The sequence below is a fragment of the Vreelandella sp. L-15 genome (assembly GCF_056857635.1).
This window is the reverse complement of sequence record NZ_JBSXNN010000050.1, coordinates 1-57,671: the sequence shown is the minus strand read 5'-3', so window position 1 is coordinate 57,671 and position 57,671 is coordinate 1. Positions and strand designations below refer to the sequence as shown.

At 58.2% G+C, this 57,671-nt stretch carries 47 protein-coding genes, 3 tRNA genes and 2 pseudogenes (1 of these 52 running past the window's edge); 41 read left to right on the top strand and 11 right to left on the bottom strand.

Going from position 1 to position 57,671, the window contains the following annotated elements; all coding sequences use genetic code 11:
* The 6 genes from aroB to eno all read left to right on the top strand — a co-directional run.
* Nucleotides 1-457: the final stretch of a 3-dehydroquinate synthase gene (gene aroB / locus AC13CY_RS06675; RefSeq protein WP_287836680.1), read on the top strand. 647 nt of this gene lie to the left of the window's left edge; only the last 457 of its 1,104 coding nucleotides appear in the window; its start codon lies beyond the left edge, outside the window; its stop codon occupies nt 455-457.
* A 455-nt stretch (nt 458-912) separates the two neighbouring features.
* A complete protein-coding gene (gene gltB, locus AC13CY_RS06670) occupies nt 913-5,355 on the top strand; it encodes a glutamate synthase large subunit (protein WP_172515473.1) in 4,443 nt (1,480 codons plus the stop codon).
* 32 nt (nt 5,356-5,387) lie between these two features.
* Complete coding sequence (locus tag AC13CY_RS06665; protein WP_062362444.1) at nt 5,388-6,806, top strand: FAD-dependent oxidoreductase; 1,419 nt, start codon at nt 5,388-5,390, stop codon at nt 6,804-6,806.
* A 354-nt stretch (nt 6,807-7,160) separates the two neighbouring features.
* Entirely contained in the window at nt 7,161-8,816 is a 1,656-nt protein-coding gene (locus tag AC13CY_RS06660; RefSeq protein WP_044628869.1) for a CTP synthase, read from the top strand.
* Nucleotides 8,817-8,826: 10 nt separating this feature from the next.
* The gene (gene kdsA, locus AC13CY_RS06655; RefSeq protein WP_044628868.1) at nt 8,827-9,690 is read left to right on the top strand and encodes a 3-deoxy-8-phosphooctulonate synthase; all 864 of its coding nucleotides are present in this window, start codon (nt 8,827-8,829) and stop codon (nt 9,688-9,690) included.
* 68 nt (nt 9,691-9,758) lie between these two features.
* On the top strand, nt 9,759-11,048 hold the full coding sequence (gene eno / locus AC13CY_RS06650) for a phosphopyruvate hydratase (RefSeq protein WP_044628867.1): 1,290 nt from the start codon (nt 9,759-9,761) through the stop codon (nt 11,046-11,048).
* Between the two features lie 498 nt (nt 11,049-11,546).
* On the opposite strand, the gene fdxA is transcribed toward eno, so the two are convergent.
* Together fdxA and mutS are read right to left on the bottom strand one after the other, a co-directional pair.
* Nucleotides 11,547-11,870: a ferredoxin FdxA gene (gene fdxA, locus AC13CY_RS06645; protein ID WP_044628866.1), complete on the bottom strand. Its 324-nt coding sequence runs from the start codon at nt 11,868-11,870 to the stop codon at nt 11,547-11,549.
* Between the two features lie 183 nt (nt 11,871-12,053).
* On the bottom strand, nt 12,054-14,621 hold the full coding sequence (gene mutS, locus AC13CY_RS06640; protein WP_089675712.1) for a DNA mismatch repair protein MutS: 2,568 nt from the start codon (nt 14,619-14,621) through the stop codon (nt 12,054-12,056).
* A gap of 121 nt (nt 14,622-14,742) precedes the next feature.
* Here mutS and AC13CY_RS06635 point away from each other — a divergent pair, with 121 nt between their 5' ends.
* The 9 genes from AC13CY_RS06635 to AC13CY_RS06595 all read left to right on the top strand — a co-directional run bounded on the left by AC13CY_RS06635 (nt 14,743) and on the right by AC13CY_RS06595 (nt 21,959).
* Nucleotides 14,743-15,267 (top strand): CinA family protein, encoded by a 525-nt coding sequence (locus tag AC13CY_RS06635; protein WP_044628864.1) that lies wholly within the window; start codon nt 14,743-14,745, stop codon nt 15,265-15,267.
* Between the two features lie 89 nt (nt 15,268-15,356).
* Entirely contained in the window at nt 15,357-16,418 is a 1,062-nt protein-coding gene (gene recA / locus AC13CY_RS06630; protein WP_089675711.1) for a recombinase RecA, read from the top strand.
* Nucleotides 16,419-16,456: 38 nt separating this feature from the next.
* Nucleotides 16,457-16,918 (top strand): regulatory protein RecX, encoded by a 462-nt coding sequence (locus AC13CY_RS06625; protein ID WP_044630005.1) that lies wholly within the window; start codon nt 16,457-16,459, stop codon nt 16,916-16,918.
* A gap of 224 nt (nt 16,919-17,142) precedes the next feature.
* Complete coding sequence (gene alaS, locus AC13CY_RS06620) at nt 17,143-19,752, top strand: alanine--tRNA ligase (RefSeq protein ID WP_062361593.1); 2,610 nt, start codon at nt 17,143-17,145, stop codon at nt 19,750-19,752.
* 106 nt (nt 19,753-19,858) lie between these two features.
* The gene (locus AC13CY_RS06615; protein ID WP_044630003.1) at nt 19,859-21,109 is read left to right on the top strand and encodes an aspartate kinase; all 1,251 of its coding nucleotides are present in this window, start codon (nt 19,859-19,861) and stop codon (nt 21,107-21,109) included.
* 192 nt (nt 21,110-21,301) lie between these two features.
* Complete coding sequence (csrA, locus tag AC13CY_RS06610) at nt 21,302-21,490, top strand: carbon storage regulator CsrA (RefSeq protein ID WP_009722197.1); 189 nt, start codon at nt 21,302-21,304, stop codon at nt 21,488-21,490.
* A 124-nt stretch (nt 21,491-21,614) separates the two neighbouring features.
* A tRNA-Ser gene (locus AC13CY_RS06605) sits at nt 21,615-21,707 on the top strand.
* A 30-nt stretch (nt 21,708-21,737) separates the two neighbouring features.
* A tRNA-Arg gene (locus tag AC13CY_RS06600) sits at nt 21,738-21,814 on the top strand.
* A gap of 68 nt (nt 21,815-21,882) precedes the next feature.
* A tRNA-Arg gene (locus AC13CY_RS06595) sits at nt 21,883-21,959 on the top strand.
* Nucleotides 21,960-22,198: 239 nt separating this feature from the next.
* Here AC13CY_RS06595 and AC13CY_RS06590 read toward each other — a convergent pair.
* The gene (locus tag AC13CY_RS06590) at nt 22,199-23,203 is read right to left on the bottom strand and encodes a tRNA dihydrouridine synthase (RefSeq protein ID WP_288101604.1); all 1,005 of its coding nucleotides are present in this window, start codon (nt 23,201-23,203) and stop codon (nt 22,199-22,201) included.
* A gap of 127 nt (nt 23,204-23,330) precedes the next feature.
* On the opposite strand from AC13CY_RS06590, the gene AC13CY_RS06585 reads away from it, so the two are divergent.
* The 3 genes from AC13CY_RS06585 (at nt 23,331) to AC13CY_RS06575 (ending at nt 26,819) form a co-directional block, all read left to right on the top strand.
* On the top strand, nt 23,331-23,588 hold the full coding sequence (locus AC13CY_RS06585; RefSeq protein WP_044630001.1) for an OadG family protein: 258 nt from the start codon (nt 23,331-23,333) through the stop codon (nt 23,586-23,588).
* Nucleotides 23,589-23,680: 92 nt separating this feature from the next.
* Nucleotides 23,681-25,483: a sodium-extruding oxaloacetate decarboxylase subunit alpha gene (oadA, locus tag AC13CY_RS06580; RefSeq protein ID WP_044630000.1), complete on the top strand. Its 1,803-nt coding sequence runs from the start codon at nt 23,681-23,683 to the stop codon at nt 25,481-25,483.
* A gap of 13 nt (nt 25,484-25,496) precedes the next feature.
* Nucleotides 25,497-26,819, top strand: a complete 1,323-nt coding sequence (locus AC13CY_RS06575; protein ID WP_044629999.1) for a sodium ion-translocating decarboxylase subunit beta — start codon at nt 25,497-25,499, stop codon at nt 26,817-26,819.
* Between the two features lie 75 nt (nt 26,820-26,894).
* Here AC13CY_RS06575 and AC13CY_RS06570 read toward each other — a convergent pair whose 3' ends face one another.
* Both AC13CY_RS06570 and AC13CY_RS06565 read right to left on the bottom strand, forming a co-directional pair.
* Nucleotides 26,895-27,512, bottom strand: a complete 618-nt coding sequence (locus tag AC13CY_RS06570) for an IMPACT family protein (RefSeq protein WP_044629998.1) — start codon at nt 27,510-27,512, stop codon at nt 26,895-26,897.
* A gap of 27 nt (nt 27,513-27,539) precedes the next feature.
* Nucleotides 27,540-27,995 (bottom strand): LexA family protein, encoded by a 456-nt coding sequence (locus tag AC13CY_RS06565; RefSeq protein WP_228219755.1) that lies wholly within the window; start codon nt 27,993-27,995, stop codon nt 27,540-27,542.
* Between the two features lie 261 nt (nt 27,996-28,256).
* Between AC13CY_RS06565 and ccmA the strand changes: the two genes are divergently transcribed.
* The 13 genes from ccmA (at nt 28,257) to AC13CY_RS06500 (ending at nt 43,707) form a co-directional block, all read left to right on the top strand.
* Nucleotides 28,257-28,877, top strand: a complete 621-nt coding sequence (ccmA, locus tag AC13CY_RS06560) for a cytochrome c biogenesis heme-transporting ATPase CcmA (protein ID WP_044629996.1) — start codon at nt 28,257-28,259, stop codon at nt 28,875-28,877.
* A 55-nt stretch (nt 28,878-28,932) separates the two neighbouring features.
* Complete coding sequence (gene ccmB / locus AC13CY_RS06555) at nt 28,933-29,625, top strand: heme exporter protein CcmB (RefSeq protein WP_062372482.1); 693 nt, start codon at nt 28,933-28,935, stop codon at nt 29,623-29,625.
* A gap of 14 nt (nt 29,626-29,639) precedes the next feature.
* Nucleotides 29,640-30,380: a heme ABC transporter permease gene (locus tag AC13CY_RS06550; protein ID WP_044629994.1), complete on the top strand. Its 741-nt coding sequence runs from the start codon at nt 29,640-29,642 to the stop codon at nt 30,378-30,380.
* Nucleotides 30,380-30,634 carry a heme exporter protein CcmD gene (gene ccmD / locus AC13CY_RS06545; protein WP_228219756.1) on the top strand — a complete coding sequence of 85 codons (255 nt, stop codon included), beginning with the start codon at nt 30,380-30,382 and terminating at the stop codon, nt 30,632-30,634. The genes AC13CY_RS06550 and ccmD overlap by 1 nt, the downstream gene beginning before the upstream one ends.
* The gene (gene ccmE, locus AC13CY_RS06540) at nt 30,624-31,133 is read left to right on the top strand and encodes a cytochrome c maturation protein CcmE (RefSeq protein WP_044629992.1); all 510 of its coding nucleotides are present in this window, start codon (nt 30,624-30,626) and stop codon (nt 31,131-31,133) included. The genes ccmD and ccmE overlap by 11 nt, the downstream gene beginning before the upstream one ends.
* 50 nt (nt 31,134-31,183) lie before the next feature.
* Entirely contained in the window at nt 31,184-33,190 is a 2,007-nt protein-coding gene (locus AC13CY_RS06535; RefSeq protein ID WP_058579616.1) for a heme lyase CcmF/NrfE family subunit, read from the top strand.
* Nucleotides 33,187-33,714 (top strand): DsbE family thiol:disulfide interchange protein, encoded by a 528-nt coding sequence (locus AC13CY_RS06530; protein ID WP_058579615.1) that lies wholly within the window; start codon nt 33,187-33,189, stop codon nt 33,712-33,714. The genes AC13CY_RS06535 and AC13CY_RS06530 overlap by 4 nt, the downstream gene beginning before the upstream one ends.
* Entirely contained in the window at nt 33,705-34,175 is a 471-nt protein-coding gene (locus AC13CY_RS06525) for a cytochrome c-type biogenesis protein (RefSeq protein ID WP_062372367.1), read from the top strand. Before AC13CY_RS06530 ends, AC13CY_RS06525 begins: the two co-directional genes overlap by 10 nt.
* Nucleotides 34,172-35,413 carry a c-type cytochrome biogenesis protein CcmI gene (gene ccmI / locus AC13CY_RS06520; protein WP_062372370.1) on the top strand — a complete coding sequence of 414 codons (1,242 nt, stop codon included), beginning with the start codon at nt 34,172-34,174 and terminating at the stop codon, nt 35,411-35,413. The genes AC13CY_RS06525 and ccmI overlap by 4 nt, the downstream gene beginning before the upstream one ends.
* A gap of 33 nt (nt 35,414-35,446) precedes the next feature.
* Nucleotides 35,447-38,947, top strand: coding sequence for a chromosome segregation protein SMC (smc, locus tag AC13CY_RS06515; protein ID WP_483052394.1), 3,501 nt, complete (start codon nt 35,447-35,449; stop codon nt 38,945-38,947).
* Between the two features lie 583 nt (nt 38,948-39,530).
* Nucleotides 39,531-41,312, top strand: a complete 1,782-nt coding sequence (locus AC13CY_RS06510) for a cell division protein ZipA C-terminal FtsZ-binding domain-containing protein (RefSeq protein WP_483052393.1) — start codon at nt 39,531-39,533, stop codon at nt 41,310-41,312.
* Between the two features lie 89 nt (nt 41,313-41,401).
* The gene (gene ligA / locus AC13CY_RS06505; protein WP_483052392.1) at nt 41,402-43,438 is read left to right on the top strand and encodes an NAD-dependent DNA ligase LigA; all 2,037 of its coding nucleotides are present in this window, start codon (nt 41,402-41,404) and stop codon (nt 43,436-43,438) included.
* A complete protein-coding gene (locus AC13CY_RS06500; RefSeq protein WP_044629984.1) occupies nt 43,435-43,707 on the top strand; it encodes a YheU family protein in 273 nt (90 codons plus the stop codon). Before ligA ends, AC13CY_RS06500 begins: the two co-directional genes overlap by 4 nt.
* Here AC13CY_RS06500 and mnmC read toward each other — a convergent pair.
* Nucleotides 43,701-45,740, bottom strand: a complete 2,040-nt coding sequence (gene mnmC / locus AC13CY_RS06495; protein WP_483052391.1) for a bifunctional tRNA (5-methylaminomethyl-2-thiouridine)(34)-methyltransferase MnmC2/FAD-dependent 5-carboxymethylaminomethyl-2-thiouridine(34) oxidoreductase MnmC1 — start codon at nt 45,738-45,740, stop codon at nt 43,701-43,703. The two genes, AC13CY_RS06500 and mnmC, sit on opposite strands and share 7 nt — an antisense overlap.
* A 157-nt stretch (nt 45,741-45,897) precedes the next feature.
* Nucleotides 45,898-46,197 carry a YciI family protein gene (locus AC13CY_RS06490; RefSeq protein WP_172515478.1) on the bottom strand — a complete coding sequence of 100 codons (300 nt, stop codon included), beginning with the start codon at nt 46,195-46,197 and terminating at the stop codon, nt 45,898-45,900.
* 131 nt (nt 46,198-46,328) lie between these two features.
* On the opposite strand from AC13CY_RS06490, the gene AC13CY_RS06485 reads away from it, so the two are divergent.
* Complete coding sequence (locus AC13CY_RS06485; protein ID WP_483052390.1) at nt 46,329-47,285, top strand: PHP domain-containing protein; 957 nt, start codon at nt 46,329-46,331, stop codon at nt 47,283-47,285.
* Between the two features lie 55 nt (nt 47,286-47,340).
* Entirely contained in the window at nt 47,341-47,964 is a 624-nt protein-coding gene (locus AC13CY_RS06480; protein ID WP_062361567.1) for an L-threonylcarbamoyladenylate synthase, read from the top strand.
* Between the two features lie 62 nt (nt 47,965-48,026).
* On the opposite strand, the gene AC13CY_RS06475 is transcribed toward AC13CY_RS06480, so the two are convergent.
* Together AC13CY_RS06475 and AC13CY_RS06470 are read right to left on the bottom strand one after the other, a co-directional pair.
* Nucleotides 48,027-48,929: an ion transporter gene (locus AC13CY_RS06475; protein WP_483052389.1), complete on the bottom strand. Its 903-nt coding sequence runs from the start codon at nt 48,927-48,929 to the stop codon at nt 48,027-48,029.
* Nucleotides 48,930-48,971: 42 nt separating this feature from the next.
* Nucleotides 48,972-49,871 carry a CYTH domain-containing protein gene (locus AC13CY_RS06470; RefSeq protein ID WP_172515480.1) on the bottom strand — a complete coding sequence of 300 codons (900 nt, stop codon included), beginning with the start codon at nt 49,869-49,871 and terminating at the stop codon, nt 48,972-48,974.
* Between the two features lie 136 nt (nt 49,872-50,007).
* Here AC13CY_RS06470 and AC13CY_RS06465 point away from each other — a divergent pair, with 136 nt between their 5' ends.
* The 5 genes from AC13CY_RS06465 to AC13CY_RS06445 all read left to right on the top strand — a co-directional run bounded on the left by AC13CY_RS06465 (nt 50,008) and on the right by AC13CY_RS06445 (nt 54,161).
* The gene (locus AC13CY_RS06465; RefSeq protein ID WP_044629978.1) at nt 50,008-50,688 is read left to right on the top strand and encodes a TIGR00153 family protein; all 681 of its coding nucleotides are present in this window, start codon (nt 50,008-50,010) and stop codon (nt 50,686-50,688) included.
* A 9-nt stretch (nt 50,689-50,697) separates the two neighbouring features.
* The gene (locus tag AC13CY_RS06460) at nt 50,698-51,963 is read left to right on the top strand and encodes an inorganic phosphate transporter (RefSeq protein WP_044629977.1); all 1,266 of its coding nucleotides are present in this window, start codon (nt 50,698-50,700) and stop codon (nt 51,961-51,963) included.
* Nucleotides 51,964-52,142: 179 nt separating this feature from the next.
* Nucleotides 52,143-53,459, top strand: a complete 1,317-nt coding sequence (gene argA / locus AC13CY_RS06455; RefSeq protein ID WP_044629976.1) for an amino-acid N-acetyltransferase — start codon at nt 52,143-52,145, stop codon at nt 53,457-53,459.
* Between the two features lie 89 nt (nt 53,460-53,548).
* Nucleotides 53,549-53,746, top strand: coding sequence for a hypothetical protein (locus tag AC13CY_RS06450; RefSeq protein WP_044629975.1), 198 nt, complete (start codon nt 53,549-53,551; stop codon nt 53,744-53,746).
* Nucleotides 53,715-54,161 carry a DUF2335 domain-containing protein gene (locus tag AC13CY_RS06445; protein WP_082051466.1) on the top strand — a complete coding sequence of 149 codons (447 nt, stop codon included), beginning with the start codon at nt 53,715-53,717 and terminating at the stop codon, nt 54,159-54,161. Before AC13CY_RS06450 ends, AC13CY_RS06445 begins: the two co-directional genes overlap by 32 nt.
* Nucleotides 54,162-54,219: 58 nt before the next feature.
* Here AC13CY_RS06445 and AC13CY_RS06440 read toward each other — a convergent pair whose 3' ends face one another.
* Nucleotides 54,220-55,074, bottom strand: a complete 855-nt coding sequence (locus AC13CY_RS06440; protein ID WP_483052388.1) for an SDR family oxidoreductase — start codon at nt 55,072-55,074, stop codon at nt 54,220-54,222.
* A 371-nt stretch (nt 55,075-55,445) separates the two neighbouring features.
* Here AC13CY_RS06440 and AC13CY_RS06435 point away from each other — a divergent pair, with 371 nt between their 5' ends.
* Nucleotides 55,446-55,568, top strand: coding sequence for a hypothetical protein (locus AC13CY_RS06435; protein ID WP_266100169.1), 123 nt, complete (start codon nt 55,446-55,448; stop codon nt 55,566-55,568).
* 165 nt (nt 55,569-55,733) lie between these two features.
* Nucleotides 55,734-56,009, top strand: a pseudogene (locus AC13CY_RS06430) (transposase); the annotation flags it as partial.
* A 25-nt stretch (nt 56,010-56,034) separates the two neighbouring features.
* Here AC13CY_RS06430 and AC13CY_RS06425 read toward each other — a convergent pair.
* Entirely contained in the window at nt 56,035-57,153 is a 1,119-nt protein-coding gene (locus AC13CY_RS06425; protein WP_476294492.1) for an ISAs1 family transposase, read from the bottom strand.
* Nucleotides 57,154-57,258: 105 nt separating this feature from the next.
* Here AC13CY_RS06425 and AC13CY_RS06420 point away from each other — a divergent pair.
* A pseudogene (locus AC13CY_RS06420) lies at nt 57,259-57,671 on the top strand (transposase); the annotation flags it as partial.

Genomic DNA, 57,671 nt, shown 5'->3' with positions numbered 1-57,671 from the left:
GCCAGCTGTGGTGGCAGAGGCCATTGCCAAGAGCTGCCAGATCAAAGCCGATATCGTGACGGAAGACGAAACCGAGCAGGGCGTTCGTGCGCTGTTGAACCTTGGCCACACGTTTGGCCACGCCATCGAGGCGCATCAAGGTTACGGCAACTGGCTGCACGGCGAAGCCGTAGGAGCCGGCATGGCGATGGCCGCCACGCTCTCCCACCAGTTGGGGTGGATCAGCGCTGATGCCTTAAAGCGCACGAAAGCGGTGATCGAAAGCGCGGGCCTTCCGCTGGTTGCGCCAACGGGCATGTCGTCGGATGACTTCTTGACACGAATGCGGCTGGATAAAAAGAACGTGGACGCGCGTCTGCGTCTGGTGCTACTGAACGACTTGGGCGATGCCTGCGTTAGCGATGCCACGCCTATCGAGACACTGAGACAGCTACTCGATGATTATCCGCGCGGCTAGGGGAATCACCCGTAAGCGCACCCGCTCAAAACCCGCCTCGAAACAGGCGGGTTTTGTTTGTCTAGAAAGCGTCGAAGTGGCTGCTGACTAGTGATATCCGTATGCCTTATGCGCTATCGGCATGGGGTTTTTAGTAAAAATTAGACTAAAGTCTAGTGCTCTGTATTGATCGTTGAAATACCGTTTCTTTGGCCTGCAAGCCGTTGAAGTATAACTATTTTTTTATTGAGCGGTAGTGCAACTACGGGATTTGGCGAGGGTTTTTGACGATTGGCGAGTGTCGAGCGATTGCGCTACGCGGTGGCAAATCGCTATGCTGAGCGACCTTTTTCTCGCAGCAGCGAATGCGGACAACACCCTATTTTGGGCGGGTAACAAGAGCCATAAAAAAAGAAAAGCCCGTGATTATACCATAAAAACGCTGCTTACAAAATACGCTGACTAGAGGCACGCCCATGAATAGAGGTCTTCACCAGCCAGGCGAGTTTCGCGATAACTGCGGCTTTGGCCTTATTGCCCACATGGAAGGGCAGGCCAGCCACGACTTGCTGAAAACGGCTATCGAATCACTGACTTGCATGACCCACCGTGGCGGCATCGCGGCAGATGGTAAAACCGGCGACGGTTGTGGCCTGCTGCTAAAGATGCCCGCACAGTTCATGCGTGCTGCTGCTAAAGAGTCGCTCGATGTAGAGCTGGGCGAGCGCTTCGCAGTGGGGTCGGTGTTTTTACCCAACGACGATGCGCGTGCCGCCAAAGCCAAAGAGACGCTGGTGGCTGAGTTAAGCGCACGCGGTTTGGACGTGCTGGGCTGGCGCGTAGTGCCCACGGACTCGAGTGTCTGCGGCCCCATGGCGCTGGACTGCCTGCCGCGTATCGAGCAGCTGTTCGTTGCCCCCGGCAGCAGCGACAATTTCGATGTCGATCTTTTCATGGGTCGCCGCTACGCCGAGCAGGCGCTGCGCAGCGACGAAGACTTTTACGTGGCATCGCTCTCCAGCGAAGTGGTCTCCTATAAAGGCCTGGTCATGCCGGAAGACCTGCCAGCCTTTTACAAGGACCTGAACGACCCGCGCCTGGAAACCGCCATTTGTGTTTTCCACCAGCGCTTCTCGACCAACACCGCACCGCGCTGGCCCCTGGCGCAGCCATTCCGCCTACTGGCACATAACGGTGAAATCAACACCATCGAAGCCAACCGCGGCTGGGCGAACTCGCGCAAGGCGAACTTCGTCAACGAGCGTCTGCCGGATATCGCTAAACTAGACGAAATCGTCAACACCACCGGCTCCGACTCCTCCAGTATGGATAACATGCTGGAAGTGCTGCTGACCGGCGGTATGGAGCTACACCGCGCTGTGCGCATGATGGTGCCGCCCGCCTGGCAAAACGTCGAGACCATGGGCGCCGAGCTACGCGCGTTCTACGAGTACAACTCCATGCACATGGAGCCGTGGGACGGCCCCGCAGGCGTGGTCATGACCGACGGTCGCCAAGCGGTCTGTATGCTGGACCGTAACGGCCTGCGCCCGGCGCGTTGGGTGATTACCAAGAACGGTTACATCACCCTGGCCTCTGAAATTGGTACCTACGGCTACAAGCCGGAAGATGTTGTTGCAAAAGGCCGCGTCGGCCCCGGCCAGATGCTGGCCGTCGATACCCAAACGGGCGAAGTGCTGCACACTCAGGACATCGATGACCGCCTGAAGTCCGCATACCCCTACAAGCGCTGGCTGAAACAGGAAGCGAACTACCTGGAGTCGGCGCTGACCGAACTGGCGCGATTCCAGACCATGGATACCGACGCGCTGAACGTGCAGCAGAAGATGTTCCAGGTAACGTTCGAAGAGCGCGACCAGGTGCTGCGCCCGCTAGCGGAGAGCGGCCAGGAGGCGGTGGGTTCCATGGGCGACGATACGCCGATGGCGGTGCTGTCGAGCCGCCCGCGTTTGCTGACCGACTACTTCCGGCAGAAGTTTGCCCAGGTGACTAACCCGCCGATCGACCCGCTGCGCGAAGCGATCGTGATGTCGTTGGAAACCTGCTGTGGCGCGGAGCTGAACGTCTTCAAGGCCACACCGGAACACGCCCATCGCTTGATTTTGACCACGCCGGTGCTCTCGCCGCGTAGATTCACCGCCCTGGTGAGCCAGGACGATCCGGCCTTTGCTAGCCATATGCTGCCGCTCGGGTACGATCCAGAGCAGACCAGCCTGCAGCAGGCGATTACCGCGCTTTGCCAAGAAGCCGAAGCGCAGGTAAAAGCGGGTAAAGTGATTCTGGTGCTAAGCGATGCGGAGCTGCCCAAAGGCCAACTGCCTATTCAGGCAGCGCTGGCCGTGGGTGCGGTGCACTCCCACCTGGGCCGCCTGGCGCTGCGCCCCAATGCCAACATCGTGGTCGAGACTGGCTACGCCCGCGATGCCCATCAGATGGCGGTACTGTTCGGGGTGGGCGCCACGGCGGTCTACCCGTGGCTGGCGTATCAGGTCATGGCGGATATGCACCGCACCGGAGAATTGACTGGCAACCCGGCAGACGCCCGCGAGAATTATCGTAAAGGCCTGCAGAAGGGACTCTTCAAGATCCTTTCTAAGATGGGCATTTCGACGCTGGCCTCCTACCGTGGCTCCATGCTGTTCGAGGCCGTCGGCCTGGCCGATGAAGTGATGGATACCTGTTTCGTGGGCATGGCGTCGCGTATTCAGGGCACCGGCTTTGCTGAGCTTCAGCTTCAGCAAGAACTGCTGGCCAAGGATGCATGGATTCCCCGCAAAGGGATCTCTCAAGGCGGTATGCTCAAGTACGTGCACGGCCACGAGTACCACGCCTACAACCCGGATGTGGTCAAGGCGCTGCAGGCGGCGGTGCAAGAGGGCAGCTACACCAAGTGGAAGAAATTTGCGCAGCTGGTGAACGAGCGCCCCGTGGCCACCATTCGTGACCTGCTGAAACTCAAGCCTGCGGCCACGCCGATTCCGCTGGAAGAGGTCGAGCCCATCGAAGCGTTGATTCCACGCTTCGACAGCGCAGGCATGTCGCTGGGCGCGCTGTCGCCCGAAGCGCACGAAGCGCTGGCGCAGGCCATGAACGAGGCGGGTGGTCGCTCCAACTCCGGTGAAGGTGGCGAAGACCCAGCCCGTTACGGCACCATTCGCAGCTCGAAGATCAAACAGATCGCCTCAGGTCGTTTCGGTGTTACGCCAGCTTACTTGGTCAATGCCGAAGTGCTGCAGATCAAAGTGGCCCAGGGTGCGAAGCCCGGTGAGGGCGGCCAGCTACCGGGCGGTAAGGTCAATCAGCTGATTGCCCGCTTGCGCTACTCGGTGCCCGGCGTCACGCTGATTTCGCCGCCGCCGCACCACGATATTTACTCCATCGAAGACTTGGCGCAGCTGATCTTTGACCTCAAGCAGGTCAACCCAGACGCGCAGGTCTCGGTGAAACTAGTCTCCGAGCCAGGGATCGGCACTATTGCGACCGGCGTCGCCAAAGCCTATGCGGATTTGATCACTGTGTCTGGCTACGATGGCGGCACGGCGGCAAGCCCGCTCACCTCCATCAAGCACGCCGGTTCCCCTTGGGAGCTGGGCCTGCCCGAGGTGCATCAAGCGCTGCGCATTAACGGCCTGCGGGACAAAATTCGTCTGCAAACCGATGGTGGTCTGAAGACCGGCCTCGACGTCGTCAAAGCGGCGATTCTGGGTGCTGAAAGCTTCGGTTTCGGCACCGCGCCGATGGTCGCGCTGGGCTGTAAATACCTGCGTATTTGCCACCTGAACAACTGCGCCACCGGTGTAGCGACCCAGGATGACTTCCTGCGTGGCGAGCACTTCCGCGGCACCGTGGATATGGTGAAAAACTACTTCCGCTTTATTGCCGAAGAAGTACGCGAGCTGATGGCCATGCTGGGCGTGCGTAAGCTCACCGACCTGATTGGCCGCACGGACCTGCTGGAAGTGCTGGAAGGCAATACGGCATCACAGAGTAAGCTGGACTTAATGCCGCTGCTGGCGAACGACTTCGTGCCTGCAGATGCGCCGCAGTTCTGTGAAGTGAGCCGTAACGTGCCCCACGACCCGGGTGCCAAAAACCAGGAAGTCTTGGCGGCGCTGAAAGAGGCCATTGAGTCTCAGTCTGGCGGCACGTTCGATTTTACCATCACCAACTGCGACCGCAGTGTCGGTGCGCTCACCTCCGGTGCCATTGCCAAGCGTTACGGTGAAGATGGCCTTGAGGCCGCACCGGTCACCGCGCGCTTTACCGGCGTGGCGGGCCAAAGCTTTGGCGTATGGAACGCTCGTGGCCTGAACCTCTACCTGGAAGGCGATGCCAACGACTACGTCGGTAAAGGCATGAACGGTGGCAGCATCGTCATCGTGCCGCCCAAGGTCAGCCAGTTCGAGAGCCACAAAACGGCCATTATCGGCAACACCTGCCTCTATGGGGCTACGGGTGGCACGCTGTTTGCTGCCGGTACCGCTGGCGAGCGCTTTGCGGTACGTAACTCCGGCGCCACGGCGGTGATCGAAGGCGCGGGTGACCACTGCTGTGAGTACATGACCGGTGGTTTGGTCTGCGTGCTGGGTGAAACCGGCGTTAACTTTGGGGCGGGCATGACGGGTGGCTTTGCCTACGTGCTCGATGAAGACCGGACCTTCGTGGACAAGTACAACCACGAGCTGGTCGAAATTCACCGGGTCAACACCGAAGCGATGGAAGCCTACCGTCGCCACCTGCGGGAAATGATCGAGGCCTACGTGGCCGCGACGGGTTCCGCACGCGGTGAGGCGATTCTGGAAGACTTTAGCGACTACGCGCGCCACTTCTGGCTAGTGAAGCCAAAAGCGGCCAGCCTGGGTAGTCTGCTGGATCAGTCTCGGCGTCAGCCGCAATAACCGTCAGCGCCTACGCTTCGAGGAGAAAGATCATGGCCAACCGTTTAAATAACGATTTTCAGTTTGTCGACGTGGGTCGTAAAGACCCACAGAAAAAACCGGCGCACACCCGAGCCAAAGAGTTCGCGGAAATTTACGAGCCGTTCAAGCCCACCGATGCGGCGAGCCAGGCGCACCGCTGCTTGCACTGCGGCAACCCCTACTGTGAGTGGAAGTGCCCGGTACACAACTACATTCCTAACTGGCTTCAGCTGGTGGTGGAAGGCAACATTATTGAAGCCGCCGAGCTGTCCCACAAAACCAACTCGCTGCCGGAAGTGTGTGGCCGCGTGTGCCCGCAAGACCGCCTATGTGAAGGCGATTGCACCCTGAACGATGGCTTTGGCGCGGTGACGATCGGCTCGGTGGAGAAATACATCACCGATACCGCCTTTGCCATGGGCTGGCGCCCTGATATGTCCAAAGTGGTGTGGACCGATAAGAAAGTCGCGATTGTTGGTGCAGGTCCTGCGGGCTTGGGCTGTGCCGATATTCTGGCGCGCAACGGCGTCAAGCCGGTGGTGTTCGATAAGTACCCCGAAATTGGCGGTCTGCTGACCTTTGGTATCCCTGAGTTCAAGCTGGAAAAGAACGTCATGGAGCGCCGCCGTGCGGTATTCGAGGAAATGGGCGTTGAGTTCCGTCTGAATACCGAAATCGGTACTGATGTCGAGTTCGAGACGCTGCTGCAGGAGTACGACGCGGTGTTCCTGGGCATGGGTACTTACAAGTACATGCAGGGTGGCTTCCCCGGTGAAGACCTGCCCGGTGTCTACAAAGCGCTGGATTTCCTAATTGCCAACGTCAACCGCCGCTTGGGCTTCGAGAAAGACCCGAACGACTTTATCTCCATGGAAGGCAAGCGCGTGGTGGTGCTGGGCGGTGGTGATACCGCGATGGACTGTAACCGCACCTCGATTCGTCAGCGCGCCGCCAGCGTGACCTGTGCCTACCGCCGCGATGAAGAGAACATGCCGGGCTCGCGCCGTGAAGTGGCTAACGCACGGGAAGAGGGCGTCGAGTTCTTGTTCAACCGCCAGCCGGTAGCGGTAGTGGGCGAAGATAAGGTCGAGGGTGTGAAGGTAGTCCGCACGCGCCTGGGCGAGCCGGATGAGAACGGCCGTCGTCGTCCTGAAGTGGTGCCGGGGTCTGAAGAGATCATTGCGGCCGATGCGGTCGTGGTGGCCTTTGGTTTCCAGGCAAGCCCGGCACCGTGGTTCGATAGCGCCAATATCGATGTCAACGAATGGGACCTAGTCAAAGCGCCTGAGCATGGTCAGTACGCCTTCCAAACTAGCAATGAGAAAATTTTTGCCGGTGGCGATATGGTGCGTGGCTCCGATCTCGTGGTCACCGCTATATATGAAGGGCGTCAGGCGGCCGAGGGCATTCTGGATTACCTAGGCGTGTAAAGTGTGTATGCCATGCCGAACAGCACCAGGGGTAGGTCGTAGCGAGGGTCTTTTGTCATGGATGACAAAAGTAGCGCCCAAGGATGGGTTCACAGCGCCCTCGCGCAGACCTACCTCTGGGGCAACTGTGCATCGGCATCCTTTAGCCCGATCAATTGGCCTCCCACTGTTTATGTACAGCCAGTAGCTAGTTATGTGTAGCCAATAGCTAGAGTGGGAGGCAGCTTTAGCTCGCGACCGAGGCTGGCGCTGTTTCACTTCAAATTGAGCCTTAAGGCGTACTCTGCTATTCTGTCGTCCCATCCTGGTGTGGCTTTCTGTTACGCCTTTTGATCACGTTTCGACAGGTTTTCCATGACACGATATATCTTCGTGACCGGCGGCGTTGTGTCCTCTCTTGGCAAGGGCATCGCGTCGGCCTCGCTGGCGGCGATTCTCGAGGCCCGCGGCCTTAAGGTCACCATGCTCAAGCTCGACCCGTACATCAACGTGGACCCGGGCACCATGAGTCCCTTCCAGCACGGCGAGGTGTTCGTCACCGAGGATGGCGCCGAGACGGACTTGGACTTAGGTCACTATGAGCGCTTTATTCGCACCAAAATGACCCAGGGCAACAACTTCACCACCGGCCGCGTGTACGAACATGTGCTACGCAAAGAGCGCCGGGGTGACTACCTGGGTGGCACTGTGCAGGTCATTCCGCACATCACTGATGAGATCAAGCAGCGCGTCTACGCTGGAGGCGAAGGCTTCGACGTGGCGCTGGTGGAGATCGGCGGGACGGTTGGCGATATCGAATCACTGCCGTTCCTGGAGTCCATTCGTCAGATTCGTAGCGAGCTGGGCGCAAGCCGCGCCATTTACATGCACCTCACCCTGGTGCCGTACATCAAGACCGCTGGCGAAACCAAAACCAAACCGACGCAGCACAGCGTAAAAGAGCTGCGCTCCATCGGCATCCAGCCGGATATTTTGATTTGCCGCAGCGAAGTGGAGCTTGAGGAGAGCGAGCGCCGCAAGATTGCGCTGTTCACCAATGTGGAAGAGCGTGCGGTAGTGCCGCTGCAAGACGCCGACACTATCTACCGCATTCCGCTAATGCTTCACGAGCACGGCCTGGACGATATCGTCTGCGACAAGCTGCGCTTAGAAGCTGAGCCTGCGGATCTGTCGGAGTGGGTCAAGGTACTCGATGCCAAGCTGAACCCGCTGAAGTCGGTCAGCATCGCCATGGTCGGCAAGTACATGGAGCTGCTGGATGCGTATAAGTCGCTGAACGAAGCGCTGATCCACGCAGGTATTCAGGGCCGCATCAAGGTCAACGTCGACTACATCGACTCTGAAGACATCGAGCGTCACGGCACCGAGCGCCTGGCAGGCAAAGACGCCATTCTGGTGCCCGGCGGTTTCGGCGAGCGCGGTGTGGAAGGCAAGATTCTGACCGCCCAGTTTGCCCGTGAAAACAACATCCCTTACCTGGGTATCTGTCTAGGCATGCAGGTAGCGGTGATCGAGTTCGCCCGCAACGTGGCTGGCTGGAAAGACGCCAACTCCACCGAGTTTACCCACGATACCAAGCACCCGGTGGTGGGGTTGATCACCGAGTGGATCAATGCCGAAGGCAAGATCGAGCTGCGCGACGCGGCCTCCGACCTGGGCGGCACCATGCGTTTGGGCGGCCAAGTGTGCCATCTGGCCGCTGGCAGCAAAGCCCGCGAAGCGTACGGTGCCGACGAAATCGTTGAGCGTCATCGCCACCGCTTCGAAGTCAACAACCAGTTCATTGATGAGCTGGAAGCTGCGGGCCTGGTGATTTCGGGCAAGAGCGTCGATCAGTCGCTGGTCGAAGTCGTCGAGCTGGCGGACCACCCTTGGTACGTGGCGTGTCAGTTCCACCCGGAATTTACTTCGACGCCTCGCGACGGTCATCCGCTCTTCTCGGGCTTCGTCAATGCCGCACTAGAACACAAAACGGCACGCACCCGTGCCCACGCCGCACCTCAGGAATAAAGGGGGAAGCATGTCTTCTCAGTCCCAATTCCCAGAGCATCACATCAACGTTGCCGGCTTGACCGCCGGCAATTCTTTGCCACTCATGCTGCTTGGCGGCATGAACGTGCTGGAGTCGGCGGAGCTGGCCGATGAAGTGGCGCAGGCCTACGTGAATGTGACGCAAAAGCTGGGTATGCCTTATGTGTTCAAGGCCAGTTTCGACAAAGCGAATCGCAGCTCGATCCACTCCTACCGGGGGCCTGGGCTGGAAAAAGGCCTGCAAATCCTGGCCGATATCAAGGCGCGCTATAACGTGCCCATCATTACCGATGTGCACGAGCCCTGGCAGGCAGCGCCTGCTGCTGAAGTCGCCGATATCATCCAGCTGCCGGCCTTTTTGGCGCGCCAGACCGATCTCGTGGTGGCGATGGCGAAAACCGGTGCGGCGATCAATATCAAAAAGCCGCAGTTTTTGGCCCCGCACGAAATGCGCCATATCCTTAACAAGTTTCAGGAAGCGGGCAATGACCGCCTGATGCTGTGCGAGCGCGGCACCAGCTTTGGCTACAACAACCTGGTGGTGGACATGCTGGGCTTTGGCGATATGAAGCAGACCGGTTACCCGGTGTTCTTCGATGTCACCCATGCTCTGCAGCGCCCCGGTGGCCGGGCGGATAGCGCCGATGGCCGCCGTGCCCAAGTGGCAGAGCTTGCTCGTGCGGGCGTGGCGGTTGGTTTGGCCGGGCTGTTTTTAGAAGCTCATCCAGACCCCGATAATGCCAAGTGCGACGGCCCCTGTGCGCTGCCGCTGGATCAATTAGAGCCATTCTTAACGCAGCTGTCGCAGTTAGACGCTCTGGTAAAAGGCTTCGATCCCTTAACCATCCGTTAATCGCGGCGTTAATCCGTGGTATACATTGGATCTCTCATCTATTAGACCGACAACCAAAGGACACTGTCATGACCAAAATTGTTGAAATCAGTGCGCTGGAAGTGCTCGATTCGCGCGGTAACCCGACCGTTCAAGCCACCGTACGTTTGGAAAGCGGTGCCGTAGGCGTTGCCTGTGCCCCCAGCGGTGCCTCCACGGGTTCCCGCGAAGCACTCGAACTGCGTGATGGCGACAAGGCGCGCTACCTCGGTAAAGGCGTTTTAAAAGCCGTCGAGGCCGTGAATGGCAAGATTCGTGATGCGTTGTTGGGAATGGATGCGCGGGACCAGCGCGGTTTGGACAATGCCATGCTGGAGTTGGATGGCACGGATAACAAGGCGACTCTGGGAGCCAATGCGATTCTGGCGGTGTCGCTCGCGGCAGCCAAGGCGGCGGCCAATGCCAAAGGCGTGCCACTGTATGCCCATATCGCCGAGCTTTACGGTCAGCCAGGCCAGTACAGCATGCCGGTACCGATGATGAACATCCTCAACGGCGGTGAGCACGCCGACAATAACGTGGATATTCAGGAGTTCATGGTGCAGCCGGTGGGCGCCCCCAACTTCCGTGAAGGTCTGCGTATGGGCGCGGAGATTTTCCACGCACTGAAAAAAGTGCTCTCTGCCAAGGGGCTGTCTACCTCGGTAGGGGATGAGGGTGGCTTTGCGCCCAACCTGACATCCAACGCCGAGGCACTGGCCGTCATCAAGCAGGCGGTGGCCGATGCCGGTTATACCCTGGGCAGCGATGTCACTCTGGCGCTGGACTGTGCTGCCTCCGAATTCTACAAGGAAGGTCAGTACGACCTGGCCGGAGAAGGCAAGCGTTACGACTCCGAAGGGTTTGCCGACTACCTGGCGGGCCTGTGTGCCGACTACCCCATCGTGTCTATCGAAGACGGCATGGACGAGTCCGACTGGGCCGGTTGGAAAGCCTTGACCGACAAGCTGGGCGACAAGGTGCAGCTGGTGGGGGACGACCTATTCGTCACCAATACCAAAATCCTTAAGCGTGGCATTGACGAGCAGATCGGTAACTCGATTCTGATCAAGTTCAACCAGATTGGCTCGCTCTCCGAAACCCTCGACGCGATTAAAATGGCCCAAGATGCGGGCTTTACGGCGGTCATCTCCCACCGTAGTGGTGAAACGGAAGATACCACTATTGCCGATTTGGCCGTAGGCACCTGTGCGGGACAAATCAAGACCGGATCGCTGTGTCGTTCTGACCGTGTCGCGAAGTACAACCGCCTGCTGGTGATCGAAGCCGAGCTAGGGGATGTGAGCTACCCCGGTTTGAAAGCCATCAAAGGCCAGTAGGTCAAAAACATAGCGTTCGCGTGTAAGGGATCTCTCAAAAATTTGTAAGAGATCTCTTACAAATGCCGACGAAATTCGCTCGAAACCTTGTAAGAAAAAGCGAGATTTTTCACTAATTCAACTTTAAGTGATTGTCTTAGTTGGGTTTTATGAAAGAAAGGCGGGTCCCTTGGGCTCGCCTTTTGCGTATTGGGTCCGATTGAGAAGTTGCGCTGTTCTGCCACAATGCATTCAGGACAAGGGGAGGCAAGGATGCTTCAGGCAGGATGCAACGGGATGCAAGCAGGTGCGCCGGGTGATACAGAGACGTGAGTCCTGGCAAGGAAGTCACCTGAGGAGGTTGACACAGGGAGTGGTCAGAGGAAGTGCTTGGAGCGGGCGGCCTACGGGCCGCCTTTTTTTGTGTAGGCCATTCACGCAATCATGGACGCCTTCCATCCGACTACAAAAAAACCAGCGTAAACGCTGGTTTTTTTGGGATGTGCTAACACTCTGCGCTTAACGCTCGAGTTTTTCCAGCTTACCCGTTTTGCCATCCCACTCTTCTGCATCGGGCAGAGGGTCTTTCTTCTCGGCAATATTGGGCCACACTTCGGCCAACTCCGCGTTGATCTCGATAAACTGCTCTTGGCCATCTGGCAGCTCATCCTCCGAGAATATTGCCTCAGCAGGGCACTCTGGCTCACACAGCGCGCAGTCGATGCACTCGTCCGGGTGAATAACTAGGAAATTGGGGCCTTCGTAGAAACAGTCGACTGGGCAAACTTCCACACAGTCGGTGTATTTGCATTGGATGCAGTTCTCGGTAACGACAAACGTCATCTTGCTATCCCTCTTGCGAGACCGAGAAGCCTCCCGGTCGTGGTCAATCGTGAATGGTTATAAATCTGCGGTTTTTTATAAGGTAAAAAGGTATGGGCGACATTCTAGTGGTGCCCATACCCGGCGGCAAGCGCTCGCGCTCATCTGTTTGATGCGATTACTGACGCTCATTATATCCATTGTCTATAGCAACTCTCGCCACTGATACAACAAGGTCAGCGCTTCGCGAGGCGACAAGTCGTCGATATCCGCCTTGCCGAGCGCTTCTACCACCGGGTGCGGGGCGCTGGCGAACAGGTCGTTTTGCTGCGGTATCGCAGGGCTCGCTGAGGGCCGCTGCTGCTCGTCGACATCCCGCTGTTCGAGCATCATCAGCTTTTCCCGAGCGCGACGAATTACCGGAGCCGGGACCCCGGCGAGTTGGGCGACCTGTAAGCCATAACTCTGGCTGGCGGGGCCTGCCTCGATACGGTGCATGAACACGATACCATCGCCGTGCTCCGTTGCCGTCAAATGAATATTGGCGATGCCCTCCGCCTGCTCAGGCAGTGCCGTCATTTCAAAATAGTGCGTGGCAAACAGCGTGAGCGCCCGAGCGTTAGCGAGATGCTCGGCGCTTGCCCAGGCCAAGGAAAGCCCATCGAAGGTGCTAGTGCCACGGCCAATCTCATCCATTAACACCAAGCTGTGTTCGGTGGCATTGTGCAAAATATTGGCGGTTTCAGTCATTTCTACCATGAAGGTAGAGCGCCCGCCCGCTAGATCATCTGACGATCCGATCCGGGTAAAGATACGGTCAACCGGGCCGATTTCGGCGGCATCGGCGGGTACGAAGCTGCCGCTATGGGCCAGCAGGGCGATCAGGGCGGTTTGGCGCATGTAGGTCGATTTACCGCCCATGTTGGGGCCGGTGATGATCAGCATGTGCTGCTTGGGCGTTAGCATAACATCGTTAGGCACGAACGGCGTGTCGCTCACCTGTTCGACCACCGGGTGCCGTCCGGCGGTAATGGTAATGCCGGTCGCGTCCACTAGCTGCGGGCGTACCCAGTTAAGAGCGTCGGCACGCTCGGCAAAAGCACACAGTACATCCAGCTCAGCCAGCGCGCGTGAGGTGTTTTGTAGCTCGTGCAGTTGGGCGTTGAGCTCGGCTAGCAACTGATCGTAGAGCCATTTTTCCCGCGTCAGCGCCCGCGACTTGGCGGAAAGCGCTTTGTCCTCAAACTCCTTCAGCTCTGGGATAATAAAGCGCTCGGCGTTTTTCAGCGTTTGACGACGGATATAGTCAGCTGGCGCATGCTGCGCCTGGGCGCGGGGCAGCTCAATAAAGTAGCCGTGTACGCGGTTATAGCCGACTTTTAGGTTGGCAAGTCCCGTGCGTTCGCGCTCTCTCAGTTCTAACTGAACGAGATAGTCGCCTGCGTTTTCGGCCATGCCGCGATGCTCATCTAGCTCGGCATCGAAGCCGTCGGCAATTACGCCGCCATCCCGAATGACTACGGGCGGGTTGTCGACCAGCGCTCGCGCTAGCGTATCGGCCAGCTCGGGGTAGGGGCGAATGTGCGGCTTGAGGCTATCCAGGGTGCTGCCGCTGTCGATATCGGTCAGCAGCGCTTCCAGCGTGGGCAGCGTGGCGAGCGCATCTCTCAGTCGCGCGAGATCGCGTGGGCGTGCGCTGTAAAGAGCGACGCGGGCGAGTATGCGTTCCACGTCCCCCACGTCGCTCAGCGTATCCCGCAGACTCATATAGTTGGCATCAATAGAGAGTAGGGCCACGCCGGCTTGGCGGCCCTCGACGATCTCCCGCTGGCGTAGCGGGCGATTCAGCCAGCGCTTTAAAAGCCGCGAACCCATGGCCGTGGTGCAGGTATCAAGCACGCTGGCCAGGGTGTTATCGCCGGTGCCGCCGAGGTTGATGTCGATTTCCAGATTGCGGCGGCTGGCGGCGTCGATCACCACGGCATCGTCGCGGTTCTCTACGCTGATGGCGGTCACGTGGGGCAGGCGCGAGCGCTGGGTATCGCGCGCGTAGTCGATCAAGACACCGGCCGCGATCAGCGCCGTGGAGAGATGCGCGCAGCCAAAGCCACGCAGGTCGCTAACTTCAAATTGGTCGCACAGGCTGCGGGTGGCGCTTTCCAGATCGAATAGCCACTCCCCCTGGCGGCGTAGGCTGCGCTTTTGCGACCACGCATCGGGCAGGGTCAGGCTCTCCGGCACCAGCAGCTCCGCAGGGGAGAGGCGGGTCAACTCGGCGAGCATTTCCGCTTCGCTCTCGACTTCCAGTACGTTAAAACGACCGCTGGAGAGCTCCAGCCATGCCAGTCCCCAGCCAGCTTTTCCGGGGGCAACGGCCACCAGAACGTTATCTCGCCGAGCATCTAGCAGGGCTTCATCGTGCAGTGTGCCGGGGGTGACGATGCGCACCACCTGACGCTCCACCGGGCCTTTACTAGTGGCTGGGTCGCCGATTTGCTCGCAAATCGCCACCGACTCACCGCCTGCTACTAAGCGGGCTAAATAACCTTCCGCGCTATGGTAGGGCACCCCGGCCATGGGGATGGGTTTACCCCCCGACTGGCCGCGCTGGGTCAGGGTGATATCCAGCAGCGCAGCGGCGCGTTTAGCGTCATCGAAAAACAGCTCGTAAAAATCCCCCATGCGGTAAAACAGCAGTACCTCGGGGTGCTCGCGCTTGATGTTAAGGTATTGCGCCATCATTGGCGTATGGGCGGGGCTGGCCTGTGACATGGGCGTCCTGATTGAGCGTGGCGCAAGCGGTTGGCCTGCGGCATGTTCGTTGAGCAATTTCATTGAGAAAGCTAAACGCAGTATTCTACGCTACCCTAAGGTCTTACATGAAGGAGTCACCATGCCCCCCAGCGTTTCTAGCCTCAAGAACCTCGATTTATCGCTGCTTGCCCAGCGGCTGGGGCGGCTTTGCCTTCAGCTTGGCGTTGAAGTGACCGCCGCAGAGTCTTGCACCGGAGGAGGCATTGCCAGTGCGATTACCTCGGCGGCAGGCAGTTCGGCGTACTTTACAGCGGGCTATGTGACCTACTCAAACGCCGCGAAAACCCGCCTGCTGGGTGTGGAGCCTGCCACGCTTGAAGCCCATGGAGCCGTTAGCGAGGCCGTGGTGAAGGCGATGGTGGCGGGAGCCTGCCGTGAAAGCGGGGCTGATTTAGCCGTTGCGGTGAGCGGTGTGGCCGGCCCGGAGGGCGGCAGCGACGAAAAACCGGTAGGTACCGTATGGATTGCCTGGGGCAGTGCTGGACAGCAGCAGGCAGAGTGCTTCCACTTCCCCGGCGACCGCCAAGCGGTGCGGGAGCAGGCGGTGCGCGAAGCGCTGGCGGGTTTAGTGTCGAGGCTGAGCGCTCAGGCGCAGAAGAAATAATCGTTAAAGTTGCCGCTGAGGATTTGTTTAGCCGCTAATCTTTGGCATACTACTGGCTAATTATACAGCTTGTTATGAGGAATTTCCGCATGGCTCAGGAAGACAACCGCACAAAAGCGCTTAATGCTGCACTCAGCCAGATTGATCGCCAGTTTGGTAAAGGGACCGTTATGCGCCTTGGCGATGCGCCACGCGTCGTGATGCCGTCTGTCTCCACCGGTTCGCTGGGGCTGGATATTGCACTCGGCATTGGTGGTTTACCGTTTGGTCGTGTCGTCGAAATCTTTGGCCCAGAGTCATCGGGTAAAACTACCCTGACGCTTTCGGTCATTGCCCAAGCGCAAAAGCAGGGCAAAGTGTGTGCCTTCGTTGATGCCGAGCACGCGCTCGACCCCAGCTACGCTGAGAAGCTGGGCGTCAACCTGGACGACCTGCTGGTTTCCCAGCCGGACACCGGTGAACAAGCGCTGGAAATCACCGATATGCTGGTCCGCTCGGGCGGCGTGGATGTGATTATCATCGACTCCGTGGCTGCGCTGACTCCGCGTGCGGAAATCGAAGGCGAAATGGGCGACTCCCACGTGGGCCTGCAGGCGCGCTTGATGTCCCAGGCGCTGCGTAAAATCACCGGTAACATCAAAAACGCCAACTGCTTGGTGATCTTCATCAACCAGATTCGTATGAAGATTGGCGTGATGTTCGGTAGCCCCGAGACCACGACCGGAGGTAACGCGCTGAAGTTCTACTCCAGCGTGCGCTTGGATATTCGCCGCACCGGTTCGGTGAAGTCGGGCGACGAAGTCACCGGTAACGAAACCCGCGTGAAAGTAGTGAAGAACAAGGTGGCACCGCCGTTCCGGCAAGCTGAGTTCCAGATCCTTTACGGCAAAGGTATCTACCACGCGGGTGAGGTTATCGATCTTGGCGTGCAGTGCAGCCTAGTAGACAAAGCAGGCGCTTGGTACAGCTATAAAGGCAACAAGATCGGCCAGGGTAAAGCCAATGCGGCGCAGTACCTGGAAGAGCATCCTGAAATCATGAACGAGATTGAAACTCAGATTCGTGATCAGCTACTGGCCAAGGCGGAGCCGAAGAAGGAAGAAGCGTCTGCCGCTGATGTGGCTACAGATAGCGATGATGATCTGCTTTAAGCCGCTACCTCCATTGCATGTGCTAAGAGGGAAACTCGATGTTTTCCTCTAATGTGGATGCTTCTGCACGTGAAGTAGCGATTCAACTACTGGCTCGGCGCGAGTATTCTCGCGCCGAGCTGGCGCGTAAGTTACAGCAAAAAACTTTTGATGCCGATGAAATCTCTGCTTGCCTAGACGCCTTGGCCGAGCAGTCGCTGCAGTCCGATGCACGCTTTGCCGAGAGCTTTATACGCTCGCGTATTTCCAGAGGGCAGGGCCTAATTCGCATTAAAGGCGAGCTTCGCCAACGCGGGGTTGACCAGGAAACTCAGGCCGCCGCGTTGGCAGCAGTAGAAGAGCGTGAAGCGGTAGACTGGTTTGAGCTTGCTCGAGAAACGCTGGAAAGGCGTTTTTCCACTCCGGGTGATTCCCCCAAAGAGCGTGCCAAGCGCGAGCGTTTTTTAGCAGCGCGTGGGTTTGATTTTGAACAAATTCGCTATGCTCTTTCCTGTTTGTAGCCCCGCTCAGGGCTGTCTATAACCCCGCTCAGGGCTGTTACTGCCCTAGCTTACAGCGGCTTTCTTCCTGTTTGTTTCTTCTCTGTTTGGGCCGTCTGTTTTGGTTTTGCCACTAACTGCGGCTTTAGTCGTTTGACAACTGCGTTATAATGGTCCCTTTGCGACCCCAGCGGGTGGCGGCGACAGCGCCCTGGGGCATCACGCTTTCTTGTTACGGATACCCTATGAAAAGCGCAGAGATCAGACAGGCCTTTTTAACGTTTTTTGAAGAGCACGGCCACACGGCTGTTCCGTCTAGCTCGCTGGTGCCGGGCAACGACCCGACGCTGCTGTTCACTAATGCGGGCATGGTGCCTTTCAAAGATGTGTTTTTGGGTCGTGACCCTCGCCCCTACGTGCGTGCCACTTCTGCTCAGCGCTGTGTGCGTGCCGGCGGCAAACATAATGACTTAGATAATGTTGGCTACACCGCTCGCCACCACACCTTCTTCGAAATGCTGGGCAACTTCAGCTTTGGCGACTATTTCAAGCGTGACGCCATCCGCTTTGCCTGGACATTTTTGACCGAAACCCTGGGGTTACCCAAAGAGAAGCTCTGGGTCACCGTACATATCAGCGACGACGAAGCCGAGCGCATCTGGAAAGATGAGATCGGTATCGACCCCGAGCGTTTCTCCAAGCTGGACGAGGACAACTTCTGGCAAATGGGCGACACCGGCCCTTGCGGCCCCAGTTCTGAGATCTTTTTCGATCACGGCCCGGAAGTGTGGGGTGGCCCGCCCGGAAGCCCTGAAGAGGATGGCGACCGCTACATCGAGATCTGGAACCTCGTCTTCATGCAGTTCGAGCGCGATGCCCAAGGCACCCTCAATCCGCTGCCTAAGCCCTCTATCGATACCGGTATGGGCCTGGAGCGTGTGGCGGCTGTCATGCAGGGTGTGCACTCCAACTACGAAATCGATCTGTTCCAGAATTTGCTCAAGGCGGCAGCAGACGCCACGGGACATAGCGATACCACCGCGCCCTCGCTACGCGTCATTGCTGACCACATTCGCTCCTGCGCTTTCTTGATTGCCGACGGCGTACTGCCCTCCAATGAAGGCCGCGGCTACGTGCTGCGCCGGATTATTCGTCGCGCCATTCGCCACGGCCACAAGCTGGGCGCGTCTGAGCCGTTCTTCCACAAGCTGGTTAGCGCGCTGGACGCCGAGATGGGCGATGCCTACCCCGAGCTGCGCGATGCCAGCGAGCAGATCGCCCGCGTACTGCTGAAAGAGGAAGAGCAGTTTGCGCGGACGCTGGATCACGGTATGGGCTTGCTGAACGCGGCGCTCGAAGAGCTGCAAGGTGATGTGCTGCCCGGCGAAACCGTGTTCAAACTCTACGACACCTACGGCTTCCCGTTCGATTTGACTGCTGACGTGTGCCGAGAACGTGAAGTGACACTGGATGAAGCCGGTTTCCAGCGTGAACTCGAAGCTCAACGCGAACGCGCTCGTGCCGCCAGCCAGTTTGGCGCGGATTACACGGCCTCTATCGAACTGGACGGCGAAACCCAGTTTACCGGCTACGAGCGGCTGGAAGACCAGGCCACCGTGACCGCCATAGTGGACAGCGAAGGCAACGCGCTGGCGGCCTTGGAAGCCGGTCAAAAAGGCACCGTAGTGCTCGATCGTACTCCGTTCTATGGGGAGTCCGGCGGCCAGGTGGGCGATACTGGCTACTTGCACGTCGATGGTGGTCGTTTTCAGGTGAACGATACTCAGAAACAGAGTGGCCACCACCTTCACCAGGGGGTAATGGTCGAAGGGAGTCTGAGTGTCGGCGCCAACGTACGCGGTGAAGTGGACGCCAGCCTGCGCAGCGCGACCATTCGTAACCACTCCGCGACCCACCTGCTGCACAAAGCACTGCGTATGGTGCTGGGCGATCACGTTCAGCAGAAGGGCTCGTTGGTCAACGCAGAGCGTCTGCGTTTTGACTTTAGTCACTTCGAACCGATGACCGCAGAGCAGCTTGCTGAGGTCGAGCGCATCGTCAACGAGCAAATCTTGGCCAACGCGCCGACCAAAATCGAGCAGATGAGCCTCGCCGATGCCAAGGCCAAAGGCGCGGCAGCACTGTTCGAAGCCAAATACGCTGATAACGTGCGCGTATTGACCATCGGTGCCGATGACTTCTCCATCGAGCTTTGCGGCGGTACCCACGTCAAGCGCAGTGGCGACATTGGCTGCTGCCACGTGGTCAGCGAAGTAGGTATTGCCTCGGGTGTGCGTCGCATTGAAGCGATCACCGGCGAAAACGCACTGGCGTATTTCCGTGAGCAAGAAGCCCGTGTTCAGCGGATTAGCGAACGCTTAAAAACCAAGCCAGAGCAAGTGGAAGCGCGTGTCGAATCGCTGGTGGAGCGCAACCGCAGCCTGGAAAAAGAGCTTGAGCAGCTCAAAGCGAAGCTGGCGAGCGCGGCGGGTAGCGATATGCTCAGCCAAGTGCAGGAAGTGGGCGGCGTGAAGCTGCTGGTAACTGAGTTGGATGGCGTGTCTGGTAAAGATCTGCGCGGCGTATTGGATCAGCTGAAAAACAAGCTAGGCTCTGGCGTGATTATGCTAGCCACTGCTGACAAGGCCGCTGGTAAAGTCAGCCTGATTGCTGGGGTCACTTCTGATTTAACTGGCCGTGTTAAAGCGGGCGAGCTGGTTAATCATGTGGCCTCCCAAGTGGGTGGCAAAGGGGGTGGGCGCCCTGATATGGCTCAAGCAGGCGGCAGTCAGCCAGAGGCGCTGCCGGACGCGTTGAACAGTGTCCCGGCTTGGTTGGAAAACACACTTCGCTAAATAGAGAGGCCGGTGGCATTATTTGCTACCGGCCTTTTTGCTAGTTAGGAAAGTTGGCAACAATAATATTCACCCTCCATTCCCGAACGTAAAGGAAAAACGGCATATGGCACTATACGTACAGAAGTTCGGCGGCACCTCGGTGGGCTCTGTCGACCGTATCAAGGCCGTGGCGGAAAAAGTTAAAGGCTTTCGCGACCAGGGCCATCAGGTAGTGGTTGTTGTCTCCGCGATGAGTGGCGAGACCAACCGCCTGACCGAAATGGCCCATGCTCTGAACGAGGATCCCGCCCCGCGTGAAATGGATATGTTGCTCTCAACAGGGGAGCAGGTGACCATTTCCCTACTGGCCATGGCGCTACAGCAAATTGGCGTGTCGGCGACCTCGCACACGGGTGCCCAGGTAGGAATTCATACCGACAGCGCCTACACCAAGGCGCGTATTCAGCGTATTGAAACTGACGATCTCAAATCTGACCTGGATGCAGGGAAGGTCGTGGTGGTCGCTGGTTTCCAAGGCGTAGACGAAGACGGCAATATCACCACGCTGGGGCGTGGCGGCTCTGATACCACCGGCGTGGCGCTTGCTGCCGCCTTGGGGGCTGATGAGTGCCAAATCTATACCGACGTAGACGGTGTTTACACCACGGACCCCCGTGTATGTTCCAAAGCGCAGCGCCTTGAAAGCATCACCGTAGAAGAAATGCTCGAACTCGCTAGTTTGGGCTCCAAAGTGCTGCAAATTCGCGCTGTTGAATTCGCCGGTAAATACAACGTGCCGCTGCGGGTACTGTCTAGCTTTGAAGACGGCCCTGGCACCCTGATTGTTGCAGATTCAGACCAAGACGAGGATTCTATGGAAGAACCGCTAATCTCCGGTATCGCGTTTACCAAGAACGAAGCCAAACTCACCCTGCTGAATACGCCGGATGTACCTGGTGTGGCTTCACGTATTTTGGGGCCGATTGCCGACGCGAATATTGAAGTAGATATGATCGTCCAGAACGTTGCACCAGCTGGCGATTACACCGACTTCACCTTCACCGTGGCAAAAGGTGACTATAAAGCCACCAAAAAGCTGCTAGAAGAGACCGTTATTCCTGACCTGGGCGGCGGTGAGCTGCGCGGCGATGACAACATTGCCAAAGTGTCGCTGGTCGGCGTTGGCATGCGCTCTCATGCGGGTGTTGCCTCTAAAATGTTCCGCGTATTGGCCGATGAAAACGTTAATATCCGTATGGTCTCTACTTCAGAAATTAAAATTTCTGTCGTAATTGACGAAAAACATATGGAGCTTGCAGTTAACGCCTTACACAAAGCGTTTGGTCTCGATAAGTCCGATATCGAATCTGAATAACAATTGTGGCCTAAACCTTCTACGCTGAAGTTACTCGCTGCCGTGTGGTGGTGAGCTTTCTTTCAACGGGAGGGTAAGGTGTCATAGGGGCCAAAGCCTTTGGTGGCAGGCGTCACCATGCCGCATAATGGCATGGTGACGCCGCTGGCGGACACATCCCGTTGTATAAAACGTCTGAGAAGGAGATCAGCCATGCTCATCCTAACCCGCCGCGTTGGCGAAACGCTGATGATCGGTGATGAAATTACCGTCACAGTATTAGGTGTGAAAGGTAATCAAGTGCGCATTGGTGTGAACGCACCAAAAGATGTCGCGGTTCACCGTGAAGAGATCTATCAGCGCATTCAGCGTGAACGTAATAGTGAAAGCGAATCAGAATAAATGGCCGCCCGTGTTACGCTCATTAAAGGGCGTTTAAGCGGTGATTTTAGGCCAGCGCGAAAAAAATCGGAATAAGACTGGACACCAGTCATCAAAATCGGTAATATTCGCGCCGTGCCGTTGAGGAGAGGTGGCCGAGTGGCTGAAGGCGCTCCCCTGCTAAGGGAGTATAGGGTTTATAGCCCTATCGAGGGTTCGAATCCCTCTCTCTCCGCCAACTGCATGATGTAGCATCGTAATTTGATACGCGCCCGTAGCTCAGCTGGATAGAGTACCTGACTACGAATCAGGTGGTCGGAGGTTCGAATCCTCCCGGGCGCGCCAAGTTGCAAAGCTAAGTGCTTGATGTTACACTGATTTCATTGCTTGATGAATTAGGCAATGACTGAAAAGCGCCCGTAGCTCAGCTGGATAGAGTACCTGACTACGAATCAGGTGGTCGGAGGTTCGAATCCTCCCGGGCGCGCCAGATTTCAAAACCCGCTCTCATTAAAGAGCGGGTTTTCTGTTTTCTAGCCTGACTAACGTGGCTCGCGCGTTAGTCTTGCGATCGTGTAAAGCGCCCCCGCAACTTTGCGGAAGGGCGCTTTTTTTTGGCTCGTAGGAAATGAGGTGGGTCGAACCCGCGTATGGGTCGAAAAAAAGCGCCTCGATAGGCGCTTTGACTCAGCAGGTTCAACGGCGGCTGGTTCAGGCACTGCGCCCGGCTTAGGCGGGTTCGTAGGCGGCGAGGGCGCTTGCGCTAGGGGTAAGGCTGCCGAGAAGTGCATCCAAGTCGGTCAGGCGCTTCAGACGCTGAAAATGCTGGTCGGCTTCGGCATTGCCCTGGCGCATTTGTGCAAGCCACTGCTTCACCAGCGACACGACCACGCGGTCAGGAAGGTGTTGGCGCTGGAGCGCGGCGTACTCTTGCAGTACGCTGGCGCGCATTTCCCAAGTGGTTTCCACCAAACGTTCGCCGGTTTGTTGCCAGTGGCGAATCCGAGGTGCCAGCCAGGGGTCAGCCAGCGCGCTGCGCCCGAGCATCACATCGCAGCAGCCGGAGAGCGTGCGTGCCTTCCAGTAATCCTCAAGCGTCCAGATATCGCCATTGGCTACCACGGGGATCGATACGTGGTGGCGCACTTTGCCAATCCACTCCCAGTGAGCGGGTGGGCGATACCCCTCGTCCCGTGTCCGGCCATGTACGACCAAGCGCGCTGCGCCGCCTGCTTCCGTCGCCTGCGCACAGGTCACCGCCAAGCGGCGATTGGCAAATCCCAGACGAATCTTCGCGGTCACCGGAATTGCGCCGTCTAGCGCCTCTGCGACCGCTTTGACGGCCTGATAGACACGGTCGGGCTGGCGCAGTAGCGATGCGCCGCCGTCGTGGCGGTTCACCAGCTTGGCTGGGCAGCCAAAGTTGAGATCCACGCTAATGGCCCCAAGGGCTAGCGCCTGGCGGGCATTTTCGGCTAGTGCCCTAGGGTCGGAGCCGAGTAGCTGCAGATGGACGGGTACGCCGCTAGGCGTCGCTACCGGGCGCTCGGTGAGTTCGGGGCAGTGTTTGTAAAACACCCGTGGGGGAAGGCGGGTATCCACTACCCTGACAAACTCCGTCACCGTCCAGTCGAAACCGGCCTGACGAGTCAGTAGATCGCGGGTGAGCGCATCGATAACGCCTTCCATCGGTGCAAGACCGATCTTGCCTTTATGTAGTAAATTAACAACCATGACTTCCACTATGGCGCGATTGCATTCTATCCTGAATGTGGCAGGTTAGTGTATTACCCTTATTGCGCCAAGCGCCGTTAGAGGCGTTTGGCGTGCCAATAACCCTATAAAACAAGGAGAGCACGCTATGCAGGGGTCGGAGTTACTCCAAGAGGGGCTCGCTCTAATGGGCCTTGGTATGGGCTTTGTTTTTGTTTTTCTTACTATTTTGGTCATTAGCGTTACGCTGATGTCGAAGTTGATTGACCGCTTTCAGCCTGCTCCAGTGGCAGCGCCAGCGGGTCGAAATAGTGCAAAAACACCCGCCAGTAACGGCCAAAATGACGAAGTTGCCGCGGTGATCAGTGCTGCAGTGCATCGTTACCGCTCGTCCCGCCGTCCGTAAGACGCACGCTTTTGTGTGCTTATTTCGCTCTGATGGCTATTTTTTTGTTAAATTTACTACAAATCCATAACGCTAAACTGTGAGCCACGACCATGAATGAAACAAAACGTCCTCTGGGAATCACTGATGTTGTCCTGCGCGATGCGCACCAATCGCTGTTTGCTACGCGTCTGCGCTTGGATGACATGCTGCCCATCGCCGAAAAGCTGGATAAAGTCGGCTACTGGTCTCTGGAAACCTGGGGTGGAGCAACGTTTGATGCGTGTATCCGTTATTTAGGAGAGGACCCGTGGGAGCGTATTCGTGCCCTTAAAGAGGCGATGCCGAACACACCTCAGGCAATGCTGCTGCGCGGCCAAAACCTGCTGGGTTACCGCCACTACGCCGATGACGTAGTTGATAAATTCGTCGAGCGTGCTAAAACCAACGGCGTTGATGTGTTCCGCGTGTTTGATGCCATGAACGACCCGCGCAATCTGGAACGCGCCATCAAAGCGGTTCGCCAAGTCGGCGGCCATGCACAGGGCACCATTTCCTACACGGTGAGCCCGGTACATACCCTGGATAGCTGGGTAGATCTTGCCAAAACCATTGCTGCAATGGGCGCAGATTCTCTGGCTATCAAGGATATGGCTGGGCTACTCACGCCGTATACCGCTTACGATTTGGTCTCACGGCTGAAAAAAGAGCTCTCCATTCCAGTGCATTTGCACTGCCATGCGACGACCGGCTTATCCACGTCGACCATCCTGAAAGCGGTCGAAGCGGGGGTTGATAACGTCGATACGGCGATCTCCTCCATGTCGATGACCTATGGCCACAGCCCGACTGAATCCGTGGTTGCCATGCTCAAAGATACTGACCGCGACACTGGGCTAGACCTGGAGTTGCTGGAAGATATCGCGGGCTACTTCCGTGAAGTGCGCAAAAAGTACGCTTCTTTTGAAGGTTCGCTGCGCGGCATCGATTCGCGCATTCTGGTGGCCCAGGTCCCGGGCGGCATGCTCACCAACATGGAAAGCCAGCTAAAAGAGCAGGGCGCTGGCGACAAGCTGGATGACGTGCTGAGCGAAATCCCCCGCGTACGCGAAGACCTCGGCTTTATTCCGTTGGTGACGCCCACCTCACAGATTGTGGGCACTCAGGCAGTCATGAACGTCATGATGGGCGAGCGCTATAAGTCGATCTCTAAAGAAGTGCAGGCGCTGCTGAAGGGCGAATACGGCTCTGCCCCGGCTCCTTTCAATGCCGAATTGCAAAAGCGTGTACTGGAAGGCGGCGAGCCGATTACTTGCCGCCCGGCAGATAATCTCTCTCCAGAAATGGACAAGCTCGCGGCCGAGCTGAAAGAGAAAGCCAGCGCCGATAGCATTCGCCTTGCCGAGGGCGAGCGGGAAGTGGATGACGTGCTGACCTATGCGCTGTTCCCGCAGATTGGCCTGAAATTCCTCAAAAACCGCGACAATAAAGACGCCTTTGAGCCTGCGCCCGAAGCGCCTCAGGCAGCCGCCCCAGCTAAGGCAGAGGCTCCCGCAGCAGCACCTGCGCCTGCCGGTGGTCCGGAAACCTACACCGTGAAGCTCAACGGTAAGGCTTACGTGGTCGAGGTGTCGGAAGGTGGCGAGATTGGCGATATTCAGGAGCAGCCTGCTGCACAGTCTGAGGCTGCCGCCCCAGCGCCCAGCGGTGAAAGCATCGATGCGCCGCTGGCCGGTAACATCTTCAAGGTGAATGTACGCCCAGGCGACCAAGTGGCCGAAGGCGATGTGGTGATTATCCTGGAAGCCATGAAGATGGAAACCGAAGTGCGTGCCAGCAGTGCCGGTACGGTATCGAAAGTCAATGTCAGCGAAGGCGATAGCGTCGCTGTTGGCGATGCACTGATTGAGCTTTAAGGGCAACTCGGGAATGGATAAATTAATCACCTTATGGGAAGGCTCCGGGCTCTATAATCTGGAGCTGGGCCAAGCGGTTATGATCCTGGTAGGGCTTGGGTTGCTCTACCTGGCGATCTACAAGAAGTTTGAGCCCCTGCTGCTGGTGCCAATCGGGTTTGGCGGTATTCTTGCCAATATTCCTGAGGCAGGCTTGGCGATTTCAGCGCTGGATCAAGCGATTGAAGTCGCCAAGCCCGCCGTGCTGCAGCAAATGGCTACAGCGTTGGGCGCGACGCTAGATCCGCTGACTGGGGTAGAGGGTTGGCGCGAGACGCTGAAAGCGATTGCCCATGATTCGGCTGCGCCGGATCAGCTGCGCGCCGCGAAAGATATCGCAGTGAGCGTCGGCTACAGCGACGGCATGCTCTACAACTTCTATAAGGTCGCCATTGGCTCGGGCATTGCGCCGCTGCTGATCTTTATGGGCGTTGGGGCAATGACCGATTTCGGCCCGCTGCTGGCCAACCCGCGCACGCTGTTTCTGGGCGCGGCGGCACAGTTCGGCATTTTCGCTACGCTGTTCGGCGCCGTGCTGCTCACGTCCATGGGCATTATGGACTTCTCGCTCAATCAGGCGGCAGCGATTGGTATTATCGGCGGGGCAGATGGCCCGACCTCTATCTATGTGTCCAGCGTACTTGCGCCGGAGCTGCTGGGGGCGATTGCCGTGGCGGCCTATGCCTATATGGCGCTGGTACCGCTGATTCAGCCACCCATCATGCGTCTGCTGACCACTGAAAAAGAGCGCAAGATCACTATGACGCAACTGCGTCCGGTCTCCAAGCTCGAAAAAGTGGTTTTCCCGCTGATGCTATTGATCGCCGTGGCGCTGTTTCTACCGGACGCAGCACCTCTGCTAGGCATGTTCTGCTTTGGTAACCTGATGCGCGAGTGTGGTGTGGTCGAGCGCCTTTCCGATACCGCGCAAAACGCGCTGATCAATATCGTGACGATCATCCTCGGGCTCTCTGTGGGCTCGAAACTGATGGCCGATAGCTTCCTGGCGTTTGAAACCCTGGGTATTCTGGGGCTGGGGATCGTAGCCTTCGGCATCGGCACCGCCGCTGGCGTATTGATGGCCAAGCTGATGAACCTAGTCAGCAAAATGCCCATCAACCCGCTGATTGGCGCGGCGGGTGTGTCTGCCGTGCCGATGGCGGCGCGTGTGGCGAATAAGGTGGGTCTGGAAGCGAACCCGCATAACTTCCTGCTGATGCACGCCATGGGGCCGAACGTTGCTGGGGTCATTGGTTCGGCAGTGGCTGCCGGTGTGATGATCAAGTACCTGGGATAAGCGGCTAGTTAGACAGCACGTCTGCCGCTATAGAACGCGGCTTACCGAGCAAGCGCTCGTGTAAGCCGCGTTTTTTTATGTTCGCTGTAGCTCAATGGATGTTTTAAGGCGGTTTTCCAGTCCGCTGATATCCAGCTCGACATCGCGTGGCCAGCCAATGGTTAAGCTCACGCCGTTGCCATCGTACTCCGCCTGTTGCACGGGCAGTGCCTGCTCGTCGCACCAAGCGCGGGCTTGCGCTTCGTGGGCGAAGCTGACCTTTAATAAATAGCTATCCCGCTCGACGACTTCCCGGGTGGGCAGCGTTTCCAGCCCGGCATTGACCGCCTGCGCATAAGCGCGTGCCAAACCTCCGGTACCTAACTTGGTGCCGCCAAAGTAGCGAATCACCACGCAACCAATTTCGCCAATCTGGCTGCCCTGCAACGCCTGGAACATCGGACGGCCTGCGGTTCCGCCGGGCTCGCCGTCGTCGGAAAAGCCAATATGCGTTTGCTCTCCAGGAGGTCCGGCGATAAACGCAGTGCAGTGATGGCTGGCATTCGGGTGGGCAGCTTTGGCCGCTTGAAGCAGCGCGTCGAAGGCGTCGGTGGTAGGAGCGTGGCACACCCAGGCCAAGAACTGACTCTTTTCAACGTCAATCTCGGCGGTGTGCCATGTCTCAGGGGCTAAATCAGGGACTCGATAGCGCAAATAGTACTCTCAGCAGGGTGGATAACGTTAATGGTGCCGGGTTTCCGTTGCGTGGTGGGCCACACCCATCACCATGCCCAGCACCTGGATATCACAATTATGCAGGAAGACTTCGGGCATCGCTGCATCTTCGGGCCATAAATGAATGCCTAAACGGCTGATAGAGAGCTGCTTCAGCGCCACTTCCCGCTGGTTAATCGTTGCTACGGCGGTTTCTTGATGAGCGTCGTGCTGGTGGCGATGAATGATAATAACGTCACCATCGAAAAGATTGCAGTCGCGCATGCGATCGCCGCGAATACGCAGGGCGTAGGTGTTGCGACGTGTGACGCGAGGGGCTGTGCACGCTTGGCGCGCATGTGATGAGGCGCTGCGAGACGCTAGTGGGGTAGGCGTCGATGGCGCTACCGGTTGAGACAGCGTCTGAGAGGGTACGTAAGAAGGTACGTGAGACGTTACCTGAGGGGATAGGCAAATCGTCATAGTGTGTTCTCCCATGCAGCGCCCGTTGCCAAGGCGTTTGATTGAGTCGATAGCTGTAGTTTTATTCTGTGGTGTCTATTTATACAGTTGTTACAGTATAAGCCTGTTTTTGCATACAGTTCTAGTGCTGTCTCACACCTGGGTTTCTTACGCGGAAATTGAGACAGGTCACGCTGCGACCCAAGACCGCAGAGCGTGACTGGCGAGAAAGGGCCTTTCCGTGTAGAGTTCGACCCAAAATCAACGTGCCTGGAGTGTCTTTTGAGCCTGTGCCTGCAAGCCCGACAATTGGCCTGTGAACGCGACGACCGTTGGCTGTTTGAAGGGCTCGATCTCGATATCCAAAGCGGTGAGATCGTGCGCATTGAAGGCCCCAACGGCAGCGGCAAGACGACCCTGCTGAAAATACTCTCTGGCCAATTAACCGATTACCGTGGCGAGCTTTACTGGAATGGCGAACCCATGCGCCAAGCCCGTGAACATTTTCTCGCCAATTTACTCTATCTAGGTCATGCCCCAGGCGTGAAAGCAGGCCTGTCACCGCTGGAGAATCTAGCTTGGTATCAGGCGCTTAGCGGGGAAAAGGGCAGCGAACCTGCACGTGAGGCAGCGTTGGCTGCCGTTGGGTTGGCGGGGTTTGAAGATGTCCCCGCCGGCCAGCTTTCAGCCGGGCAGCAGCGGCGCGTGGCGCTGGCACGCCTGACCCTGACCCAGCGGGCGCTGTGGGTGCTCGACGAGCCTTTCACCGCAATCGATCGCCAAGGGGTGGCGGCGCTAGAGGCACAGTTGGTGGCGCATGCACAGTCTGGCGGCTGCGTTCTGGTCACCACCCACCACGCGTTGACCGAGTCACCTGTGCTTAGGCGCATTCAGCTGGGGTAAGAAGGAGACAGCGTTGCAACGTTCACACGCTCAACTGAGCACCCCAGAGGTGGCTATGCATGCACCCCAGGGCGGTTTGATGGTGGCCATAAAGGCAACCCTCAAACGCGACCTCACCTTGATGTTGCGCCGTCGTGGCGAAGTGCTCAATCCGCTGGTGTTCTTTGCGCTGGTGATTACCCTGTTTCCCATTGGTATTTCACCGGATCCAGAGCTGTTGGCAAGCATTGCGCCAGGGCTTTTATGGGTGGCCGCACTGCTCGCGGCACTGCTTTCGCTGGATAGCCTGTTTCGCAGCGACTACGACGATGGCAGCCTGGAACAACTATTACTGGCACCCCAGCCGCTGGCGGCGCTGGGGTTGGCAAAAGTGGCGGTACATTGGTTGCTGACGGGGCTGCCGCTGGCACTGATGGCACCGCTGCTGGGCATCATGCTGTCGCTTCCAGCGGGAAGCTACGCCGTGCTAGCGCTGTCGTTGGCACTCGGTACGGCCAGCTTGAGCTTAATTGGGGCGATCGGAGCGGCGCTAACAGTAGGGCTGGCCCGTGGCGGTGTGCTGCTCTCGCTGCTAGTGCTGCCGCTCTATATACCAGTACTAATTTTCGGCGCAGGTGCCGTACAAGCCGCTATTTTTGGCGAGGGTATTGCCGCGCATCTGGCGATTTTAGGCGCACTGTTAGCGCTGGCGCTGATGTTGGCTCCCTGGGCCATTGCGGCATCGCTGCGCATCAGCATTAACGGTTAGAGGACGGGAACACCATGTGGGCCTTTATCAACAAACTAAGATCACCCAAGTGGTTCTATGCCATTAGCGCCAAGCTGCAGCCACTTTTTTGGGTGGCGGCGACGCTGCTGCTGTTGGTAGGCACCGTCTGGGGGTTGGCCTTTGCGCCTGCGGACTATCAACAGGGCAATAGTTTTCGCATCATTTATGTCCACGTACCCGCCGCATTCCTAGCCCAATCCATCTTTGTCTCCATGGCGGTCTCCGGGCTGGTATTCATGGTCTGGAAGATCAAAGTGGCGGATATGGTCGCCACCGTGATGGCCCCGCTGGGTGCCGCGATGACCTTCGTAGCGCTTTTTTCGGGCGCAGTATGGGGCGTGCCCACCTGGGGAACCTGGTGGATGTGGGATGCACGGCTTACCTCCATGCTGATTCTGCTGTTTCTCTACCTGGGCGTAATTGCCTTGCGCGGTGCGTTTAGCAGCCGCGATAGCGGTTCCCGTGCCGCGTCGGTGCTAGCGATGGTTGGCGTGATCAATATTCCGATTATTAAGTACTCAGTGGATTGGTGGTACACCCTTCACCAGCCCGCCACTTTCACGATTACAGGGCGCTCTGCCATGACCATGGACATGTGGGCACCGCTGCTGATCATGGTATTGGGCTTTTACAGCTTTTTTATTGCGCTCACGCTGATGCGCACGCGCAGCGAGATTCTGCGTCGAGAAGCCAATAAGCGCTGGGTGCGCGAGCTTGCCGAGGAGACGAACTAATGGCCTTTTCCTCGCTAAACGAATTTTTTGCCATGGGCGGTCACGCGGTCTACGTGTGGGCTGCCTGGGGAGTCACTGCGCTGTTGATGCTAGTGATTGTGTGGCACGCACGTCAGGAGCGCCGCCAGCTACTCAACGTGGTAAAGCGCCGGACGCGTCGTGAAAATGCCCAGCGCAACGCTCAGCCATCGCACGCGCAGCCCCTGCAAGAGCCAGTTAACTCTGCTCAGAAGGACGTTCACCATGACGCCTAAACGTAAACAGAAGCTGTTTGTTATCTTAGGGCTATTGTCGCTCACCGCCATTGCGGTGGGGCTCACCCTGTATGCGCTGCGCGCCAATATCAATCTGTTTTTCAGCCCGGTACAAATTGCCCAAGGCGATGCCCCTATGGAGCGCCAAATTCGCGCGGGGGGCATGGTCAAAGAGGGCTCTGTGTCCCGCGACCCGGAAAGCCTGGATGTGGAGTTCGTGGTAACTGACTACGTGGATGATCTAGAGGTCTACTACAGCGGTATTCTGCCGGACCTGTTCCGTGAAGGGCAGGGCGTGGTGGTGGTTGGCGAGCTTCAGGCCGATGGCCGCCTCTACGCCGATAAAGTACTGGCGCGCCACGATGAAAACTACATGCCGCCCGAAGTGGCGCAGGCACTGGAAGAAGCAGGCTACTCCCCGGCCGACTTTCAAGCGAAAGCTGCCGAAGTGGGCAAGCGCCTAGAGCAGGAAGGCTCCCCAGAAGGAAGCGACTATTAACGACTGCACGCACGCTGTGCGATAAAGCCTGATGCTAATTCGGAGCACCCATGTTGATTAAGATCATTCCTGAAATCGGCCACTTTGCCCTGGTTATCGCGCTACTCATGGCGGTGGTTCAGGCGGTGATGCCGCTTGCCGGGGCTGCCACGCGTCGCCCGCTGTGGATGGCCTATGGTCGTCCCATGGCCATCGGCCAATTCCTGTTTGTGACCATTGCCTACCTCTGCTTGACCGCCAGCTACATGCTGGACGATTTCAGCGTGGCTAATGTCGCTAACAACTCCAACTCTCTGCTGCCCTGGTACTACAAATTCAGCGCCGTGTGGGGTAACCATGAAGGCTCGGTGCTGCTATGGAGCTTGATGCTGGCGGGTTGGGGATTCGCGGCATCGGTCTTCTCGGGCGACTTGCCCCGCGACATGGTGGCCAGGGTGCAGGGCATCATGGGCATGGTGTGTGTGGGCTTCTTGCTCTTCATTCTCATGACCTCCAACCCCTTTGAACGCCTGCTGCCCAACATGCCGCAGGATGGCGCGGACCTGAATCCGCTGTTGCAGGATTTTGGCCTAGTGGTTCACCCGCCGATGCTCTACATGGGTTATGTGGGCTTTTCGGTGGTGTTTGCTTTCGCGATTGCCGCCCTGCTGGGCGGGCGCTTAGACGCCGCTTGGACCCGCTGGGCGCGCCCCTGGACCAACGTGGCCTGGGCGTTTCTCACCGTCGGGATCGCACTCGGCAGCTGGTGGGCCTACTACGAGCTTGGCTGGGGCGGCTGGTGGTTCTGGGACCCGGTGGAGAACGCTTCGCTATTGCCCTGGCTAACGGGCACGGCACTGGTTCACTCGCTGGCGGTGACCGAAAAACGTGGCTCGTTCAAGAGCTGGACGGTGCTGCTGGCGATCTCGACGTTCTCGCTGTCGCTGATGGGCACCTTCTTGGTGCGCTCGGGCGTACTGACCTCGGTTCATGCCTTTGCCAATGACCCCACCCGTGGCTTCTTCATTTTGATGCTGCTGGCGATTACCGTCACGCTATCGCTGCTAGTGTTTGCCCTGCGTGCGCCGCGGGTGAGCCATAAGGTCGGTTTTAACTGGCTCTCGCGGGATTCGCTGCTGCTGATCAACAACATCATTTTGGTCATCATGACCGTCACGGTGCTCTTGGGCACGGTGTACCCGCTGATTCTGGATTCTCTGGGGTTGGGTAAAATCAGCGTAGGCCCGCCTTACTTCAATGCGCTGTTCGTACCGCTCACCGTGGTGATGTGTGTCTTCATGGGCTTGGGGCCGGTGGCGCGTTGGAAAAGCATGAGTGGTCGTGAGCTGTGGCGTAAGCTAGGTCTCGCGGCGGCAGCTGCCATTGTGCTGGGTGTAGCCATGCCGTTGGTCTACGGCGGCGAATGGAATTTGTGGGTGTCATTGGGAATCGTGTCGGCGCTATGGATCGTGCTGCCCATGGTGCGCGACCTGTTCGACAAGACCCGTCACGCCAGCTCGTTTGTCGCCGGGCTGCGCAAGCTCTCGCTCTCTTATTGGGGAATGGTGCTGGGCCACGTGGGCATTGCGGTGACCATCGTGGGCGTTGCCGTCGTTTCGAACTACAACATCGAACGCAACGTGCGCATGTCGCCGGGCACCACCGTGGAAGTGGCGGGCTATCAGTTCACCATGACGGAACTCACCAACCGACGTGGCCCCAACTTCCTGGCCGATACTTCGATCATTCAGGTACAGCGCGGGGACGAGGGACGCAGCTTCGTGATGCGCCCCGAGAAGCGCCTTTACCTCGCCACCGGCATGCCCATGACCCAAGTTGCGCTGCGCCCTGGTTTGTTCCGCGACCTCTATGTGGCCATGGGTGAAGACCTGGGCGACGGCAGCTATGCCATGCGCGTCCAGTACAAGCCGTTTGTGCGCTGGCTGTGGTTAGGCGGCCTGCTCATGGCCTTCGGCGGCATCTTGGCCGTAGCGGATAAGCGCTACCGCCGCGCAGCCGCGCGCCAACCTGCATCCTCACGTATTGATCAATCTCCGTCACAGGAGGCCACGGTATGACACGCCGCCTGCTGTTGCTTCTTTTACCCATCGGTTTTGTGGGCATCGCGCTGTTTCTCTATCAAGGGCTGGGGCGCGACCCTTCACAGCGAGACTCAGCGCTGATGGCGCGGGATTTTCCTGCGTTCGAAGCCTCCACGTTGCGGGATGCCAACCGTCAGGTGGATCAATCGCTGCTGACAGGGGAGGTCACGCTCGTCAACGTATGGGGCGAATGGTGTCCCGCCTGCAAGCAGGAAATGCCGCAGCTGTTAGAACTCGCTGATAACGGCATCCGTATGGTGGGCATCAACTACCGAGATACCCGCGAGAAAGGCTTAGAGTTTTTAAGCGAGTTTGGCGACCCCTTTGAAGTGAATGTTTTCGACCCTGAAGGCAGCCTGGGCTTTGATCTTGGCGTTTACGGCGCACCGGAAACGTTCTTGGTGGATGCCGATGGAGTGATTCGCTACCACCATAAAGGCTACGTGTCACCTGAAGACGTTCGTGAACGCATCCTGCCGGAGGTAGAAAAATGGCGTTAATGCGTGGGATCTTCGCCGTGATGCTGCTGGCACTGGCGGGCAGTGTCGTGGCGGCAGGCATTGAAGTTCGCGAGTTCGACGACCCGGTGATGGAGCAGCGCTACCGTGACCTCACGGCCTCCATGCGCTGCCCGTTATGCGAAAACCAGGCTATCGATGACTCGGACGCGCCGATCTCTGGTGATATGCGCGAACGGGTCTATCAGCTGCTTCAAGACGGTCAGTCGGATATCGAAATCATCAACCACATGGTGCAGCGCTTTGGGGAGTACATCCTCTACAACCCGCGCCTGGAAAACCGCACCTACCTGCTGTGGGGGCTACCCATTGGGTTGGTGGTGCTAGGCATGCTGGTCGTCGTGCTGATGGTACGCGCCCGCCGCAATGCATCTGCGAAAGCGTTGAGCGCAGAAGAACGCGCCCGCTTGGATGCCCTGATTAACCGCGAGAGGTCTTCATGACACCGCTCTGGATAGCGATTGCCTTACTGTTACTGCCCGCGCTGTGGCTATTAGTTGCCCCCATGCGCGGTGCCCGCGTTCTGCGCGACCAGCTAGATCACTTTGAAGCCAACGATACGTCTGCCGAGCAGAACGTGGCGATTTTCCAGCGGCGCATGGCGTCCCTGGAAGCGGCACGCGAGCGTGGCGACATCGACGACGCTCGTTTTAATGAAGATCGCCTAGAGCTAGAGCGCAGCCTGCTGGAAGACACTGCCACTCAGGCCAAGCGGCCACTGAAAGCTGCGAGCGCTGGACGGCTGGTGGTGCCGCTGGTCATGGTAGCGGTGGTGGGTGCCAGTACGTTTTGGTATCAGCAAAACGGTGCCGAAGGAGACCTGACGCTCTACGCGATTCAAGAAGAGATCAGAAACGACCCGGAAGGCTCGTTGATGATGTTCCTGGAGCGCATGGAGGCCGAAGCCGAGCGCCAGCCTAACAACCCCAACGTGTGGAGCTCGCTGTTTCCACTCTACCGGGATACCGGTCAGCCTGACAAAGCAGTCGATGCGCTGGAGCGCTTGATCGCCATCGAAGGGCGCATTCCGCCGCTGCTCGCTCAGTTGGCGCAGCTCCGCTTCTTCATGGCCGAGCGGGAGTTAACGCCCGAGGTACAGGCGCTGGTCGATGAAACGCTTGAACTAGACCCCCGTCAGCCCACCGTGTTGGGGCTTCTGGGCATTCACGCCTTCGATAACGGTGATTATGAAACGGCCGTCGACCGTTGGCGCCGTGCCGTTGCCAATATTTCAGACCCAGAGACGGCTGCTTCCCTGCGTGATGGTATCCGTGTGGCCCAAGAGCGCATGGGTGTCGCACCGGAGCCATCTGCCGCCGCTCAGGGCCAAGGGGTGCGGGTGCACGTTTCCATGGATGAGGCACTGGTAGACAACGTCAGTGACGACGCCACGGTGTTCATCACCGCGCGGGATATCGACGGCGAGCTGCCGCCGCTGGCAGTGATCCGCGCGCAGGTTGCCGATCTGCCGATGACCGTGGTGCTGGACGATACCGCCGCCATGTCGCCGCAAGCGCAAATCTCCCAGGTGCGTGAAGCGCGCCTGGTGGTGCGTGTCTCAGAATCTGGGCAGGCCACGCCGCAGCCGGGCGACCTGTTTGGCGATTTGGAGAGCGTCAGCGTAGGTGCTATCAGCGAAGACGATGCGGCCAATGTCGTTATTAACCGTGTTTTTGAATAACCACCACGTAAGCTACCGCTGCTAAGGGTCGCAATGCGCTTAACCTCTATACGTCTCGTTGGGTTCAAGTCCTTTGTCGATCCGGTCACCGTGCCCTTCGATGGCAACATGACGGCCATCGTTGGGCCCAACGGCTGCGGTAAATCCAATATTATCGACGCCGTGCGCTGGGTGATGGGGGAGTCCTCCGCCAAAACCCTGCGCGGCGAATCCATGGCCGACGTTATCTTCAACGGCTCTACCGGACGTAAGCCGGTAGGGCAGGCCTCTATCGAGCTGAAGTTCGATAACCGCGATGGCGGCATGGGCGGTTTATACGCCCAGTACTCAGAAATTGCCGTCAAACGCCTGGTGACCCGGGATGGCCAGTCCAACTACTTCTTCAACGGCCAGAAGTGCCGCCGCCGGGATATCGCCGACCTGTTCATGGGGACCGGCCTAGGCCCGCGCTCCTACGCCATTATCGGCCAGGGGATGATCTCGCGGCTGATCGAAGCGCGCCCGGATGACCTTCGCGCCACCCTCGAAGAAGCCGCGGGGATTTCCAAGTACAAAGAGCGCCGTCGGGAAACCGAAAACCGCATGCGGCGCACCCAGGAGAACCTGGAGCGCCTGGACGATATTCGCGAAGAGCTGGATAAACAGCTCGAACGCCTCAAGCGCCAAGCGGAAGCCGCCAAGCGCTACCAAGAGCTCAAGCAGCAGGAGTACCGCTTAAAAGGCGAGCTGGCGCTGCTGCGCGGCCGCGCCCTGCGGGCCGAACAGTCCCACCAAGAGAGCCGTGTCCGCGAGCTGGAAATTGCCGTCGAAAAAGACGTGTTTGGCGTGCGTCAGTGCGAAACCCGCCTGGAGCAGGCCCGCGAACAGCACGACGAGCTGGCCGACGTGTTGGACCGCCACCAGCAGCAGTTTTATGAAACCACCACGCGCATTGCCCGCTTAGAGCAGGACCAGGCCCACCGCCGCAGCCGCGAAGCGCAGTTGGCCAATGACATTGCCACCGCCCGACGGGATCTCGACGAGCAGCGCCAGGTCAGCGAGGGCGACCAGGAGCGGCTCGCGGTGATCGATGAGCGCTTTGAGGAGCTGCTGCCCGAGCATGAAGCGCTGGAAGAGCAGCTCGAATTGCTCGAGCAGACCCTGGCCGACGCAACGCCAGCGCTGGAAGCCGCTGAACAGCAGTGGGCCGACGCCGAAAACCGCTGGCGCGAGGCCAGCCGCGATGCCGACCGTAGCCAAGACCAACTGCGCGACTTAGAGCAACGTATTGCCCGCCTGCAGGCAGAAGGGCAGCGCCGCCGCCAGCAGCGCGGCGAGCTGGCCGACATGACCGCGCTACAAAACGAGCACGCCGAATACCAAGCCCGCCTGGAAGAAGCCGACCAACGTGCCGACGCCTTCCAAGTGGAGCGTGAGCAGTGGCAGCAGCGCTACAGCGATGCCAAAAGCGCCTACCAGCAAGCGGTAACCTGCCGCGACGAGCAGCGCGCTGCGCTGAGCCAGCAGCAGGGTGAACTTGCCTCGCTGCAGGCGCTGATGGATGCCGCTCTGGCCGATCACGACCCTCAGCTAAGCGAAACGCTGGCCGCTCATGGCCTCGCCGATGCACCCCGCTTGGGTGAAGCCATTTCGGTCAGCCAAGGCTGGGAGCGGGTTATTTCCTGGCTACTCGCCCCTTGGTTAAACGCCCGACTGGTAGCTGCCCATCAGCTAAACGCGCTGCCCGAAGCGCTGGCGACGGAGTGGTGCTTGATTGATCAAGCGCCGCCTTCCACAGCCACGGCGGGCCCAGGCAATCGCCTCAGCGATTTGGTGAAAGGCGCGGGCGCGCTGACGGAGTGGTTGGCGAGTATTCACTATGTTGATACTGCTGACGCGGCGGAAGCGTTGTTGCCTACGCTTGCTCCCGGTGAGAGTGTGGTTAGCCAAGACGGCGTATGGCGCGGTCGCGGTTGGCTGCATCAGCAATCCAATGGCGAAGGCGTCGATGCGCTACTGGTCACTCGTCGTCGCTTTGAGGAGCTGGCCGCAGAGCGTGAGCGGGCGGAAGAGGCGCTGGCACTCTTAGATGAACAGTGCGAAGCCGCCAACGAGACGATTGAAACGTTAGAACTGACCCGTGAGCAGCAAGCAGAGCAGGAGCGTGACCACGCGGCCACCCGCCAACAGCTAGCAGTGCAAGAGCAGCGGCTTGCCCAACGCCTTGAGCATCTCTCCAGTCGCGCCACGGAGCTGGACGACGAACTGGCCCAGCTGCAAGAAGATGAGGCGGAGTTAACGCTTACTTTAGAAGAGCAGCGCGCTCGTTGGCATACGGCCATGGAGCAACTGGAAACCGCCGCAGAAGCCCGCGAAACCAGCGCCGAACAGCGCCACCGCCAGCGTGAGCAGCGTGAGCAGCTCAACCAACAGCATGCCCCGCTCAAAGCGCGTCAGCAGGCGCTGGCCCTGGAGCGTGAGCGCTTAAAAGCCGAGCGCGACAGCCTGCGCGCGCAGCAGTCCCGCTCAAGCGATACCGAAGAGCGCCTCTCACTGCGTATTGCCGAGCTGGAAGAGTCCCGTGAAATGCTGGTCGAGCCCGACGAGCTGGCCGCTGAGGAGCTCGAAGAGCTGCTCCACCAGCGCGAACAGCAGGAACGACGGCTCAATGAAACGCGCCAACAGGCCCAGGCGCTGGCCGAGCAGCTGCGCAACGATGAGTTAGCCCGCCAGCAGCACGAGCGCAATCTTGAACAGAGTCGCGAACAGCTCCAGCAGCGCCGCATGGAGGTGCAGGCGCTGGCGCTCAAAGCAGCGACCCAGGATGAGCAGTTAGCAGAACTAGGCCACGATGCCGATGCGCTCGCCAGCACGCTGCCCAGCGATGCCAGCGAACCTGCGTGGCAAGAGCGTTTGGAAAGTACCTCGGAAAAAATCCGCCGCCTGGGGGCGATTAACCTTGCGGCCATCGAGGAGTACGATCAGCAGGCCGAGCGGCGTAATTACCTAGAAGCCCAGCATGCCGAGCTCACCGAAGCACTGGAAACGCTGGAGCGGGCGATCAAGCGGATCGATCAAGAAACCCGCGTCCGTTTCCGGGAGACGTTCGATCAGGTCAATAACGGTCTGCAAACGCTCTTTCCCCGTGTGTTTGGCGGTGGGGCGGCGTGGCTGACGCTGACCGGTGATGACCTGTTGGAAACCGGCGTGGCCATCATGGCCCGACCGCCGGGTAAGAAGAACAGCACGATTCACCTGCTATCCGGTGGGGAAAAAGCCCTAACTGCGCTGTCGCTGGTCTTTGCCATCTTCCAGCTTAACCCGGCCCCGTTCTGTATGCTGGATGAGGTCGACGCTCCGCTGGATGACGCCAACGTTGGCCGCTACGCCAAGCTGGTGAAAGAGATGTCCGAAAGTGTGCAGTTCATCTATATCACCCACAACAAGATTGCCATGGAAGCCGCCGAGCGCCTGATGGGGGTCACCATGCAAGAGCCCGGCGTTTCGCGTTTGGTTTCCGTGGGTATTGATGAGGCCGCTGAGTTGGTCGAATAGTGCGTGTGGCTCATGGCTGCGCCGTGTTGCGACTTCCCTAGAGTTTCCTTATTTGCCAAGGCGTGCCTGTCACCTGGGTGCGCCAGCGCAAGCGGATAGTAACGCCATGCCCACGAAATGCTTTGATAACAGCAAGTTGTTGAAAAAACGTGGTGTTGGCGGTGGGGTCGTCGCGGCCGTATAGGCTTAAGTCCCGCTTATCGCTTGCGAATCATTACCTGTTGTTAAAGCGCAATGCGTTCATAAGAAACTAGCGATAGTGAAAAACATTCACTAGCATAACGTTTAAATAGGGTGAACTGAGTGGGTAGCGGCCTCACACGGCACTCCGCGTTTGGCCACCCGTATCAGAGATGGAATGACGCGGAAAGGGCACTTTTGATGGTTGATAAGGTCGAAAAATTCGCCTAAAAAGCTCCCTTAGCGGCTCAAACGTGTGAAAATCAGCAAAAATTGGCTCTTTTCGTAGCAACCGCGCTATGCTTGGTGCTAAATATCGATTTATAAGAAGGTTCCCATATTCTGGCGCAGTGCCGCTCACTGTGCCCTAGTAACCGGTTAGATGACCCATGGAATGCTCGACATGGAATTAAGAGAGTGGTTAATCATTCTAGGACTGGCACTGGTTTCGCTAATCGTTGTCGACGGTGTGCGTAGGCTCCAGCGTCAGCGTCGTGTGCCCCGGCTAGACCAAGCGGTAAAAGATTTGCCTACCGCGAAGTTGGAAGAGTTAGACGACGAGGCGAAAGAAGCCGAGATCAATTGGGAGCTGCCAAACGGCGGTGCTCGGGTGGTCAAGCCCGCCGATTACAGTGGGCTGGGGCAAAAACCCAAGTTAGAGCGCCAAGAGCATCCAGGGCCTTCTAGGGTGCTGTCTGATTTCCGTCGCTCGGTTACCAAACCCTCAGGAAAGCCAAAACCTGCAGCAGCGAAATCTAACAAGGCGGAGCCGGCTGTCCAGGCAGCTACTGCTAATGTGTCAGCAACAGCTGATGCGTCTGCTGAAACCAGAAACGAAATGCGCGAACCGCCACGCCGTGAGCCAAGTGTCTTTACAGCTCGTGAAGAGGCCCCGAAAGCAGAGACCCCCCAGCCAGCGACCCCGGAGTCGTCCATGAGTGCCATGGAAGACGAAGCCCCCCAGTCTCAGCAAACAGGTACAGCACCTGCGTCGTTCTCCGCCACTGATGAAGCACCTAGCGAACAGCCGAACACCGCTGAGCTAAACGCCTCTCATACACCAGAGCCCCATGCTGAGCTGGAAAGCAACCAAGCTCCTGAAGAGCCAGCGGCCGTTGAGCCAGATATTACTCCTGAGCCCGAGCCGGTGCTTCGCGCCGAGCCTGAAGATGCGGTATTTGCCAAGCACGCTTCCGACGCACCCAAGCGCCGCCAGTTGCGCGCCGACACGGTGGGCGATCACGAGTTAGATGACGACGAAATTGATGAGTACCGACTGGTCGACTTTGAAGGCATTGGCCGTTCCTTTAAGCGGCGTATTATTGAGCGCCGTAAAGAGAAAGCCATCAAAAAAGCCGAGAAAGCCAAGCGAGCTGAAGCAGCCGCCAAGCAAAAAGTTGAGCGTAAAGCGCTGGAAGCCGAGCAGCGCCGTGAAGCGAAGCAGGCCGCTGAAGCGGAAAAAGCGCGTATCGCTCAAGAAAAAGCTCAAGCTCGCGAAGCCGCTGCTGCTAATGAAGCTGCCGCCCAACGCGACGCCGTGCAGCAGGCGCATGCCGAGCCTGAATTAGAGCGCTACGCAAACAGCGCTAGCCGCTATGAAGATCACTACCAGAGCGTTGATGAAGAGTACGATGACGCTTATGCAGCCCAAGACAATGTTGTGCGCGCGCACCCTACGTTGGAAAAAGCTCTGCGTCATGACGTGAACGGCGAGCACGCCAAAGAGACGCTTGCCAATGCTAACGAGTTGGTAGTCATTAGCGTGCTGTCGCGTGATCCCGAAGGTTTTGATGGCGACAAGTTGCTTGAACTAATGATGGCCTGTGGGTTGCGCTATTGCCGCGCGATGGGCGTCTTCAATCGCTTTGAAACGGAAAGCCACAATAGCGAGCTGCAGTTCTCGATGGTGAACGTGCTCAAACCCGGCACTTTCCCCATCGAAGAGATGGATGAGTTTGTAACGCCTGGGATCACTTTCTTAATGCCCCTGCCCGGCGCGGTGGATAGCTCGGCTGCTTTTGAAGCAATGGTCGAAACGGCCATGGTGGTGGTACGCCACATGGGCGGCGAGCTGAAAGATGAAAACCGCAGCGTGATGACGGCGCAAACCATCGAGTTTGCCCGGCAGCGTGTTCATGAATTTGAGCGTCGCCACCGCCTGCACCGCCATATGCAGGCTCGCTAAACGCCGCGTTGTGCGAACACCCGCCTTCCTCAAGAAGGCGGGTGTTTTTGTTACTAATTACCTGTTTTATTTGTCTTCGGAACCTCTGAATGAGTCAGCCTGACCCCACCCTGCTGGAAGAGATCAGCCAACTACGCGCTGATCTGGATGACGCCAACTACCGCTACTACGTGCTAGACGAGCCAACGTTAACCGACGCTGACTACGACCGTAAGTTGCAGCGCTTAAAGCAGTTAGAGGGCGAGCACCCCGAGTTGATTTCCCCCGACTCGCCCACTCAGCGAGTCGGCGCCGCTCCGGCAGAGGGCTTTCCCGAGGTTGCCCATGCCATTCCGATGCTCTCGCTGGATAATGCCTTTAGTCGTGACGATATTGTGGCCTTTGCCGAACGCGTGGCGGAACGCTTGGAGTGTCAGTCGGAAGAGATTGAGTTTAGCTGCGAGCCGAAGCTGGATGGCGCGGCGGTATCGCTGGTGTATGAGCAGGGCGTGTTGGTCAGCGGTGCGACCCGTGGGGATGGTCGCACGGGGGAAGGCATTACCTCTAACCTGCGTACCTTGCGCTCGGTGCCGCTTAAGCTCATGGGCAAAAACGTGCCTGAGTTGGTCGAAGTGCGCGGCGAAGTGATTATGCGCCACTCCGGCTTTGAAGCGCTCAACGAGCGTGCCAGAGAGGAGGGCAGCAAAGTATTTGCCAACCCGCGCAACGCTGCGGCTGGCAGCCTGCGTCAGCTCGACCCGCGCATTACGGCGACCCGCCCGTTGGAGTTCCACGCCTACCAAGCAGCACGCTTGGAGCCAGACTTGGGCGATGCCACCCACAGTGCGCTGATGGCACGGCTGTCCACCCTGGGCTTTCGCACTAGTGCAGAGTTAACCACGATGTACGGCCCCGACGCGGTAGCCGACTACTGCGAGCAGCTAGGCGCTAAACGCGACCAGCTCGGCTACGACATTGATGGCGTGGTGATTAAGGTCAACGACCTGCGCCACCAGCGAGAGCTGGGTTTTGTTGCCCGTGCCCCGCGTTGGGCGGTGGCGTTTAAATTCCCTGCCCAAGAAGAAGTCACGACCCTCAACGATGTGGAGTTTCAGGTAGGTCGCACCGGGGCGATTACGCCGGTGGCGCGCCTTGCGCCGGTCACCGTTGCGGGAGTGACGGTCTCTAACGCCACGCTGCATAACGCCGATGAAATTACTCGCTTGGGCGTGATGATTGGCGATACGGTAGCCATTCGCCGCGCAGGGGATGTGATTCCACAAGTGGTGCGAGTGGATGAAGAGAAGCGCCCGGCGGATGCCCGTGTGATTACCTTCCCCGACCACTGCCCCGTGTGCGGCTCGGATATCGAGCGCCTGGAAGGCGAGGCGGTGGCACGCTGCTCTGGTGGGCTTTACTGCGCTGCCCAGCGTAAAGAGGCGCTGAAACACTTTGCCAGCCGTAAAGCGCTGGATATCGACGGCCTGGGCGAGAAGCTGATTGAACAGTTGGTGGATCAGGAGTGGGTGAAGACGCCTGCCGATCTCTTCCATCTCAGCGTAGAGCAGCTAAAGAGCCTGCCGCGTATGGGCGAAAAATCCGCCACCAACTTGGTTAACGCCCTGGAAAAGGCCAAGCAGACCACGCTGGCGCGGTTTATCTACGCGCTGGGCATTCGTGAGGTGGGCGAAGCCACGGCTGCTAACGTCGCCAACCATTTCGGCACGCTGCAAGCGCTGCAAGACGCCGATCAAGCGGCGCTGGAAGCGGTGAATGACGTAGGCCCCATTGTTGCCAAGCATATCCACACGTTTTTTCGCCAGCCCCATAACCTGGAAACACTCCAAGCGCTGATTGAGGCGGGCATTACTTGGCAAGAGTCAGAAGTCACCCAAGGCTCCACGCCGCTAGAGGGCCAAACCTGGGTGCTGACCGGTGCCATGGAGAGCATGACCCGTGACGAAGGCAAGGCGCGGCTTCAGGCGCTGGGGGCCAAGGTAGCGGGCAGCGTCTCTAAAAAAACGACTTGCCTAGTGGCGGGCGAAGCTGCAGGCAGTAAGCTCACCAAAGCCGAGCAGTTGGGGGTTGAAGTGATCGACGAAGCCACCTTTATTGAGCGTTTAGCCGCTTGGGAGCAAAGCGAATGAGCCGGTTTATCGAAGTGCCCGCGCGGATGCTGCCGCCAGAAACCTTAACCGCGCTGCTGGAAGCGTTTGTTACTCGACAAGGCTACGACACCACCGATACCGGCGAAGGCATGAGCGGCTGGGTCGCTGAGCTTAAGCAGCAGCTTGACCGACACGAGCTGATCATTGCCCACGACCTAGAGCTGGAAATGACCGAAGTGATGACCCTCGCCCAGTGGCGCTCCTTTGGGCGAGAGTTAGCAGATGATGAAGAAGAGGGCGATTACTGAGCCCGCACCAGCGCGCTAATGATGCGCCGCCCTGGGTGAAGGTGGTCAGCCAATGGCTGCTCGATGGGCAGCGGTTCATCGCAAATGCGCGATGCGATAACCTCCGCGCACAGCGGCGCGCTGGCCAGCCCTCGGGAACCGTGGGCGGTGGAGATCCACAGCCCTGGATGGTGCTCGCCATTAACAGGCGGCACTTTCGAGGCATCTTTACGCAGCACTGCGTAATCCCGCTGCCACGCGGCTGTGTGGGGCACCGGCCCGGCGTAAGGGGTTTTATCGGGGCTGGCGGCTCGCACTGCAGCCCGGCCTTCCAGCGCTTCTGGGCTTAACGTAACGCCAGCTGCCTCTAGCGCGGCGACCCACTCTGGCAGCGCTTGGCGTAGCTCATCAATATTGCGCTGGTGCTCTTCCTCGACCACTTGCGTTGTGGCGTTATTGGGCACAAAGCTGGCGCCAAAGGTCAGTACGTTATCCATCGGTGGTGATACATAGCCTCCCGCACATACCACTTTAGTGGGCACCTTCGTACCTGCTGGCAGCGTTAGCTCGCTGACCTGGCCGCGCACCTGCTGCAACGGCAGCTCGGCGGTTTGTGCAAACTGGTTAGCCAGGGATGCTGTAGCCACGACCACATGATCAGCCTGCAGCGTTTCGCCGCTGGCCAGCGTGACCTGCCACTGCGCCGTTTGGGAGGCTTGCTGGGCTTGCTGTAGCTCGCTGACGTCGCCCTGCCGTAGGGTGATATTGGCGTGCTGCAACAACTGTTCGCAGAGCTTTTTGGGCTGAACCCAGCCCGCCTGGGGATAAAAAAGCCCGTGGGCCGCAGAGACCGGCACGCCCGCCAGCTCGCTTAGTGCGTCACTCTGTGCAGACATGACCGATTCCGGCAGCGGATGATTGGCCATAAAGCGCTGCTGGCGGTTAGCCTCTTTATCGCTGAGCGCGAGCTGTAACACGCCACAAGGCTGCCAGAGCGGCGGCTCCTGTGGGTGAGCTGAGGCCAGTTGGCCAAACCAGCGCTGGCTATACAGCAGCCCCGCTAAATAGAAGCGGCTTTGATGATTGGTTTCCACCGCCAGCTTCACATAGAGCGCCCCTTGACGATTGCCGGAGCCGCCCGCGCCAGGGGCGTCACGCTCAACCACCGTGACTTGCTTGCCGCGCTTAGCCAGCGCTGCCGCTACGCTGCTGCCCGCCATGCCCGCGCCAATTACAATCACGTGCTTTGCATCGCGGTGGGGAGGGGGCGTGAACCAGGGCGCCGCGTTGCGCCGCGTATCTGTGGGCGGTGCTTCTATACCGCCCGCTAGCATCTCCCGCTTACGGCCAAACCCAGGCACTTTTTTCCAGTGAAACCCCGCCGCTTTCAGCCCGCGCTTGACGATGCCCGAACAGGTAAAGGTGGCAAAGGTGGCGCCAGGGCGGGAACGGGCCGCCATGGCTTCAAACAGTTCCGGCTGCCACATATCCGGGTTTTTAGAGGGGGCAAAGCCATCTAAAAACCAAGCATCCACTTGGCCCTCCAGCAGGTTCAGCCGCTCGGTGGTGTCGCCAAAGTGCAGGTCGAGGGTGACGCGCTCGCTTAGGTGCAAACGGTGGATGCCGCTTACCGCCTCTGGCCATAGTTCGCACAGCACTTGTGAATAACTGGCCAGCGACGGCCAGGCGCTTAGGGCGCGGGTAAGCGCTTCCCGGTCGAGGGGAAATTTTTCTGTGGATAACAGATGCAGCCGTGCGCCTTTTGGGGCGTGCTGCTCAAAGCAGGCCCAGGCGCACAGTATATTTAGCCCGGTGCCAAAGCCTGTCTCGCCAATCACAAAGGCCCGTGCTTCCTGCCAAGCCGCAAACCGCTCGGGAAGTCGGTTGGCCCCTAAAAAAACGTGCTCGGTTTCTGCACGCCCATCCTCACGGGAAAAATAGACGTCGTCGAAGGCGTCTGAATGGGGAGAAGTGTCGTTCCACGTCAGCTGTGGGGCGGTTAACGCTTCAAGTGGGGGTAGAGCACTAGGGGATTGAGCAGGGCGTTGAGTCACGCGAGCATCCGTGGTGGCGATAATTGGTTAAAAAATGATCAATTTGTTAATCGGGGCGCTATCTCTGGCTTATAGAAAAGCGTCCGCCGAGTTTTCACAGAGTTTTCCACAGGCTCTGTGAAAAAGCGGGCGGACCCTCCACACTCGCCCCTATTGGTCAAGGCAAAACTTTTTTGAACGGCTTAACAATTACCTTGGCATAGACCCCAGCGATGATGTATGGATCGGCATCTGCCCAGGCTTGGGCGTCCTCTAAACTATCGAATTCCGCCACCACTAAGCTGCCGCTAAAGCCCGCATTGCCGGGGTTGTCGGAATCAATGGCGGGGTGCGGGCCGGCCAGAATAAGCCGCCCCTCATCGCGCAGTGCTTCAAGCCGCGCTAAGTGGTCGGGGCGGGCTGCTAAGCGGCGCTCTAAGCTGTTGGCAACATCTTCACTGATAATGGCGTAAAACATGGGGATAACTCCTTGAAGGCAGGGGTAACGTATCGGCCATAGCATTGACCGTACTCCGGTTAGCGCGCACCATGGCGAGCTTGTTCGTGTTCAACACGCCTATTCTAAACTCGCCACACGGCGTCATGCTAATGCCACTACTTCCTAACGCTCTTGCCTCCGTACTGCCTACCGCATTCGATGCCGACCAGCGCTACTCGGTTGACCTGCATATGCACTCAACCGCTTCTGATGGGGCGCTTTCCCCGACGGATCTGGTAACCCTATGCGCTGGGCGTGGGCTTACTCACATGGCGCTCACCGACCATGACACGATGGAAGGGGTGGAAGAAGCGAGCCGCGCCGCCCAGCAGGCAGGGCTTTGCCTGGTGCCGGGATGTGAGTTATCCACCCGCTGGCAGGGAATTAATATTCACGTGGTAGCGCTAATGCCCGGCGGGCTGCAGGGGCCGATGATAGAGGGGCTTGAGCAGCAGCGGGAAGCGCGTATCAAGCGCGCTGAAGTGATCGCCGAGCGTTTAGAAAAAATGGGTTTACCCAACGCGCTGGAAAAAGCCCGCGCCCAGGCAGGCAGCGACCGCCCCCTAGGGCGACCTGACTTTGCCCGGGCGCTGGTGGCGGAAGGTGTGGTAGCCGATTGGGCCGGAGCCTTTAAGCGCTACCTGGGCAGTGGTAAAAAAGGCGATGTTAAAGCCCATTGGCCGGAAATCAGCGAAGCAGTGGGCTGGGTCGTGGCCTCTGGCGGAGTGGCCGTGCTGGCCCATCCGCTGCGCTACGGGCTTACCCGGCGCAAGCGCGGCCTGTTGATGGATACCTTTATGGAAGCCGGTGGCCAAGGCGTAGAGCTTGTTAGCGGCCAGCAAAACCCAGACGCCACCCGTGATTTGGCGCGCCAGTTGGTAGAGCGGGAGCTGTACGCCTCGTTGGGCAGTGATTTCCACTTTCCTGGCAGCCATGCAGCGCCTGGCAGCATGAGTCCGGTGCCCCGTACCGCCGCGCCGCCTATTTGGCAGCACCCCCGTTTAGCCCACCTGCGCGATGCCCCGAGCGGTATGCTGGGTGCTAAGCCGCTGAATCAGCTAAGCTAAAAGTGATATCGCTAAAAACCTTAGCTAACCAGATGCCTACGGGCAGGAGTAAGCGATGAGCCAATATTTTCAGATTCATCCGGAAAACCCACAAAAGCGGCTGATTGACCAAGCCACCGAGATTATTCGTAAGGGTGGAGTAGTCGCTTACCCAACGGACTCAGGCTACGCGCTGGGCTGCCATTTAGGCGAAAAAAAGGCCATCGAGAAGATCAAATGGCTGCGCTCGCTGGATGACAAGCATAACTTTACTCTAGTGTGCTCGGATCTTTCCGAAATAGGCACTTACGCTAAAGTGGATAACGCCGTGTTCAGGCTGCTGAAAGCCCACACGCCCGGCCCCTACACCTACATTCTGGATGCCACTACCGAAGTGCCGCGCTTGCTGCTGCACCCTAAGCGCCGCTCAATTGGTGTGCGGGTGCCCGATCACCGCATCACCCACGCGCTGCTAGAGGCGCTGGGTGAGCCGCTAATGAGCGTGACGCTGATTCCGGTTGGCGAGGCGCTGCCGATGAGCGACCCCGAGGAGATTCGCGAGCGCTTTGGTGCCCATCTGGATTTGATTATTGATGGCGGTGCCTGCCACCTTGACCCAACGAGCGTGATTGATCTTCGTGAACTGCCGCCCAAAGTCGTGCGGGAAGGGCGTGGCGATATAACGCCGTTTCAAGAGTAGCGGTCACTGAGCACTATTAAAACGGGGGCGCTTAGCGTCTCCGTTTTCGTATCGGCGAGGTGCTATTTATCCTCGCTTGGCGTCTCATCGTCGCTGCTCTCTTTGTGCGCTTTTTTGCGCGGCTCCTCGCTGTTCTCATCCAGCCAAGTGCCGCAGCGCAGGCAGTAGCGGGCACGCTTTTCGTGGCGGTCGTGGCCGCAGCCAGGGCAGGCTTCTTCTGAGTAGCGGTCTTCACGAATCGAGCGGATCACTTGGGCAGAAAACACCCCGGTGGGCACGGCAATAATCGAGTAGCCAATCAGCATCAGAATCACCGTGATGGCTTTGCCCAGCGAAGTGGCGGGCACAATATCCCCATACCCGACGGTGGTGATGCTCACGATGGCCCAATATATCGACATCGGTATGCTGGTAAAGCCCGACTCAGGGGACTCAATGGTGTACATCAGCGCGGCAAACAGTGTGACCACCATGAGAATGCTACTGAAAAATAGCAAAATCTGGCGCAGGCTACGTTTAAGCGCATCCAGCAGTAGCCTGCCTTCCCCCACAAACTCCATCAGTCGCAAAATGCGGAAGATGCGCAACACCCGCAAAATCCGCACCATCACCAGCGCGTGCGCGCCAGGCATCAGCAGCACTAGCCAAGTGGGGATAATTGCAATCACATCCACCACGCCGTAAAAGCTTTTTAAATACACCGTGGGGCGTTCAAGGCAGTAGAGCCGTACCAGCAGTTCCAGGCTAAACAGCAGTGTAAAGGCCCATTCGATGTAGAAGAAAATATGCCCGTAACGCTCGGCATAGATCTCAACGCTACCGAGCAAAATCACCGCAACGCTGAGCAGAATGGCGACGATTAGCGCAATATCAAACGCCTTCGCCCCCGGCGTATCGGATTCAAAAATAATATGGAACAGCCGGGCGCGGAGTCCTTCGGCGCCGGGAGTAAGGGGAAAGCTCATCGCGTCATCCTGAGGTGGGCTTAATGAGTGGTTGAAACGTGTTTAGCGTAGCGCGGTTTCATAAGCGAAGCGACGAGCCAAATTTAACGCAGCCGCGCCGTAGGCGGTGGTGGGCATGCCTGCGCTATCTAATGCCTTAGGCAGCATCTCAGCATCTGCCCGTGCGGCGCTATCCAGCTGCGGGTGCTGGGCAAGCGTTGCCAATGCCTGCTGCGCGGCGATTAAGTGCGTCGCGTCACCGCTATCGTGATAGGCGTCGAGTGCGACTGTCGCGCGGTGTAGCCACTCGGCCGGGTGCTGGGCATCAGGCAGCGGCCACTGCTGGCGGCCCAGCGCATTGCCCCGCGATGCCTTACTGCTGTCGGAGGGACGCAGTGGTACTTGGCTGGCCAGCTCGGCCGCCAGCGACCATAGCGCCTCAGGGTCGCCTGCTTTTAACTCTAGCTCCACTTCGCAAATCGGCGCGCGAGCCTTGCCACAAACGATCTCGCCCTCATCCAGCACCAGCTCAATCTTGCTGCCTTGCCAGGCAAGCTGCCAACTGCGGCGGGTGAAGTCTGTGCTTAGCGTCGAGCGCAGTGCCGCAATTTTGTCTGCTAACGCGTTTTGAAAGGGCGGCAGGGCGGCCAGGGCGGATTGATCTAAGCTGGGGTCAGGAACTTGCCACTCCCACTCCTGTCGGCTGGAGAGCCCGCCACCCCCTTGGCCGGCGGTTTTTACCGTCTGCAATACTTGGCTATCCAGCTGGCGCAGGCGCACCGCTATTCGTGCGGCGGCTAAATCTCCCGCCGGGGTATCGAAGTAGGTGTTGGCCAGCTGCTGCTGAACGGGGGGAGTGCTGGCGAGCACCGGATGGTGTAACAGCGCGTCGATCTGGGTGGGTGGCAGTGCCAGTTTTAGCTCTACCTCGGTCGGTGCTGGCATACTGGTTGAGTTTTTCATGACAATCGCCACCTCACTATTATGACATTTTGGTTAATTTTTGATGACATTATGAACTTTTCATGACGGCGGCGGACGCACTCTTTATACTGGCGCCCGCCATTTCCAGGCTCCCCGAAAACAGGCTAAAGGCTATATGGTAACCTCCAACCCTTTTTCCGCGATGTTTGGCCGCTCGCCATTCCAGCCGTTGCTGGCCCACATCGTCAAGGCCAATGAATGTGCCGACCAACTGCTGCCGTTCTTCGAGGCAACACTTGTCGGTGATTGGGACACGGCGGCTGAGCTGCGCGAGAACGTCACGCGCTTAGAGCACGACGCCGACACCCTGAAAACAGAACTGCGGCTGAACCTGCCTAACACCATGTTCCTGCCGGTATCGCGTTCTGACCTGCTCGATTTGATCAGTGTTCAGGACAAGATTGCCAATAAAGTGCGCGACATTACCGGCATTATGCTGGGCCGTAAAATGCGCGTACCCAATGAGCTGGCCGAACCGATGCGCGACTACATGCGCACCAGTGTGGCCTGTGTGGCCCAAGCTCGCCAAGCGCTTGAAGAATTGAAAGACCTGCTGGAATCCGGTTTTGGTCGCAATGTTTCCGATGTCATGCAAAACATGATCCGCGAACTGCACACCCTTGAGCACCAGGCCGATAGCCAGCAGGTGGCGATTCGTCGTCAGCTGTTTGAGCTTGAGAGCCAGCTACCGCCGGTGGATGTGATCTTCCTCTACAAGATCATTGAATGGGTGGGCGAAGTCTCTGATCGCGCTGAACGCGTAGGTAGCCGCCTGCAGATTTTGACCGCACGCTAAGGGATACTCATGCAGATTATTGCCCAGCACGGTGACATTTTTATCATTCTGGCCTGTGTATTTGGCTTCTTTATGGCGTGGGGCGTCGGCGCAAACGACGTCGCTAACGCCATGGGAACCTCGGTGGGGTCGAAAGCGATTACCATCAAACAGGCGATCCTTATTGCCGTTGTCTTTGAGTTTTTAGGCGCATGGCTGGCCGGTGGCGAAGTCACCAACACCATTCGTAAAGGCATCATCGATCCTGAATTGTTGCAGGAAGACCCACAGCTGCTGGTGTACGGCATGTTAGCGGCGCTGCTGGCAGCGGGAACCTGGCTGCTGGTGGCCTCCATGAAAGGCTGGCCCGTTTCCACCACGCACTCCATTGTGGGCGCGATTGTGGGCTTCGCGGTGGCAGGCCTGGGGGCTTCTACCGTGGATTGGGGGGCGGTTACCAAGATTGCCGCAAGCTGGGTCGTTTCCCCGCTGCTGGCCGGTACCATCGGCTTTGTGCTGTTCAAATCGGTCCACCACCTGATTTTTGAAAACGATAACCCGTTTACCGCCGCCAAGCGCTACGTGCCGGGCTATGTATTTTTGGTGGGCTTTATTGTTGCCATGGTCACGCTGACCAAAGGGCTCTCCCACGTGGGGCTCGACCTGACCTTTAACCAAAGCCTGCTGCTCTCCATCCTGCTCGGCTTGGTCATTATGGGCATTGGCATGCTGATGCAGCGCCGCATCAAATTCGAAAAGACCGCTAACGACCATTTTGGTTACGCCAACGTGGAGCGAGTGTTCGGCGTACTAATGATCTTCACTGCCTGTGCCATGGCCTTTGCCCACGGCTCTAATGATGTTGCCAATGCGGTTGGCCCGCTGGCAGCGGTGATCAGCGTGGTGCAAACCGGCGGTGAAATTGAGGGCTCGGCCCTTGTGCCCTGGTGGGTACTGGTACTAGGTGGCGGCGGTATCGTCGTTGGCTTGGTTACCTATGGCCATAAAGTCATCGCGACGGTCGGTACCGGCATTACTGAGCTGACGCCTAGCCGTGGTTTTGCGGCCACCCTGGCGGCGGCTACCACCGTAGTGCTGGCATCGGGTACTGGTCTGCCCATCTCGACCACTCACACCCTAGTGGGCGCGGTGCTGGGCGTAGGCTTGGCCCGTGGTATGGCGGCGCTTAACCTGCGTGTGATTGGTACCATTGCTATGTCGTGGCTGATTACGCTGCCTGCTGGTGCTGGTTTGGCGATTCTGTTCTTCTTTATGTTTAAAGGCATGTTTGGTTAACAGACAGAGCTAACTCCGCACCGAATGCCACAGCTCGGCTGAACCGCCAAGCCTACAGCGGCACCTTCTTAGCACACGATCTTTGAATAAGATCTTTGCAATAGAAGGTGCCGCTGTTTTTTGTGCTCTGTTAAAGTAAACAGCGTTACCTTCATTCACCTGCTGCCGGAGAGCGGCCCTTGGACACTCGTTTCCCCTTTGTAGATTGGTTTCGTAACGCCTCCCCATACATTAATGCGCACCGGGGGCGAACCTTTGTCATCTTGATTGAGGGCGAAGCCATGGCGTCGGGCCGAGGGGAGCAGCTCATCCAGGATTTAGCGCTGCTGCACACCTTAGGTGTGCGCTTGGTAGTGGTGTTCGGCATTCGCCCTCAGGTACATGAGGCACTGACTGCCGCTGGCGTAGAACCCACCCGGGTGGATGGCCGCTGGGTGGCCGATCGCGCGGTGATGGCCCACGTTGAGCAGGTAGCGGCGCACCAGCGGCTCTGGCTGGAAGCCCGGCTTTCCCTTGGCCTGCCGAGCACGCCGCTACACGGCGTAGAACTCAGCGTGATTTCCGGCAACCTAGTCACCGCCAAGCCGCTTGGCGTGCGCGAAGGAGTGGATTTTGACCATAGCGGCGAAGTGCGCCGGGTGCGGGCCAGCGCCATTGAGGGGCTGCTGGAAAAAGGCTCGCTAGTGCTACTGCCGCCGCTGGGATTCTCCAGCACGGGGGAAGTGTTCGATTTAGACGCCTCGGAAGTGGCTCAGCACGCCGCCGTGGCGCTCAAGGCAGACAAGCTGATTCTGCTGGGCGAGTCCGAAGGCCTGGAAGACGAGCAGGGCGCGCTCTTGCGCCAGCTTTCCCCTTTTGAGGCAGAGCCGCGCCTGCAGCAAGCCGCGCCGGGTAGCGAATTGGCGCGACACTTGAGTGCTGCCTGCACCGCCGCCCGTGAGGGTGTAGCACGTACTCACTTGCTCTCGTGGCGCAATCACGACGCGCTGCTGGGCGAGCTGTTCACCCGTGACGGCGTGGGCACCATGATTACCCAGCACCGCTACGAACAGCTGCGCCCCGCCACGCTGAACGATGTGGCAGGCCTGCTAGAGCTGCTAGAGCCGCTAGAGCGGCGCGGTATGCTGGTAGCACGCTCCCGAGAGCGGTTAGAGCACGAAATTGATGATTACATGGTGATTGAGCGGGACGGCATGGTAATTGGCTGCGCGGCGCTACACGTCTTCCCCGAGACCACCGTAGGTGAGCTAGCCTGTGTTGCCGTTCATGGCAACTACCGGGGCGGCGAACGCGGCGAGCGGCTAGTGGAAGCCCTTGAGCGCCGAGCACGCCAGCGCGGGCTTTCCGAAATGTTCGTACTCACCACCCACACCGCCCACTGGTTTGTAGAGCGCGGCTTCCGCGCCGCAAGCCTGGAAGACCTGCCCCCCCTCAAACGCGAGGCCTACAACCACGCCCGTAAATCCAAGGTGCTGGTGAAAAATCTGGCGGGTTAGTGGGGAAAACCGGCACCATGCGCGCTATCGACTACCTAACGAGAGTCACTTTGCGCTATGGTAAAAGAAACTAACCGAGGGATGCCGCAATGAACCTCAAACATATCGCACACATTGCCAGTGTCACTACGATCTTTCCGCAAAAGCGGCAGGCAATCCAACCTGTCGAGTTTGTCGTGCACGAGAGCGATGCAGAGGCATTGAGCAGCGATTTTCTGAAGGTTGGAAAAGATATGCAAAAGGCGATGGAGCAATATGACCGACTCCCCAGACTCTCACACTCGTGATTCATCGCAGCAATCACCAACATCTTCTAACAATCAGAGCATTATTGCTCAACAATTGACCTACTCAGGTCCCTTGCCGCCCTCTGCAGAAATGGAAAAATACGAGCGCATCAGCCCCGGCGCGGCAGATCGTATTTTAGCCATGGCCGAGAAGGAGCAAGCGCATCGCCACGCGCAAGAAGAGAAAGAAAACGCCGTCAACTCTCGTATTGCTGAGTCCAATATACGCTCGCAGGATGCCAGTATCAGCGAGATCAAGCGCGGGCAGTGGATGGCCTACAGCCTTGGCCTTATCTTTCTGGGTATTACAGTGATGCTCGGGCTGAACGGGCATGAAGTTGCTGCGTCAACATTAGGACTTGGCGGGGTTGCGGCGGTGGCGACTGTATTTATAAAGGTGCGTAACAAGCAGTAGGGTAGGCTGTAATAGTCGTGTTCTACGGGTGAGGCGGCATCGCCGCCTCAGAGGGTTGCTAGGTATTCAGAATCACGCCACCGTTCAGGTGCAGCGTTTGGCCGCTCATGGAGGATGACTCTTCACAGGCCAGGTACACATAGGCCGGGCCGATTTCACTGGGCTGTCCGGCGCGTTTCATCGGCACCTGACTGCCGAACTCCGCGACTTTCTCTTCATCGAAGCTGGCCGGAATCAGCGGTGTCCAGATGAGGCCGGGAGCCACGGCGTTGACACGGATGCCTCGGTCCATCAGCGACATCGCCAGCGAGCGTATCAGCCCCTGAATGGCGCCCTTGGTGGCAGTGTAGTCAATCAGCGTGTCGTTGCCCTTGAACGCATTGATGGAGGAGGTGGCAATGATCGTATCGCCCTCACTCAAATGGGGCAGCGCCGCTTTGGTCAGGTAAAAGTGGCTGAAGATATTGGTCTGGAACGTGCGCTGCAGCTGCTCGTCGGGGATCTCGGTAATATCGTCCCAGTCGTACTGCTCAGCGGCGTTATTGATCACGATGTTGATCTTGCCGAAGTGATCCAGGGTGCGCTTAACAATCTCGCGGCAAAATGCCGGGGCGGCCACATCGCCTTTCAACACCAGGCAGCGGCGTCCTTCTGCTTCCACTAGCCGCTTGGTTTCCTCGGCGTCTTTGGTCTCTTTGAGATGCACGATCACGCTATCCGCCCCTTCACGGGCGTAGTGCACGGCCACGGCACGGCCAATGCCGCTGTCGCCGCCGGTAATAATGGCTACTTTATCGAGCAGTTTTTCAGCGCCGCGATAGCTATTGCGGATGTATTCAGGTGCTGGGCGCATGGCGTGTTCATCGCCGGGCTGTTTGTTCTGGTGCTGCGGGGGCTGCTGTTGGTCGCTCATGTGCGGTCACTCCTTTGTGTGCACGAATCGCTTCGATTAGCTGGCAGGGCTGCCCGTCTCCTCAGGCGGCTAGCTGCCGAATGTCGAGCTTTCAACGTAGACCAAAGGCGAAGGATAGAGCAAATAGTGCGGGCGCATCAGTAACCTGGAATAGCGAGAATTAATAAAGGCTATTTAAACAGACGATCAATAGGAGATTGCTCCTGCTTATTTTTTTAAGTGACTGTTATAAATGGTTTTTGATTAAGCGTAAGTAAGTGGTGATGGTATTAGGCGGATAGCGCACCATGGCAAGAACCCCGGCAGCAGCTATAGTGAGTGAGGCTTTATCCCAGTAATATCTCGACCACCGCCAAGGAGTAGGAGGTACTATGTCCCCTGATAAAGACGACCAGAAGAAAGATCAGCGTGACGACCACCACGATGACGCAAACCCAATGCCTGACACGCACCACGTCAATCCTGATGCCGAGAAAAAGTCAGAGAAAAAGTAAGTAAGAGAGATTAAAAAGGCGCTGTTGTTAGCCTGGATTTCTCACAGGGTATAAAAGAAAGCGGCTGAAAGTGCTATGATTTCAAGAACCTAACCAATCCATCAAGCACCAACAGCCGCTTCCAAAATGGTACCTGAAAAGCTGACCTTCTCGCCACTCTCACGCCGCCAAATTGAAGCCGACTATCTGCGCACCAGTGACCGCAGCGACAGCCGCCATAGCTGGGCGATCCTCGCCTTACTGGTACGCTTTATCCGCCAATACTGGCCCGATACCCGCATCGTGTTACGAGGTGATAGCCACTTTTGTCGTCCCCGGATGCTGAACTGGTGCGATCGGCATCACGTCGACTACATCGTGGGAATCGCCAAGAACAGCCGGCTGCTCAAGGAAGTGGATGTGCCCATGATGCTGGTACGCAAGACCCAATGGCAGGTGGGAGGGCAGGGAAAACGCATGAAAAAATCTACACCGCGAGAATGTCCGCCAGGTAGGTCTCATCCAGCGCGGCTTTCTTCTGTTTCCGCCGGATTCCGCCTTTGAAACGCTTCTCCCCTTTCAGGTAATTCAAGGCGATATGACGAACCCTGGCGAGGTTTTCGGCTGCCTGTCCGCGGTGGATTTTACAGGCATCCTCGCGAAGAGCGACGTCCAGGGACCAGTGGAGCTTGTTCTCGACAAACCAATGCTGGCGAGCCGCTTCGGCGAGCTTCTTGGCGCTCAGATCGGCAGAGCTGATGTAGTAGCGGATCATCGGGGCTTCTGGCACCTCGTCACCTTTCTGGCGGAAACTCATTACCACGCCTACCGTTTTCAGGCCTGCCCATTCATAGCTAAGCTCCTGAAATTCTTCAGTAACCTCGCTGACAATATGGTATCGGGTCTCTTGCCGGCCACGGCTCTTCTCGTCCGTGACGTACGCATCCCCTTCAAAGTTGACCACCTTGGCCATGGGAAACGCAGCCTCGAAGGCGTCAGCCAAGGCCGGCTGGTTGCCCTTCACCGAGAGTAGGTAATCGGCGCCCTTCTGCAGGACCTGCGTGGCGATCTTCTTCTGGCAGCCCATGGCATCGATTGTTACCAGACAACCTTGCAGATTCAGCAGCTTGAGCAGCTCGGGAATCGCCGTGATCTCGTTGGACTTCTCCGCCGTCTTGACCTGGCCCAGCACCACGCCATTCGCCGCACTGAAGGCGCTGACCATGTGTATCGCCCCTTTGCCCTTCCCTCGGCAGTACGAGCCGCGAAGCGTCTTGCCATCAATGGCCACCACCGCCCCATCGGTGACGTCATGACAAGCCTTCATCCACTCGGCAAAGGCGGTTTGGAGCTGCTCGGCATTCACCAGCGCCATCACCCTGGCCAGGGTGTCATGGCTCGGTGCGCCAGCCTCAAAATCACCGTACTGGCGAAGAAAATCCAACTTTGCGTGGCCAAAATCCTCTATCTCGTCCCATCCCTCGGCACCACAGATCACCGCACAGACCGTCAGGAACAGGATATCCGACAGCTGATGCTGCACTTTCCAAGCCTGGCGGAAGTCGGGAACGATCGATAGATGGTGCATAAGGGACGGTGTCAGCATCGGGTCAGCCATGAGCAAAAGCCGTTAGATGACCACATTAGCTCCTACTGGTAAAGCGCTACGAAGCCCGTCGTAGAGCGGTTTTTCATGCGTTTTCCCTGGGTGGGAGGGAAAGTGGCAGAGACGTTTCGCTTTCCGTATCAAGCACACTCCTGGAAATACCCACGCTGGGTGGTGGCTCGTCTGGAAGAAGGCGAGCTGGGCTCTAATCCCCGGTTTATCATCAGTTCCCGTTACGATGACGGCTTCAAGCTTTATTACGAGCAGTACTGTGCCCCGGGTGACATGGAGAACCGGATCATGGATCAACAACTGGGCCTGTTTGCTGACCGGACCTCCAGCACACACTGGTGGGCCAATCAGTGGCGGATGATCTTGTCGGGCTTCGTTTATACACTGTTCGAGCGGTTACGGACTTACCTGAAGCACACGCCCTTCGCGCGCATGAGTCCGAGCAACCTGAGGCTCAAGCTCATCAAAGTAGGCGCGGTCATCATCCGCAATACGCGTCGAATCCG

Excerpts from the sequence above, each read along its gene's own strand:
- gltB (WP_172515473.1), top strand. The coding sequence starts at position 913 with ATGAATAGAGGTCTTCACCAGCCAGGCGAGTTTCGCGATAACTGCGGC.
- AC13CY_RS06665 (WP_062362444.1), top strand. The coding sequence starts at position 5,388 with ATGGCCAACCGTTTAAATAACGATTTTCAGTTTGTCGACGTGGGTCGT.
- AC13CY_RS06660 (WP_044628869.1), top strand. The coding sequence starts at position 7,161 with ATGACACGATATATCTTCGTGACCGGCGGCGTTGTGTCCTCTCTTGGC.
- kdsA (WP_044628868.1), top strand. The coding sequence starts at position 8,827 with ATGTCTTCTCAGTCCCAATTCCCAGAGCATCACATCAACGTTGCCGGC.
- eno (WP_044628867.1), top strand. The coding sequence starts at position 9,759 with ATGACCAAAATTGTTGAAATCAGTGCGCTGGAAGTGCTCGATTCGCGC.
- fdxA (WP_044628866.1), bottom strand. The coding sequence starts at position 11,870 with ATGACGTTTGTCGTTACCGAGAACTGCATCCAATGCAAATACACCGAC.
- mutS (WP_089675712.1), bottom strand. The coding sequence starts at position 14,621 with ATGTCACAGGCCAGCCCCGCCCATACGCCAATGATGGCGCAATACCTT.
- AC13CY_RS06635 (WP_044628864.1), top strand. The coding sequence starts at position 14,743 with ATGCCCCCCAGCGTTTCTAGCCTCAAGAACCTCGATTTATCGCTGCTT.
- recA (WP_089675711.1), top strand. The coding sequence starts at position 15,357 with ATGGCTCAGGAAGACAACCGCACAAAAGCGCTTAATGCTGCACTCAGC.
- AC13CY_RS06625 (WP_044630005.1), top strand. The coding sequence starts at position 16,457 with ATGTTTTCCTCTAATGTGGATGCTTCTGCACGTGAAGTAGCGATTCAA.
- alaS (WP_062361593.1), top strand. The coding sequence starts at position 17,143 with ATGAAAAGCGCAGAGATCAGACAGGCCTTTTTAACGTTTTTTGAAGAG.
- AC13CY_RS06615 (WP_044630003.1), top strand. The coding sequence starts at position 19,859 with ATGGCACTATACGTACAGAAGTTCGGCGGCACCTCGGTGGGCTCTGTC.
- csrA (WP_009722197.1), top strand. The coding sequence starts at position 21,302 with ATGCTCATCCTAACCCGCCGCGTTGGCGAAACGCTGATGATCGGTGAT.
- AC13CY_RS06590 (WP_288101604.1), bottom strand. The coding sequence starts at position 23,203 with ATGGTTGTTAATTTACTACATAAAGGCAAGATCGGTCTTGCACCGATG.
- AC13CY_RS06585 (WP_044630001.1), top strand. The coding sequence starts at position 23,331 with ATGCAGGGGTCGGAGTTACTCCAAGAGGGGCTCGCTCTAATGGGCCTT.
- oadA (WP_044630000.1), top strand. The coding sequence starts at position 23,681 with ATGAATGAAACAAAACGTCCTCTGGGAATCACTGATGTTGTCCTGCGC.
- AC13CY_RS06575 (WP_044629999.1), top strand. The coding sequence starts at position 25,497 with ATGGATAAATTAATCACCTTATGGGAAGGCTCCGGGCTCTATAATCTG.
- AC13CY_RS06565 (WP_228219755.1), bottom strand. The coding sequence starts at position 27,995 with ATGACGATTTGCCTATCCCCTCAGGTAACGTCTCACGTACCTTCTTAC.
- ccmB (WP_062372482.1), top strand. The coding sequence starts at position 28,933 with ATGCATGCACCCCAGGGCGGTTTGATGGTGGCCATAAAGGCAACCCTC.
- AC13CY_RS06550 (WP_044629994.1), top strand. The coding sequence starts at position 29,640 with ATGTGGGCCTTTATCAACAAACTAAGATCACCCAAGTGGTTCTATGCC.
- ccmD (WP_228219756.1), top strand. The coding sequence starts at position 30,380 with ATGGCCTTTTCCTCGCTAAACGAATTTTTTGCCATGGGCGGTCACGCG.
- ccmE (WP_044629992.1), top strand. The coding sequence starts at position 30,624 with ATGACGCCTAAACGTAAACAGAAGCTGTTTGTTATCTTAGGGCTATTG.
- AC13CY_RS06535 (WP_058579616.1), top strand. The coding sequence starts at position 31,184 with ATGTTGATTAAGATCATTCCTGAAATCGGCCACTTTGCCCTGGTTATC.
- AC13CY_RS06530 (WP_058579615.1), top strand. The coding sequence starts at position 33,187 with ATGACACGCCGCCTGCTGTTGCTTCTTTTACCCATCGGTTTTGTGGGC.
- AC13CY_RS06525 (WP_062372367.1), top strand. The coding sequence starts at position 33,705 with ATGGCGTTAATGCGTGGGATCTTCGCCGTGATGCTGCTGGCACTGGCG.
- ccmI (WP_062372370.1), top strand. The coding sequence starts at position 34,172 with ATGACACCGCTCTGGATAGCGATTGCCTTACTGTTACTGCCCGCGCTG.
- smc (WP_483052394.1), top strand. The coding sequence starts at position 35,447 with ATGCGCTTAACCTCTATACGTCTCGTTGGGTTCAAGTCCTTTGTCGAT.
- AC13CY_RS06510 (WP_483052393.1), top strand. The coding sequence starts at position 39,531 with ATGGAATTAAGAGAGTGGTTAATCATTCTAGGACTGGCACTGGTTTCG.
- ligA (WP_483052392.1), top strand. The coding sequence starts at position 41,402 with ATGAGTCAGCCTGACCCCACCCTGCTGGAAGAGATCAGCCAACTACGC.
- AC13CY_RS06500 (WP_044629984.1), top strand. The coding sequence starts at position 43,435 with ATGAGCCGGTTTATCGAAGTGCCCGCGCGGATGCTGCCGCCAGAAACC.
- AC13CY_RS06490 (WP_172515478.1), bottom strand. The coding sequence starts at position 46,197 with ATGTTTTACGCCATTATCAGTGAAGATGTTGCCAACAGCTTAGAGCGC.
- AC13CY_RS06485 (WP_483052390.1), top strand. The coding sequence starts at position 46,329 with ATGCCACTACTTCCTAACGCTCTTGCCTCCGTACTGCCTACCGCATTC.
- AC13CY_RS06480 (WP_062361567.1), top strand. The coding sequence starts at position 47,341 with ATGAGCCAATATTTTCAGATTCATCCGGAAAACCCACAAAAGCGGCTG.
- AC13CY_RS06475 (WP_483052389.1), bottom strand. The coding sequence starts at position 48,929 with ATGAGCTTTCCCCTTACTCCCGGCGCCGAAGGACTCCGCGCCCGGCTG.
- AC13CY_RS06470 (WP_172515480.1), bottom strand. The coding sequence starts at position 49,871 with ATGAAAAACTCAACCAGTATGCCAGCACCGACCGAGGTAGAGCTAAAA.
- AC13CY_RS06465 (WP_044629978.1), top strand. The coding sequence starts at position 50,008 with ATGGTAACCTCCAACCCTTTTTCCGCGATGTTTGGCCGCTCGCCATTC.
- AC13CY_RS06460 (WP_044629977.1), top strand. The coding sequence starts at position 50,698 with ATGCAGATTATTGCCCAGCACGGTGACATTTTTATCATTCTGGCCTGT.
- AC13CY_RS06450 (WP_044629975.1), top strand. The coding sequence starts at position 53,549 with ATGAACCTCAAACATATCGCACACATTGCCAGTGTCACTACGATCTTT.
- AC13CY_RS06445 (WP_082051466.1), top strand. The coding sequence starts at position 53,715 with ATGACCGACTCCCCAGACTCTCACACTCGTGATTCATCGCAGCAATCA.
- AC13CY_RS06440 (WP_483052388.1), bottom strand. The coding sequence starts at position 55,074 with ATGAGCGACCAACAGCAGCCCCCGCAGCACCAGAACAAACAGCCCGGC.
- AC13CY_RS06435 (WP_266100169.1), top strand. The coding sequence starts at position 55,446 with ATGTCCCCTGATAAAGACGACCAGAAGAAAGATCAGCGTGACGACCAC.
- AC13CY_RS06425 (WP_476294492.1), bottom strand. The coding sequence starts at position 57,153 with ATGCTGACACCGTCCCTTATGCACCATCTATCGATCGTTCCCGACTTC.